The sequence below is a fragment of the Martinezella dioscoreae genome, from assembly GCF_009176305.1.
GTDB lineage: Bacteria > Pseudomonadota > Alphaproteobacteria > Rhizobiales > Rhizobiaceae > Rhizobium > Rhizobium dioscoreae.
Map to the genome: position 1 here is coordinate 115,063 of NZ_BLAJ01000002.1, position 56,137 is coordinate 171,199.

Annotated in this window: 57 protein-coding genes and 1 pseudogene (1 of these 58 cut by a window edge); 43 read left to right on the forward strand and 15 right to left on the reverse strand. The window is 59.8% G+C overall.

What is annotated here, in order from left to right; genetic code table 11:
• Positions 1-686: 686 nt before the first annotated feature.
• From GDN47_RS07055 to GDN47_RS07095, 9 genes are all read left to right on the forward strand, one after another.
• Positions 687-1,550, forward strand: a complete 864-nt coding sequence (locus tag GDN47_RS07055) for a DMT family transporter (RefSeq protein WP_113351012.1) — start codon at positions 687-689, stop codon at positions 1,548-1,550.
• A 410-nt stretch (positions 1,551-1,960) separates the two neighbouring features.
• Entirely contained in the window at positions 1,961-2,761 is an 801-nt protein-coding gene (locus GDN47_RS07060; protein ID WP_233789792.1) for a class I SAM-dependent methyltransferase, read from the forward strand.
• Positions 2,762-2,853: 92 nt separating this feature from the next.
• A complete protein-coding gene (locus GDN47_RS07065) occupies positions 2,854-3,879 on the forward strand; it encodes a prephenate dehydratase domain-containing protein (RefSeq protein ID WP_152092907.1) in 1,026 nt (341 codons plus the stop codon).
• Positions 3,876-5,303 (forward strand): FAD-binding oxidoreductase, encoded by a 1,428-nt coding sequence (locus GDN47_RS07070; protein ID WP_152092908.1) that lies wholly within the window; start codon positions 3,876-3,878, stop codon positions 5,301-5,303. The genes GDN47_RS07065 and GDN47_RS07070 overlap by 4 nt, the downstream gene beginning before the upstream one ends.
• A gap of 35 nt (positions 5,304-5,338) precedes the next feature.
• Positions 5,339-6,559 carry an alpha-hydroxy acid oxidase gene (locus GDN47_RS07075; RefSeq protein ID WP_152092909.1) on the forward strand — a complete coding sequence of 407 codons (1,221 nt, stop codon included), beginning with the start codon at positions 5,339-5,341 and terminating at the stop codon, positions 6,557-6,559.
• A gap of 38 nt (positions 6,560-6,597) precedes the next feature.
• Positions 6,598-7,578, forward strand: a complete 981-nt coding sequence (locus GDN47_RS07080) for an ABC transporter substrate-binding protein (protein WP_197044203.1) — start codon at positions 6,598-6,600, stop codon at positions 7,576-7,578.
• Positions 7,575-8,507, forward strand: a complete 933-nt coding sequence (locus tag GDN47_RS07085) for an ABC transporter permease (protein ID WP_152092910.1) — start codon at positions 7,575-7,577, stop codon at positions 8,505-8,507. Before GDN47_RS07080 ends, GDN47_RS07085 begins: the two co-directional genes overlap by 4 nt.
• Positions 8,507-9,304, forward strand: coding sequence for an ABC transporter ATP-binding protein (locus GDN47_RS07090; protein WP_162746304.1), 798 nt, complete (start codon positions 8,507-8,509; stop codon positions 9,302-9,304). Before GDN47_RS07085 ends, GDN47_RS07090 begins: the two co-directional genes overlap by 1 nt.
• Positions 9,305-9,425: 121 nt before the next feature.
• Positions 9,426-9,914 carry a MarR family winged helix-turn-helix transcriptional regulator gene (locus GDN47_RS07095; RefSeq protein ID WP_233789794.1) on the forward strand — a complete coding sequence of 163 codons (489 nt, stop codon included), beginning with the start codon at positions 9,426-9,428 and terminating at the stop codon, positions 9,912-9,914.
• A 206-nt stretch (positions 9,915-10,120) separates the two neighbouring features.
• On the opposite strand, the gene GDN47_RS07100 is transcribed toward GDN47_RS07095, so the two are convergent.
• Entirely contained in the window at positions 10,121-11,020 is a 900-nt protein-coding gene (locus tag GDN47_RS07100) for an AraC family transcriptional regulator (RefSeq protein ID WP_145319924.1), read from the reverse strand.
• Positions 11,021-11,194: 174 nt separating this feature from the next.
• Between GDN47_RS07100 and GDN47_RS07105 the strand changes: the two genes are divergently transcribed.
• The 3 genes from GDN47_RS07105 (at position 11,195) to GDN47_RS07115 (ending at position 14,343) form a co-directional block, all read left to right on the forward strand.
• Positions 11,195-12,154 carry an aldo/keto reductase gene (locus tag GDN47_RS07105; RefSeq protein ID WP_152092911.1) on the forward strand — a complete coding sequence of 320 codons (960 nt, stop codon included), beginning with the start codon at positions 11,195-11,197 and terminating at the stop codon, positions 12,152-12,154.
• 304 nt (positions 12,155-12,458) lie between these two features.
• Positions 12,459-12,764: a hypothetical protein gene (locus tag GDN47_RS07110; protein ID WP_069610414.1), complete on the forward strand. Its 306-nt coding sequence runs from the start codon at positions 12,459-12,461 to the stop codon at positions 12,762-12,764.
• A gap of 544 nt (positions 12,765-13,308) precedes the next feature.
• Positions 13,309-14,343 carry a LacI family DNA-binding transcriptional regulator gene (locus tag GDN47_RS07115; protein ID WP_152092912.1) on the forward strand — a complete coding sequence of 345 codons (1,035 nt, stop codon included), beginning with the start codon at positions 13,309-13,311 and terminating at the stop codon, positions 14,341-14,343.
• 19 nt (positions 14,344-14,362) lie between these two features.
• On the opposite strand, the gene GDN47_RS07120 is transcribed toward GDN47_RS07115, so the two are convergent.
• Together GDN47_RS07120 and GDN47_RS07125 are read right to left on the reverse strand one after the other, a co-directional pair.
• The gene (locus tag GDN47_RS07120) at positions 14,363-15,313 is read right to left on the reverse strand and encodes an alpha/beta hydrolase (protein WP_152092913.1); all 951 of its coding nucleotides are present in this window, start codon (positions 15,311-15,313) and stop codon (positions 14,363-14,365) included.
• Positions 15,314-15,337: 24 nt separating this feature from the next.
• Entirely contained in the window at positions 15,338-16,486 is a 1,149-nt protein-coding gene (locus GDN47_RS07125) for a Gfo/Idh/MocA family protein (protein ID WP_152092914.1), read from the reverse strand.
• A 176-nt stretch (positions 16,487-16,662) separates the two neighbouring features.
• On the opposite strand from GDN47_RS07125, the gene GDN47_RS07130 reads away from it, so the two are divergent.
• The 12 genes and pseudogenes from GDN47_RS07130 to GDN47_RS07185 all read left to right on the forward strand — a co-directional run bounded on the left by GDN47_RS07130 (position 16,663) and on the right by GDN47_RS07185 (position 27,255).
• Positions 16,663-18,009: an ABC transporter substrate-binding protein gene (locus GDN47_RS07130; RefSeq protein ID WP_152092915.1), complete on the forward strand. Its 1,347-nt coding sequence runs from the start codon at positions 16,663-16,665 to the stop codon at positions 18,007-18,009.
• A 1-nt stretch (position 18,010) separates the two neighbouring features.
• Positions 18,011-18,943 (forward strand): carbohydrate ABC transporter permease, encoded by a 933-nt coding sequence (locus tag GDN47_RS07135; RefSeq protein ID WP_113329176.1) that lies wholly within the window; start codon positions 18,011-18,013, stop codon positions 18,941-18,943.
• A complete protein-coding gene (locus GDN47_RS07140) occupies positions 18,940-19,776 on the forward strand; it encodes a carbohydrate ABC transporter permease (protein WP_113329177.1) in 837 nt (278 codons plus the stop codon). Before GDN47_RS07135 ends, GDN47_RS07140 begins: the two co-directional genes overlap by 4 nt.
• Positions 19,777-19,781: 5 nt before the next feature.
• On the forward strand, positions 19,782-20,600 hold the full coding sequence (locus tag GDN47_RS07145) for a sugar phosphate isomerase/epimerase family protein (protein WP_113329178.1): 819 nt from the start codon (positions 19,782-19,784) through the stop codon (positions 20,598-20,600).
• A gap of 11 nt (positions 20,601-20,611) precedes the next feature.
• Positions 20,612-21,688 carry a Gfo/Idh/MocA family protein gene (locus GDN47_RS07150; protein ID WP_113329179.1) on the forward strand — a complete coding sequence of 359 codons (1,077 nt, stop codon included), beginning with the start codon at positions 20,612-20,614 and terminating at the stop codon, positions 21,686-21,688.
• Entirely contained in the window at positions 21,688-22,506 is an 819-nt protein-coding gene (locus GDN47_RS07155) for a sugar phosphate isomerase/epimerase family protein (RefSeq protein WP_113329180.1), read from the forward strand. The genes GDN47_RS07150 and GDN47_RS07155 overlap by 1 nt, the downstream gene beginning before the upstream one ends.
• Entirely contained in the window at positions 22,506-23,333 is an 828-nt protein-coding gene (locus tag GDN47_RS07160; RefSeq protein ID WP_152092916.1) for an alpha/beta fold hydrolase, read from the forward strand. Before GDN47_RS07155 ends, GDN47_RS07160 begins: the two co-directional genes overlap by 1 nt.
• Entirely contained in the window at positions 23,330-24,055 is a 726-nt protein-coding gene (locus GDN47_RS07165; protein ID WP_152092917.1) for a ribulose-phosphate 3-epimerase, read from the forward strand. The genes GDN47_RS07160 and GDN47_RS07165 overlap by 4 nt, the downstream gene beginning before the upstream one ends.
• Positions 24,052-25,020 (forward strand): ROK family protein, encoded by a 969-nt coding sequence (locus tag GDN47_RS07170; RefSeq protein WP_152092918.1) that lies wholly within the window; start codon positions 24,052-24,054, stop codon positions 25,018-25,020. The genes GDN47_RS07165 and GDN47_RS07170 overlap by 4 nt, the downstream gene beginning before the upstream one ends.
• A 5-nt stretch (positions 25,021-25,025) precedes the next feature.
• Positions 25,026-25,220: pseudogene (locus tag GDN47_RS07175) on the forward strand (ABC transporter); the annotation flags it as partial.
• Positions 25,221-25,427: 207 nt separating this feature from the next.
• Positions 25,428-26,261, forward strand: a complete 834-nt coding sequence (locus tag GDN47_RS07180; RefSeq protein WP_173002460.1) for a heparin lyase I family protein — start codon at positions 25,428-25,430, stop codon at positions 26,259-26,261.
• A gap of 256 nt (positions 26,262-26,517) precedes the next feature.
• Positions 26,518-27,255 (forward strand): L,D-transpeptidase, encoded by a 738-nt coding sequence (locus GDN47_RS07185; protein WP_308936544.1) that lies wholly within the window; start codon positions 26,518-26,520, stop codon positions 27,253-27,255.
• Between the two features lie 460 nt (positions 27,256-27,715).
• Here GDN47_RS07185 and GDN47_RS31915 read toward each other — a convergent pair whose 3' ends face one another.
• Positions 27,716-27,892, reverse strand: a complete 177-nt coding sequence (locus tag GDN47_RS31915; protein WP_173002461.1) for a hypothetical protein — start codon at positions 27,890-27,892, stop codon at positions 27,716-27,718.
• 294 nt (positions 27,893-28,186) lie between these two features.
• Here GDN47_RS31915 and GDN47_RS07190 point away from each other — a divergent pair, with 294 nt between their 5' ends.
• From GDN47_RS07190 to GDN47_RS07215, 6 genes are all read left to right on the forward strand, one after another.
• Positions 28,187-28,573 carry a hypothetical protein gene (locus GDN47_RS07190; RefSeq protein ID WP_113350991.1) on the forward strand — a complete coding sequence of 129 codons (387 nt, stop codon included), beginning with the start codon at positions 28,187-28,189 and terminating at the stop codon, positions 28,571-28,573.
• A gap of 197 nt (positions 28,574-28,770) precedes the next feature.
• Positions 28,771-29,460 (forward strand): GntR family transcriptional regulator, encoded by a 690-nt coding sequence (locus GDN47_RS07195; RefSeq protein WP_152093420.1) that lies wholly within the window; start codon positions 28,771-28,773, stop codon positions 29,458-29,460.
• Positions 29,461-29,527: 67 nt separating this feature from the next.
• Positions 29,528-31,042 carry a putative N-acetylmannosamine-6-phosphate 2-epimerase gene (locus tag GDN47_RS07200; protein ID WP_152092920.1) on the forward strand — a complete coding sequence of 505 codons (1,515 nt, stop codon included), beginning with the start codon at positions 29,528-29,530 and terminating at the stop codon, positions 31,040-31,042.
• A gap of 46 nt (positions 31,043-31,088) precedes the next feature.
• Positions 31,089-32,414 carry an extracellular solute-binding protein gene (locus GDN47_RS07205; RefSeq protein ID WP_152092921.1) on the forward strand — a complete coding sequence of 442 codons (1,326 nt, stop codon included), beginning with the start codon at positions 31,089-31,091 and terminating at the stop codon, positions 32,412-32,414.
• A gap of 155 nt (positions 32,415-32,569) precedes the next feature.
• Positions 32,570-33,436 carry a carbohydrate ABC transporter permease gene (locus GDN47_RS07210; RefSeq protein ID WP_152092922.1) on the forward strand — a complete coding sequence of 289 codons (867 nt, stop codon included), beginning with the start codon at positions 32,570-32,572 and terminating at the stop codon, positions 33,434-33,436.
• 1 nt (position 33,437) lies between these two features.
• Positions 33,438-34,259 (forward strand): carbohydrate ABC transporter permease, encoded by an 822-nt coding sequence (locus GDN47_RS07215; RefSeq protein ID WP_152092923.1) that lies wholly within the window; start codon positions 33,438-33,440, stop codon positions 34,257-34,259.
• 69 nt (positions 34,260-34,328) lie between these two features.
• Here GDN47_RS07215 and GDN47_RS07220 read toward each other — a convergent pair whose 3' ends face one another.
• Genes GDN47_RS07220 through GDN47_RS07235 form a run of 4 tightly spaced genes read right to left on the reverse strand, consistent with a single transcriptional unit; the run spans position 34,329 to position 37,760 of the window.
• On the reverse strand, positions 34,329-35,315 hold the full coding sequence (locus GDN47_RS07220) for a branched-chain amino acid ABC transporter permease (RefSeq protein ID WP_173002462.1): 987 nt from the start codon (positions 35,313-35,315) through the stop codon (positions 34,329-34,331).
• Positions 35,312-36,220: a branched-chain amino acid ABC transporter permease gene (locus GDN47_RS07225; protein WP_152092924.1), complete on the reverse strand. Its 909-nt coding sequence runs from the start codon at positions 36,218-36,220 to the stop codon at positions 35,312-35,314. Before GDN47_RS07225 ends, GDN47_RS07220 begins: the two co-directional genes overlap by 4 nt.
• Positions 36,217-36,966, reverse strand: a complete 750-nt coding sequence (locus GDN47_RS07230) for an ABC transporter ATP-binding protein (RefSeq protein ID WP_152092925.1) — start codon at positions 36,964-36,966, stop codon at positions 36,217-36,219. The genes GDN47_RS07225 and GDN47_RS07230 overlap by 4 nt, the downstream gene beginning before the upstream one ends.
• Positions 36,963-37,760: an ABC transporter ATP-binding protein gene (locus GDN47_RS07235; RefSeq protein WP_113329190.1), complete on the reverse strand. Its 798-nt coding sequence runs from the start codon at positions 37,758-37,760 to the stop codon at positions 36,963-36,965. Before GDN47_RS07235 ends, GDN47_RS07230 begins: the two co-directional genes overlap by 4 nt.
• Before the next feature lie 122 nt (positions 37,761-37,882).
• Here GDN47_RS07235 and GDN47_RS07240 point away from each other — a divergent pair, with 122 nt between their 5' ends.
• From GDN47_RS07240 to GDN47_RS07275, 8 genes are all read left to right on the forward strand, one after another.
• The gene (locus GDN47_RS07240) at positions 37,883-38,617 is read left to right on the forward strand and encodes a GntR family transcriptional regulator (protein ID WP_113329191.1); all 735 of its coding nucleotides are present in this window, start codon (positions 37,883-37,885) and stop codon (positions 38,615-38,617) included.
• Entirely contained in the window at positions 38,614-39,102 is a 489-nt protein-coding gene (locus GDN47_RS07245; RefSeq protein WP_113329192.1) for a DUF3830 family protein, read from the forward strand. The genes GDN47_RS07240 and GDN47_RS07245 overlap by 4 nt, the downstream gene beginning before the upstream one ends.
• Before the next feature lies 1 nt (position 39,103).
• Positions 39,104-39,457 (forward strand): TIGR04076 family protein, encoded by a 354-nt coding sequence (locus tag GDN47_RS07250; RefSeq protein WP_095437503.1) that lies wholly within the window; start codon positions 39,104-39,106, stop codon positions 39,455-39,457.
• Positions 39,458-39,462: 5 nt separating this feature from the next.
• Positions 39,463-40,518, forward strand: coding sequence for an aldo/keto reductase (locus GDN47_RS07255; protein ID WP_152092926.1), 1,056 nt, complete (start codon positions 39,463-39,465; stop codon positions 40,516-40,518).
• Positions 40,515-40,943 carry a hypothetical protein gene (locus GDN47_RS07260; RefSeq protein WP_152092927.1) on the forward strand — a complete coding sequence of 143 codons (429 nt, stop codon included), beginning with the start codon at positions 40,515-40,517 and terminating at the stop codon, positions 40,941-40,943. Before GDN47_RS07255 ends, GDN47_RS07260 begins: the two co-directional genes overlap by 4 nt.
• A 51-nt stretch (positions 40,944-40,994) precedes the next feature.
• Positions 40,995-42,251, forward strand: a complete 1,257-nt coding sequence (locus tag GDN47_RS07265) for an ABC transporter substrate-binding protein (protein ID WP_113329194.1) — start codon at positions 40,995-40,997, stop codon at positions 42,249-42,251.
• 134 nt (positions 42,252-42,385) lie between these two features.
• Complete coding sequence (locus GDN47_RS07270; RefSeq protein ID WP_152092928.1) at positions 42,386-43,684, forward strand: NAD(P)/FAD-dependent oxidoreductase; 1,299 nt, start codon at positions 42,386-42,388, stop codon at positions 43,682-43,684.
• A 173-nt stretch (positions 43,685-43,857) separates the two neighbouring features.
• Positions 43,858-45,075 (forward strand): SfnB family sulfur acquisition oxidoreductase, encoded by a 1,218-nt coding sequence (locus tag GDN47_RS07275; protein WP_152092929.1) that lies wholly within the window; start codon positions 43,858-43,860, stop codon positions 45,073-45,075.
• Positions 45,076-45,157: 82 nt separating this feature from the next.
• Here GDN47_RS07275 and ftsZ read toward each other — a convergent pair whose 3' ends face one another.
• The 4 genes from ftsZ to GDN47_RS07295 all read right to left on the reverse strand — a co-directional run bounded on the left by ftsZ (position 45,158) and on the right by GDN47_RS07295 (position 49,718).
• Complete coding sequence (ftsZ, locus tag GDN47_RS07280) at positions 45,158-46,165, reverse strand: cell division protein FtsZ (RefSeq protein WP_145635572.1); 1,008 nt, start codon at positions 46,163-46,165, stop codon at positions 45,158-45,160.
• Between the two features lie 375 nt (positions 46,166-46,540).
• Positions 46,541-47,746 carry an acyl-CoA dehydrogenase family protein gene (locus GDN47_RS07285; protein ID WP_152092930.1) on the reverse strand — a complete coding sequence of 402 codons (1,206 nt, stop codon included), beginning with the start codon at positions 47,744-47,746 and terminating at the stop codon, positions 46,541-46,543.
• A 71-nt stretch (positions 47,747-47,817) separates the two neighbouring features.
• A complete protein-coding gene (locus GDN47_RS07290; RefSeq protein ID WP_113350979.1) occupies positions 47,818-48,861 on the reverse strand; it encodes a substrate-binding domain-containing protein in 1,044 nt (347 codons plus the stop codon).
• Positions 48,862-49,046: 185 nt separating this feature from the next.
• Positions 49,047-49,718: a TetR/AcrR family transcriptional regulator gene (locus tag GDN47_RS07295; RefSeq protein ID WP_113329199.1), complete on the reverse strand. Its 672-nt coding sequence runs from the start codon at positions 49,716-49,718 to the stop codon at positions 49,047-49,049.
• A gap of 104 nt (positions 49,719-49,822) precedes the next feature.
• Between GDN47_RS07295 and GDN47_RS07300 the strand changes: the two genes are divergently transcribed.
• Entirely contained in the window at positions 49,823-51,190 is a 1,368-nt protein-coding gene (locus tag GDN47_RS07300; RefSeq protein WP_152092931.1) for a cytochrome P450, read from the forward strand.
• A gap of 41 nt (positions 51,191-51,231) precedes the next feature.
• Here GDN47_RS07300 and GDN47_RS07305 read toward each other — a convergent pair whose 3' ends face one another.
• Complete coding sequence (locus GDN47_RS07305; RefSeq protein ID WP_145635567.1) at positions 51,232-52,269, reverse strand: dipeptidase; 1,038 nt, start codon at positions 52,267-52,269, stop codon at positions 51,232-51,234.
• Positions 52,270-52,498: 229 nt separating this feature from the next.
• Between GDN47_RS07305 and GDN47_RS07310 the strand changes: the two genes are divergently transcribed.
• From GDN47_RS07310 to GDN47_RS07325, 4 genes are all read left to right on the forward strand, one after another.
• A complete protein-coding gene (locus GDN47_RS07310) occupies positions 52,499-52,732 on the forward strand; it encodes a hypothetical protein (RefSeq protein ID WP_152092932.1) in 234 nt (77 codons plus the stop codon).
• Positions 52,733-52,788: 56 nt separating this feature from the next.
• Positions 52,789-53,976, forward strand: coding sequence for a helix-turn-helix domain-containing protein (locus tag GDN47_RS07315; RefSeq protein ID WP_152092933.1), 1,188 nt, complete (start codon positions 52,789-52,791; stop codon positions 53,974-53,976).
• A 268-nt stretch (positions 53,977-54,244) separates the two neighbouring features.
• On the forward strand, positions 54,245-54,466 hold the full coding sequence (locus tag GDN47_RS07320) for a hypothetical protein (RefSeq protein ID WP_069609932.1): 222 nt from the start codon (positions 54,245-54,247) through the stop codon (positions 54,464-54,466).
• A gap of 195 nt (positions 54,467-54,661) precedes the next feature.
• Complete coding sequence (locus tag GDN47_RS07325; protein ID WP_145635565.1) at positions 54,662-55,099, forward strand: VOC family protein; 438 nt, start codon at positions 54,662-54,664, stop codon at positions 55,097-55,099.
• Positions 55,100-55,235: 136 nt separating this feature from the next.
• On the opposite strand, the gene GDN47_RS07330 is transcribed toward GDN47_RS07325, so the two are convergent.
• On the reverse strand, positions 55,236-55,607 hold the full coding sequence (locus GDN47_RS07330; RefSeq protein WP_168192600.1) for a hypothetical protein: 372 nt from the start codon (positions 55,605-55,607) through the stop codon (positions 55,236-55,238).
• Between the two features lie 135 nt (positions 55,608-55,742).
• Positions 55,743-56,137 carry the 3' portion of a glutathione S-transferase family protein gene (locus tag GDN47_RS07335; protein WP_233788655.1) on the reverse strand. The gene runs 229 nt beyond the window's last position, so only the last 395 of its 624 coding nucleotides appear in the window; its start codon lies beyond the right edge, outside the window — the gene reads right to left on this strand; its stop codon occupies positions 55,743-55,745.

The following is a 56,137-nucleotide window of genomic DNA, read 5'->3' on the forward strand; positions in this document are numbered from 1 at the left end:
AGTTTGCCAATCTATCGCTCACCAAGTGAAGAGAGGACGGGAAGAGCCATAGGAACCCGGTGCCGACCCGCTTGGAGCTAGCTGATTATCTCGTTCAACCCTCTCCGCCCATCGCCGACGTTCGGCCGCTTTGTCTTTGTCGCGATCTGTCGATCTGCTCGCGGTTACCGACCTGGATTGGCCGCCGGTTCCGCCGACCGTCGAGCAGGAAGCAAAGAAAACGGCGGGAACAATAATCAGAATGCCTAAGGCAACCGTCCTTGTGAACGCTTTATCGATCGGCTGCATAGACATCCCTAATGCTCTCTTTGACCATTTTCGATAACGGAGATGTTATTCGATTTCGCACCACGTGGAAACAAAAGGCTATTCGGATTTCCGTGTGATCAACAATGACTGGTGCCCGAACCCGCGTCGCGCTCGCCGCCCTGTTGTTCCCCGCCTGTCACAAGCTATATCGCAGCCTCAGGCCGAAAGTGAAAATTACTGAATCTCACCTTCGAAGCCCGAGATTTCCGATAATCGCCGTTTGCCATCGTGGACGCAGGAGCCGCAGCGGCGACGCGAACGCGAATTAAATAATAATTGCATTTTGCAACTAAATAACCGACATTATGCCTATGCCTGCGTATTCCACGAGGCGAGTCGACTGCCTGGATTACCATTTAGCCACAAAGGATGTGAGGATGACCGCAGCCCTCTTTCTCGCGACCGTGCTTTTCTGGGGTTCGGGCGCGATTGTGACATCTCTCCAGGCAGGCGCTTCTGCTCCCGAGCTGTCGGTAGCGATCCGCATGTTCCTTGTTGGATTGAGCATGCTCGGATTTTCGATCGCCACCGGCAAACCGATCACGATAGCCCGCAGCGATCGTCTTTGGGTGATGATGCAAGGCATATTGTTTTTCGGGCTTGCATTTATCGCCTTTTATAAGGCGACCAAGGGTATCCCGAGCGGGATTGCTGCCCTGGTGCTATCGAGTTCCTCGCTGTTTGCCGCCATCGCCAGCCGTTTACTGCTGAATCTCCGGATCAGCCGCCGCGCGACGATTGGCATAGTTTTTGGTCTCCTGGGTCTTGGCATCGTCGCCGCCCCACAGATCTTCGCATTGCATCTCGACCCGCAGACCGTGACTGGTTTCATCTGGGCAGGCGTTGCGGCGATGGCGACAGGTGCGGGGACCGCAATTGCTGCGCGCAACCAGCGGCGCGGCTTGCCGATCCCGGTGCTCATGGGTTGGGGAGCATTGTGCGGATGCGGTTTCGGCGTCGCCTGGGCGGTCGTTGTCGGCACGTCTCTCACGATACCTGTCACCGTCGGCTATCTGGCGCAACTCGCCTATCTGGCAATTATTGCCTCCTGCGTCACGTTTCTTATGTATTTTACGCTCATCGAGAAGGTCGGCCCCGCACGGGCGGCCTATGCGCTGACCGTTGTTCCGATTGTCGCCATAACCATCTCGGTCATCTTCGAAGGCCTGCACATCGATACCCGTCTTGCCTTCGGCGGCGCGACGATCCTTCTTGGCAATATACTGGTGCTCAATGCTTGAGGCGCAACAATCAATCACCGGTTCTGCAATCGGCATCCTATCCGTGTTCGCCCGCAGTCCCGGCGATTGAAGTACTTCCGGCGAGACTTAATACTCCTGGCAATTTGTGAAGGGCTGGTGTGTTGCGGTCACAGCTTGAGAGCTGTTTAACGACCGATCCGATAATCGGAAGATGCGGATACCCATCAAGAACATCCCTCAGATCGGCTATTGGCTCCGCTAAAGTTGCCTCCAATAAGATCGATTGCACAAAGCTTATGCATGTCTAAATTACTTGCAAATAGCAATTGATTTCCTATCAAATCTATGTTGTAGTTTTAATCATAAGAGGTAAATCGCATCGCGATTGCCCGCAAAACGAGAATCTAGGGAGATGTCCGAACCGCAACAATTTTGGAAGGCATATGTTCATGTATATGTCCTCGACACCGATTGAATCTGACATCGTCTTCTCCGGCCGCCGCTCGGCGACCTACCGCGATGCACTTCATCTCTTTCCCGATGCCTGGCTTGACGATGTCGCTGCCATGCGCCGCTTCCTGCAGCCGATCTACGGCCGGCACGTCTTAGAGATCGGCGCCGGCAACGGTCATTTCAGCCGGGCGATTGCCGAAGATGTCGGCCCTGCCGGCTTATTGGTCGCGACCGATCCGTCCACCGAACAACTTGAGGATCTAGAAGTCGAAAGCGGCGGCCGGATCAGGGTCTTCGGTCAGGCTGCGCACATGCTCGACCTGCCGATCCGCGATTTTGACATGGCCTGGTCGCGCGGCGCCGTGCACCATATTTCCGACAAGACCGCTGCCTGGAAGGCGATAGCAGCCCACATGCGGCCCGGCGGCAAGCTGGTGATTGCTGACATCTTCGCCGGAACGCGGCTTGCCGCCTATTTCGACGATTTCATCGCACAAAGCTGCTGTACCGGCCACGAAGTCTCTTTCCTTTCGCGGGAATTTGCAACGAGCCTGTGCGCTCTGACCGGATGGGACAAGCCTCAATTTACCGATGTCACCACCCGCTGGCGCTTCGACACCAAGGCAAGTCTCGGACATTTCCTGCGATTGCTGTTCTCGGCAACCGAGATCTTCACCGACGACGACTGCCTTGTTGCAGCGGAACGCCATCTTGACATCGTTTCCGACGGCAACGGCATCGCCCTGCTTTGGCCGATGACAGTGATGGAAACGACAAAGCTGCCGACCGCGAATTAATCATGGATGAACGATGACAGGCGCTTGACGCGGGACCGGACAAATCCGCCCGCAACGTGACCTGGCGTGCACAATTCCTTCGGAGATCGTCTATGACATCGACCGCCGCAAACCGTGGAGCCACGGCCCCTCCCGCCGGAGCCCCTTTCGATGCCAGTTCATTGGTTCCGGGCGCCAGGAAACTCGGCTCGGAGACCACAGTCCATAAAGTCGGCTATAATGGTCGGCCCGGCGCATTTGCAGATGTCGCCTGCAGGATGGCGTTCCCGTCCGCGGATCGCATCGCCATGCCGAGCTTGGAGACCACGATCGCCAGCACCGTCCGCGGTGAAGTCGACCGGATCCTCCTGCCATGCGAAAACAGCCTGGTTGGACGCGTGCCGGATGTGCACAGAATCGTGCCCGACAGTGGTTTGCATATCGTCGGCGAGCATTTTCAACGCGTCGAACATTGCCTCATGGCACCGCCAGGCGCATCACTTGCAAGCATCAGACGCGTGCGTTCGCATCCAGTGGCGCTTGGCCAGGTCAGCCGGCTTATCGCAGCGCTCGATCTTGAGGCTATCGCCGCTCCGACGACATCCCACGCCGCCGAGCTGGTGGCCTCTTGCGAGGATCCGAGCGAAGCAGCAATTGCCTCGGATCTTGCAGCCGACCTCTACGGATTGGATATCCTCAAACGCAATGTCGAAGACGATCCGCATAATACGACGCGGTTCTACGTGCTGTCCGCCGAACCTCAGGCGATCGAGCAAAAAACACAGCTTCTGACGACGATTGTGTTCCGCACACAGAACCGGCCGGGCTGCCTCTACCACGCCATTGCCGGATTTGCCGAAAACGCCATAAACATGACCAAGATCGAAAGCTACCTCGTCGGCGGACAATTCGTGCCGTCCCGCTTCCTCTGCGAGTTCGAAGGTGATCCGGCTGCACCGGAGGTGGCCGATGCGCTCGATACTCTCGCCCGCCATGCTCGCGAGCTTGTCGTGCTCGGTACGTTTCCGATGGCGAGCCGCCATCTGCGCAACCGCAGTGAGGAAAATCTCCCGTCATGGGGGACCAAGCCTCCGGCCGCCTTTCGATGGTCCGATAGCCAGCAGGAGGCCGGAGGATGACGACCGCGGTGAAGCACTACGGGCGCCACGGCGATCTGGTCGAGGCGGCAATCGCGAAACTGAAGCTGCATTTTGGCGATCGGCTGACAACGGCTACGGCTGTGCGTGATCAACATGGCCATGACGTGAGCTGGCATCCCTCCTATCCGCCGGACGCGGTCGTTTTCCCTGATACGGCAGATGAGGTATCGCGTATCGTGGCGACCTGCCACGCCTTCGACGTGCCGGTGATCCCGTTTGGAACCGGCACCTCCTGCGAGGGACATGTTGCCGCCCTCATGGGCGGAATATGTATCGATCTCTCCCGGCTGGACCGGATTTTGACGATTCGACCGGACGACATGACAGCGACGGTCGAGGCAGGCGTAACCCGCAAACGCCTCAACGCCGAATTGCGCGACACCGGACTGTTCTTTCCCGTCGATCCCGGCGCTGACGCCTCACTTGGGGGGATGGCCTCGACGCGCGCCTCCGGTACGAATGCCATGCGGTATGGCACGATGAAAGACAACGTCATTTCGCTTGGTGTCGTTCTGCCCAATGGTGATCGGATCCGCACCGCGAGCCATGCTCGCAAATCGGCTGCGGGCTACGATCTGACACGTCTCTGGGTGGGATCGGAAGGCACGCTCGGCATCGTGACCGACGTCACCGTCAAGCTGCATCCAATTCCAGACCATGTCGTTGCGATTTCGGCGAGTTTCTCCACACTGGAACAGGCCGTCGGCTTCGTGCTTGTCGCGACCAGGCTCACAGACACCTTGGCACGCATCGAACTGCTGGATGAACTGCAGGTCGAGGCCGTCAATCGTTATTCAAAACTCTCCTTGCCGGTCGAGCCAACGCTTTTTATCGAACTGCATGGTAGCCGCGGAGCGGTCGAGGCGGCCTTGCCGTTCATCGAGGAGGAGGCACATGCCGCCGGTGCCAGTCGGTTTGATACCGCCGTATCGGCGGAAGCCAGAGGCAGGCTGTGGCAAGCGCGCCATGATATCTGGTGGGCCAATCTTGCGCTCCGCCCGGGCGCAAGCGCCCTTCCCACGGATAGCTGCGTGCCGGTATCGCGGCTTGTCGAGGCCATACTTGCCGCCAAGGATGACGTGCGGGATCTTGGCCTTGTCGCACCGATCTGCGGCCATGTGGGAGACGGCAATTTCCATCTTTGCGTCCTTTTCGATCCCGCCGATCCCGATGAGTGTCAGCGCGTCGAGGCACTGACCAAACGTCTCGCGGACCGCGCCATCACCCTTCAGGGAACATCGACGGGCGAACACGGGATAGGCCACGGCAAAATAGCAGCGCTTGTCGCGGAGCATGGTCCAGCCATCCGGGTCATGGCCGCAATCAAACGCGCCATCGATCCTCACAACATCATGAATCCAGGCAAGATCTTCAATCTCGCCGAGGCACCGCCTTTCAATTGAGCGAGATACATAAACCAGGGAGGTAATGAGAATTTATGTCCAATCCGCATGGCCCGGCATCGATCGCCGATTTCAGAAACGCCGCAAGGCGCGCATTGCCGAAAATGGTCTTTGACTTCTTCGACGGAGGCGCCGGCTCGGAACTCACGCTGTGCGAAAACCGGGCAGCGTTGGATCGGATTCGTCTCGTCGGCTCTGCACCCGTCGATGTTGGCCACCGCTCGGCGGCCATCTCGCTCTTCGGCGAGCCTCTCTCAATGCCAGTCATCATCGGACCGACCGGGCTGGCAGGCGCGGCATGGCCTGCGGGCGACCAGGCGTTGGCCCGGGCTGCCGCGCGAGCGGGAATCCCCTTTGTCATGAGCTCAGCGGCCAGCGCGACCATGGAAGCAGTGGCAGCCGCCGGCGAAGGCAGGAAGTGGTTTCAGCTCTACCTGTTCCGAGACCGCGAGGTGAGCCTCAGGCTGCTGAAACAGGCCGAAGCACTGGGCTTCGAAGCAATCGAGATAACAGTCGACAACGCCATTCCCGGCAGACGGTTGCGCGATGCCCGCAATGGCTTTTCGCTGCCGTTCCGCTGGACACCCAGGAAGCTCCTGAGCCTTGCGGCTCATCCTGGATGGGCCTTGCGGATGGCCAAGGCCGGCGCTCCGCGTCTGGAAGTCATGGAAGCCGAGTTCGATCTCAAATCCGCGGGAACGATTGCTGAGGTGATGGAACAGCAGCTCGACCCAACCGTGTCCTGGGACGACATCGCCTTCATACGGGATCGCTGGAAGGGACCGCTGATCCTCAAGGGATTGCTCAATCCGAGGCAGGGCAGCCGGGCAACCGAGCTCGGGCTTGACGGTATCGTCGTCAGCAATCACGGCGGACGGCAACTCGATGGAGCCGTCGCAAGTATCGACATCCTGCCGGAATTCGTCAGCGCTGTCGGGGGCAAGCTCGCAATCCTGATCGACAGCGGCTTTCGCAGCGGCACCGATGTTGCCAAGGCGCTGGCACTTGGAGCAACGGCCGTGCAGATCGGACGTGCGACGCTCTATGCTCTGGCGAGTGGCGGCGAGGATGCCGCGTTCAGAGCCCTTGCCATCATCGCCGCCGAACTCGACGTCGCTCAGGCAATGATGGGTGCGCCCACCATTGCTGATCTTCGACCTTCCACGCTTCGCCTTCCCCCGATGCTATTGCGGCCCGAGCAGGTTTCCGCTCGCGAACCCATGTCTCCGCGCCCACAGTCACCATTTGCCGCCTGACCCGTCATTGCCAAAACCCTTACGAGGAGATTGCTCCGGTGAAACGCAAAACCGCTTTCGTACACGCACTGGCCCTCTCGGCCCTGCTCCTGTCTTTCTCCGCCACGGTCACCACCGCGGCAAACAAGACAGTGGCGCTAACCTATATTGTCGAGCATCCGGCCATCGACGCGGCCCGCAAAGGGATTGTCGATGCACTGGCCGATGCCGGCTTCATCGACGGCAAGACCGTCACACTCGACATTGCAAGCGCTCAAGGGAGCATGCCGACGCAGACGCAGATCGCCAAGACATTTGCCGGCAAATCGCCCGACGTGATCGTCGCCATCTCCACACCGTCGGCCCAGGCCTGCCAGGCCGCAGCCAAAGGAGCGATCCCGATCGTGTTCTCGGCCGTGACGGATCCTGTTGCCGCAAAGTTGGTCAAAAGCTTCGCTCAACCGGACGGCACGCTGACTGGAACCAGTGACAAGCAGCCTCTGAACCTGACCTTCGAATTGATCCATAAACTGACGCCGACGGCAACGAAGATCGGCGTCCTCTATAATGCCGGCGAGGCCAATTCCGTCGCGCAAGTGGCTGAGATGAAGACCGAGGCGGCGAAGATCGGTATGAGTATCGTCGAGGCGACGGCGGCTCAGTCGGCCGCGGTGCCGGACGCTGCCCGCAGTCTCGTTGGCAAGGCCGATGTAATCCTCCTGCCGACCGACAGCACGGTGGTCTCGGCCGTGGAAAGCGTGGTCAAGGTCGGCGTCGACGCGAAGATTCCGGTCTACGCCAGCGACACCAATTCAGTCGAACGGGGTGCGATGGCTGCACTCGGATTCAATTATTACAAGCTGGGACGGCTCACGGGCGAGATTGCCGCCAAGGTCCTGAACGGCGCAAAGCCGGGCGACATCCCAGTCGGAACACTGGACAGCGAGGATCTCTACCTCAATCTCGCCTCGGCCAAGAAGATGGGCGTCACTCTCTCCGAGGCGATGACACAGAGCGCAGCGAAGGTGATCGACCAATGAGCCTGATTGCCCTTTCCGGTGCCTGCGAAGCAGGCCTGCTGTTTGCCCTCGTTGCCCTTGGCGTCTATCTCTCGTTCCGAGTGCTCGATTTTCCGGATCTAACTGTCGACGGCAGTTTCCCGCTCGGTGCGTCGGTTGCAGCGTCGACGATCATGGCCGGCGTGCCGCCCATTGTTGCGACATTCCTCGGATTTGCCGCGGGCGCTTCTGCAGGCTTCGTCACAGCATTCCTGTCGGTCCGGCTGAAGATCATGAACCTGCTTGCAGGGATCCTGACCATGGTCGCATTGTTCTCGATCAATCTGCGCGTCATGGGTAAGCCGAATGTTTCGCTTTATGGGACCGATACCATCTTTTCCTGGATCGACGGGATCGCAGCGCTCGGGGTCTGGGCCAATACGGTATTGCTCCTCTGCATCGTATTGGCCGCAAAGATGTTCGTAGACTGGTTCCTTGCCACGCAAATGGGACTGGCCTTACGTGCAACCGGCGCCAGCCCGAGGATGGCCGAGGCACAGGCTGTCGATAATGGCCGCATGGTCATGCTCGGTATGGCCCTCGCTAACGGCCTCGTCGGGCTTGCCGGGGCGCTTTATGCCGAAAGCCAGGGCGTTGCCGATGTCTCAATGGGTATCGGCACGATCGTCACCGGTCTTGCCGCCGTCATTATCGGCGAAACGGTCGTCGGCGCAGGATCGGTCGCGCGAGCCACGTTCGGCTGTATCCTCGGTGCATTGATCTACCGGCTGGTCATTGCGCTGGCGCTCGACGGCGGCGTGATCGGGATCCAGGCACAGGATCTCAATCTGGTAACAGCATTGGTCGTCGCCGTCGCCGTGATGATTTCGAAAACGCGGCTGAAGAAGCTGCCCTCCATCAGGCGTAGCCGGCTGCCTGAGCCATCGAAAGCAGAAAGAGCGACCTCATGATGCTGAATCTCGACGCGATATCGGTCACCTTCAACCCGGGGACAGCTCTCGAAGTGGCTGCACTGCGTGGCGTATCGCTGGCCATCCCCAAGGGGCAGTTCGTAACGGTGATCGGCAGCAATGGTGCCGGGAAGTCGACACTCCTTTCGGCCATTGCCGGCGCTACTTCGCCCGATCGGGGCCGGATCGTCATCGACGGCGTCGACGTTACGCGGTTGCCGACCCAGGCACGGGCGCGATTTATCGGCCGCGTATTCCAGGATCCGCGCATCGGAACCTGTGAGGCTCTGACCGTTGAGGAAAATCTTGCGCTTGCTTCCGCGCGCGCCGGACGGCGCGGACTGTCCCTTGCGCTTGGTGGACGGATTGGGCGCGCGCGGTTTGAAGAACAGCTTGCCAGCCTTGGCCTCGGACTTGAAACGAAGCTTAAGGCGGGGATTGGCACCCTTTCCGGCGGCCAGCGGCAGGCGGTAAGCCTGTTGATGGCGACATTGCTGCCCATGAAACTACTTCTTCTCGACGAACATACGGCAGCGCTCGATCCTAAGGCGGCGTCGCGCATCCTGGCACTTTCGGCGGAAATTAGCGAGCGTCAGCGTCTCACCACACTGATGGTCACGCACAGTATGCGCCATGCTCTCGATTATGGCCAGCGCACCATCATGATGAGCGGGGGACGCATCGTGCTTGACGTCGCAGGGGATGAACGGGCTGGTTACGATGTGCCGGACCTGATTGCGCTGTTTGGAGCGGTAAGCGGCGGCGAAATTGCCGAAGACAGGCTGCTGCTCGCTTGACATCCGCCGCGATCATCCGCGGCTTGTTTTCGGAACTTCGCTGGAATATATCTGCAATATGCAATTAAAAAACGATAAAACCGATAATAGGGCGACGGAGGAACGCGAGGATGGTACGGCGGTGAAGCCAGCCTTTCGGCTCGATCGCTGGGTGCCCTACCGCATGTTTCTGGTGGCAAGCAGCACCGCTGAGTTGCTCGCATCCTATTACGGGCCACGATATGGCCTGTCCCAGGCGTCATGGCGAATTCTCGCCATCGCCGGCAGCCGCCCGGGGCTTTCGAGCAAGGAAATCTGCCATGCCGGAGCGCTCGATCAATTCGCAGTAAGCCGCGGCATTGCGCAATTGGTCTCGCTAGGCTTTGCCCGGCGCAATGCCGGTGCCGGTGATCGCCGATTCTCGGCGATCGAACTCACACCCGAGGGCTACAAGGTGCTCGAGGAGATCGTGTCCATCGGTCAGGCGATGGAAGCACGTATTCTCGAAAGCTTGTCGGTTCGTGAGCGCGAGGCGCTACATGCTATGCTTGATCGCATCGAAGATGCATGCGCCGGAGCTGTCGCGCGTGGCTGGCAGGCGATGGTGGCCGACATCAAATCTGGGATCTAAGCCCGAATATGGTCATCCCGATAAAAGCCCCCGAATACTCTCCATCGAAAAGCGGTTATGAAGTCCGCATGAAATCTCAGGGTCCAGCCCGAGGGGATCAGGAGCTGGATGGGCCGCGGCCTTGCTCCATAGGCACATTCGCATTCGGCCCGCATCTTCGACGGGCGCTATATTTGGACTGACCGTCAATGCCCGGAAAGCTGAATTCAAGCTACCCCTACCAAGCGCGGCGAGGCGCGCAGGCGAGCTATGTCACGCGCCGGCGGTTCTCCAAAGTGGCGCCGATATTCGCGAGTGAACTGCGACGGGCTTTCGTAACCCACGCGGAAGGCGGCGGTCGTGACGTCGATGTCCTGGACCAGCATCAGGCTGCGCGCGTCCTGGAGCCTTAGCTGCTTCTGGAATTGCAGCGGCGTCATCGCCGTCACGGCGCGAAAATGCTCGTGCAGGCTCGACGGACTCATGCCGACTTCCGCAGCAAGCCGCTCGATGCTGAACCGTTCCCGGAAGTTCTGCCCGATCCACGCAATGGCGCGGCCAACTTGCGCCACCCGCCCCTGGCTCGAGGTGATCTGGCGCATCCTGGCACCATCCGGGCCGGCGAGCAGGCGATAGAGAATTTCCTGCTCGGTCAACGGCCCGAGTACGGGCAATGCTGCCGGTTCGTCGAGCAGAAGCAGCAGGCGCAGCACCGCATCGAGCAGATTGGCGCCGGCGTCGGACACCGTCTTGCCTGTGGGCCGAGCGGGCGCTCCCGGCGGTGGCGGCACATGCAACGCCAGCTGCCCCAGCATAACTGGATCGAAATCAAGGAACAGGCAGAGATAGGGCCTGTCAGGCGTCGCCTCGACCACCTGGCCCGTTGCCGGCAGATCGTAAGTCACAATCCCATAGCGGCCCGGCGCATATCTGAACACGCGGTCACCCAGAGTAACCTCTTTTTGCCCCTGTGCGACAAGGCACAGTTGCGGCCGATATACGTTCGGCATCGGCATCGTCACCGTGGAGGATCGAGCAAGCGTCATCCGTTCGATGGGGGTGGCGTGGAAGCCATCCTTCGAGGCGTGCCGGGCAATTACTGCAGAGATTTTGGTCAGTGTTTCCATGAGCCTGACCATTGCATGCGAGCAGGAGGGCAGCAAGGCGAAACCGTGCGGCTTCTGGAGGATTGGGCAGTAATTCCGGCGCATAAGGCTAACGGCTCGGCGTCGCTACACATCATAGTGTCCGCAGCACCTGGGTCGCAGCGAACCAGGCTGCAGAACAAGGACGGAGCAAACATGACGATGGATTATCTGAAAGCCCCCACGGTCGCATTGGGGACCTGGGCGTGGGGCGACAGCGGCGAGACCGGCGACGGTTACTTTGGCAGCCGCCTTACTCAGGCTGGCCTCGAAGAGGTCGCGGAAAAGGCGCATGCGAGCGGATTCACCCTGTGGGATACCGCCATGGTATACGGCATGGGCCGCTCAGAAACCCTACTTGGGGAGATACTCAAACGCTACGCCCGCAGCGGCTATCAGCTCTCCACGAAGTTCACCCCGCAAGCGGCAGGGACCGGTGATGATCCGGTGGCGGACATGCTGGAGCAGAGTCTGGCGCGCCTCGGCACCGACTACATCGACCTCTACTGGATTCACAATCCAGCCGATGTGGCGCGGTGGACTCCGCACCTGATACCGCTGCTGAAGAGCGGAAAGGTCAAACATGTCGGTGTCTCGAATCACAACCTGAGCGAAATCGAGCTCGCCAACCGGATCCTCGGAGAAGCCGGGTTCCGGGTTGAAGCCATCCAGAACCACTATAGTCTCCTCTACCGCAGCTCCGAGCAAGCTGGCATCCTGGACTACTGCCGCAATCAGGGTATCCCGTTCTTCGCCTATATGGTGCTTGAACAGGGCGCCCTGACTGGCAATTACAGTCCGGAGAACCCACTGCCAAAAGGAAGCAGCCGGGCGGCTGCTTACAATGGCATGCTGCCTCAGCTAAAGGCGCTGACGGACATGCTCGTCTCGATCGGCCAGAAGCAGGATGCGGCCGCTCCCGATGTCGCGATAGCGTGGGCGATCGCCAAGGGCACAACGCCGATCATCGGCGTCACCAAATCCGATCATGTCGATAGTCTCGTCCGAGCCGGCAGCATCAGCCTCACCGGCGACGACATTGCAGAGCTGGAAGCGCTCGCTGACGCCGCGGACGTGAACACCCGCGGCTGGTGGGAAAAAGAGATGCAAGGCTGAAGCTCCGCTGTCCTAAGATCTCGGAGCCGTTCCCACCAGTACCGCAGGCAATCATCTCGTTCTGCGAGACGATCGCCTGCTTCTCCCTGATTATACAAGTGCTCCGGAATGCGTTGGCGGATCTCGCAAGTTCCGGAGCGCTGGATGCCCCAAAAGAACCCCGACGTATCGCAGTACATGCTTCCTTCCGAAATATATGCAGCCGCAAACATTTGAAACGACGGAGGATCGCCCAAAGTTTGAGTTGACCGTTTTCGATGGCGAGGCGACACTTGCAACCCAAAGCAAGGCAGGAGGAAGAGTGATGGATGAGCCAGACCGCTGGCGGCACATGGCAAGCGCTCCGAAAGACGGCAGTCGGATCCTTGTCACGATCCGCCCGTCAGAACAGGGGCCTGCAGAAGTTGACCTCGCATATTGGTCGAATGGCGATCAATTTGGTACGGAAGGCTGGCGCGCCTCCGATTCTTCACCCGGGCACATCATCGAATATGCCGAGCCGGAACTAAAATGCTGGATGCCGATGCCCTCGGCCAATCTCAATCGCACCTCAATGCCTTCACCTTGGGAAGGCGACAACGCCCAGCAACTCGACGGGTCGGGGATTTGAAAGCTTGCGCCGGCTTGTCGCGCGGATTCGGTAACAAATTTGCGTCAGCAGAAACGCGCGACATCCATCAAGGCAACGCCGATAGAAAAACGGCGGGTCCCCCGCCCGGTTCGCGGCGATCACGAAGAGCAGCCCGAAATTACCATTTGCAAGAGGATATGCATGTCAACGGCCACCGCGCCGTTCATGCGCCTCCGGCTTTACCCATTCCCGCTTCACACGCGCCAATATCAAAAGCTGACTATGCGGCTGTGGTTCGAATGTCGTCGTAACTACTCATCGGCGCAGCTTGTCGCCATTCGCATGAGCGTTGATGAAGGATCCCAACAGGGGATTTCGTATGATGCGCTCCATTCCCGCTCGGACCACTCATGCTGTAACTTGAATTTTAACGCGTAAATAATAAATTTTCGCGCGCTACCTTTTATTGCAACACAAAGCGCAAAAGAACTTGTCGGGATTTTACGTCTCTGGTTGCGCTGCTTTCCACGTATGCGCATAAGGCATTCGTAGCGACGGCAGCTGGAACAATGGTCGACTTTAGATGGAAAAATTGACGCATAAGACGATGGAGGATTTCGCGAAGTCCTGCGGTGTCTCCCGCCCTACCCTTTCCAAGTATTTCGACGATCCGACCAGTGTAAAACCGGCAACCCGCGCGCTGATCGAGGCGGCGCTTCGTTCGTCGGATTATCAGCCTAATCTTTATGCGCGGAACCTCAATCGCAAGAGAACCCGCAATATCGGCATCCTGGTTCCCGCCCTTACCGATCCCTTCTATGCAGAAATGGTCAATCGCCTGGAATTGCGCCTGCGCAACGAGGGTTACTGGCCGATCGTGTTCTCGTCGCACGGCTTACCCGAACTGGAAGGCGAAGCGGTCAACACAATGCTGTCCTTGAAGGTAGCCGGTGCGCTTGTCGCACCATTGGGGAAGAAATCCGATCCGCGCACCTTTGAAAAACTCGCGCAGAACCTGCCCATCGTCTATTTCGACACTTATATCGAAGGAAATACGCCCTTCATCGGCAACGACAATTACCAGAGCGTCGCAACGATCGTGGAATATCTTTGCCGATCCGGAGAGGCGCCGGCCTATCTCGACATTCCGCATGTCAATCACAACTCACCCGAAAGGCTGGCGAGCTATATCGCCACCATGGAAGCCGCAGGCTGCGAGCCGCTGGTCATCAGCACCAGTGTTACTTACACCTGGGAGTTCGAACGCATCGGATACGAGCAGATGGATGGCCTGCTCCGCGCAAAGTCTCTTCCGCGCAAAACCATCCTTTGCGCGAATGATCGCCTCGCCTTCGGCGTGATGGCAGCCGCCTTCGCGCACGGGCTGAAAATCGGGCGCAAAAAGGGCGACAATCTGCGCATCGCGGCCCATGACGACCATCCCTTGAGCCGCTATACCTGCCCGCCGCTGACGACGATGGCTCAGGACTTCGCCGCGATGACGGCAAGCAGCGTCAGCACGCTTCTGATGCTGCTTGGAGATACGGACGTGCCCACCCAGTCGATCGCGCGCAAGGTCAGCCTGGATGGAACGCTGGTCATGCGGCAGTCGGCCTAAGGCGGCACTTGCTTTTCATCTAAATCAAGACCGCTTCGAAGCCACGCCACGCCGCGACGGCCTCCTCCACTGCCCGCCGAGCCTCCGCCACATATCTCCCCATCGACACGAAGCCGTGGATCTGCCCCGGCCAATGGCGATGTACCATGCGCACCCCTTCTTCCCGCAATCGCCCGGCATAGGCGATGCCTTCGTCGACCAGAATATCGTGTCCGGCGGTGGCGATGAAGGCCGGTGCCACTCCGGCCAAGGTCTCGGCTTGTAGCGGCGAAACCCTCCAGTCTGCTATATCGGCTACAGTGCGAACGTAGTGATCGCGAAACCATCTCATTGTCGAGGCAGTCAAGCCGAAGCCTTCGGCATAACAGCGATAGCTGTCGGCCGTCTGGGCGGCGTCCGTATTGGGATAGATGAGCAGTTGCGCCGCAAGCGGCGGGGCATCGCTATTGCGTGACATCAATGCCAGCACGGCAGCAAGATTGCCGCCGGCACTGTCGCCAGCAACGGCGATCCGCCCAGGATCGATGCCGAGGTCTGCCGCCGATTTCACCACGAATGCCAAAGTCGCAGCGCAATCGGTCACTCCGGCGGGAAATTTGTGTTCTGGCGCTAGCCGGTAGTCGGGGCAGATGACAGTGCATTTGGCAGTATTGGCGAACCATCGGCAGATTTCGTCGTGCGATTCGAGATTGCCGATCACCCAGCCGCCGCCATGCAAATAGACGAGGCCCGGGCCATGCTTCAGAGGCGCACCGATGCCGCGATAGATGCGCAAGGCGATCGGACCGCTCGGGCCGGCAATCCCGCGATCCTCCAGCGAAGCGACCACCTCTCTTGCGCCCTGGAGCGTCGGACAATTCGCATCATAGTCGATACGCGCCTGCTGAGGTGTGCCGGTTTCGAATGGCCGACTGCTCGACCGACTGGTGAGAGCAAGAACGCGCAGCGCGCTTTCATCCAGCTTTTCCATTGGATTATCCCCTCTCTGCAGCGATCAGGCGAGAAGGCTGCGTGCTTCGTCTTCGTCAAGACGCGGTGACGGAGTGAATTGCGCGCCGATGCTGACCGACTGCCGGCTTTCCCCCGACTGGAGAATGGCCTCCATGATCTCGAGGACATGAAGGGCGAGCTCTCCCGACGCGCGGGGAGGCCTACCCTCCTCAAGCGCTCGCGCAAGGTCGGCGACACCGAGCATGCGGTAATTCGCCCGATCCGGTGCATTGAATGGCCAGTTCCTCGCGCCGTAAAGCTCGCCGTCGCTTTCGAAATCATACCAATCGGCGCCCCGCTCGGATAGCGACACCGTTCCGCCGAACGTGTCCGGATCGGGCAAACGGAGCGAACCTTCGGTGCCGTGCAGCTCGATTGGATGGTTGGAGTGGCGAAACACGTCCCAGGAGGCGCCGAAATTCACGGTCGCGCCGGATTGGAATTCCAGAAGCGACAGGATGTTTGTGGGAGTGCCGACCTTGAAGTGCGTATTCTTGAACGGGCCGTCGGCGGTGATCAGGCGTTCTTCCTGGCCCTTCGTCGCCATTGCCATGACCCGCACGACCGGACCAAGCAGGTTCACCATCATCGTCAGATAATAGGGGCCCATGTCGAAGACCGGGCCGCCGCCCGGCTGATAGTAGAATTGCGGATTGGGGTGCCAGTGCTCCATGCCGCGCCCCATCATGAAGGCAGTGCCACTGACCGGCCGGCCGATCGCGCCCTCATCCATCAGGCGCCGCGCTCGGCGGCCTGCAGCGCCGAGGAACGTATCGGGCGCCGACCCCAGCTGCAATCCGCGCCGCTTGGCCTCCGCCACGAGAACCCGTCCATCGGCCGCCGACGTTGCCAGCGGCTTCTCCGTGAAGACGTGCTTGCCGGCAGACAGGGCCGACATCGTGACGTCGAAATGGACAGCGGGAACAGTGAGGTTCAGCACGAGATCGACTTCGGGATCGGCCAGCAATTGGTCGACGCTGAGCGCGCGAATACCATATTCCCGGGCACGCAGCGCGGCGACATCGGCGGATATATCGGCGCAGACGCGCAATTCGACACCGGCAAACAGCGCTGCATTGCGCAGATACGTCATCGAGATGTTACCGCAGCCGATGACGCCAATGCCGAGCTTAGCTTTTGAATTACCAGCCATATTACCCAATCCTCCCTGATCTACCGCATCTGTTCGTCGCGCTTCGGCGCGTCCGAACGATGACTCCCAGGTTGATTTAAAGCATCTTATTTCTTGACGCGCGATAAATTTTTATAAAACATATGCGAATACTGGCGTGGAGGTTTGGAGGTCGCCAGTCTTCCTGGGAGGGAAACATGACAGATATCAAGAAGACGCCGGCTTACTCCACGAGTGCCGGACAATCGATAATGCTTGATCGTCGTCAGCTGCTGTTGGGTGCCGCCGGCGCCGCCATCGGTACGGCAACGCTTGGAGTTGCTACAAGCCTTGGCATCCGCCCGGCGCGTGCCGCTGATCGGACGGAAATCAGCTTTGCCAGCGCCAGCTTCTTTGGCAAGGAAGGCCTCGGCGACCTCGTCAAGACGTTCAACGAGTCGCAAAACCGCATTACCGTCAAATTCATCGAACTGCCGCCGCCAAGCTCGTCGACGGAAGTCTATCAGGGCCTCGTCCAGCAGCTCGCCCGCCGCAACGGAACGCCCGATGTTTTCAGCCAGGACGTTATCTGGATCGCGGGTTTTGCATCCGCCGGCTGGGCGCTGCCGCTTGACGAGTATTTCCCGAAAGACAAGCGTGCCGATTATTTCCCCGGCACAGTGGCTGCCTGCACCTATGGCGGCAAGTTGACAGCGCTGCCATGGTTCGTCGATTCCGGCATGTTCTACTATCGCAAGGATCTGGTGGAAAAGCATGGTGGCAAGGTGCCAGAAACCTGGGCCGACATGGCGACGGTGGCGGCAGAGGCGCAAAAAGCCGGCGACGCCAAATTCGGTTATCTCTGGCAGGGCAAGCAAGCCGAGGTTCTGGTCTGTGACGCCGTGGAAATCATCGCATCCAACGGCGGCTCCATCCTGTCCGCAGATGGAAAATCTTCCGTCATCGGCGACGATGCCGCCGTTGCCGCGATCCAGTTCCTGTATGACGCCATCAACAAGACGAAGATCAGTCCTCAGAACGTGCTCTCCTGGGACGAAGAGCCCTCTCGCCAGCCGTTTACGTCTGGTGAGGCGATGTTCATGCGCAACTGGTCCTATGTCTATCCGATCGCGCAGGATCCGAAGGCCTCGCATGTCGTCGACAAGGTGGCTGTCGCGCCGCTGCCGCATTTTGCCGGCGGCAGGAGCTCGGCCTGCCTTGGCGGCTACCAGCTGGGCGTCAATGCCAACTCCAAGAAGCGGGAAGCAGCGATCGAATTCCTGACCTGGATGTCTTCACCCGAAACCCAGACCCGGCTTGCCCTTAATTTCGGTCTTGCGCCCTCGCGGCCTGCCATCTTCCAGGATGCGAAGCTCAAGGCCGAGCAGCCGTTCATGGCAAGTCTCCAGAACGTCTTCACCGGAGCCACGCCGCGGCCGATCACGCCGCAATATGCCAAGGTGACGCTGGCATTGCAGTCCAGCATCTCCAAGGCGCTGGTCAGCGGCAACGTCAAGGCCGAGCTTCAGGCAGCCGCCGCCCAGATCAACAAGATCGTCGGCTGAAATGGCTGTGACGATGACGGTTGCCGTTTCCGAGCCAACTCCAGGTAAGTCGAGGGCGCTGTCAAGCGCCCTCTGGCCCTGGCTGTTGCTGCTGCCGGCATTTCTTTCGCTCGCATCGGTATCCTTCTATCCGATCGTCAACGGCGTCTATCTGTCCTTCACCAACCGCTCGCTGATCACACAGGACAATGATTTCGTCGGTATCGCCAACTATGTGCAGCTGCTGGCCGATCCGCCGTTCTGGAATGCCTGGTGGCACACGATCTGGTTTACCCTGATCTCGACGTTGCTCGAAACCTTCATCGGCCTGGCAATGGCACTGATCCTTTGCGAGACCTTCGCCGGCCGGGGCATGGTCCGCGCCGCCATGCTCGTGCCCTGGGCCATGCCGACCGTCGTGACGTCGAAAATGTTCGGCTGGCTCTTCGACGGTCAGCACGGCATCATCAATTTCATCCTTCTGCATGCAGGATTGATCGACCAGAACGTCAACTGGTACGGCTCACCCGACACGGCGCTGACGACGATCATCCTTGCCGATGTTTGGAAGACCACGCCATTCATGGCGCTTCTTTTGCTGACGGGACTGCAAACCGTTCCGAAATCGCTGATCGAGGCGGCACGCATTGATGGGGCGGGAGCCTGGACGATCTTCTGGCATATTCGCCTGCCGCTCCTGATGCCGACGCTGCTGATTGCCGGTCTCTTCCGTGCGCTCGATGCCTTTCGCGTTTTCGACCTCGTCTATGTGCTGACGGGCGGCGGCCCGGCCGATTCCACCGAGACGCTTTCGACGCTGTCCTACAAGGTACTCTTTTCGACGCTTCAGTTCGGCTACGGCTCTGCAGTCTCGACCGCCATGTTCATCACGGAAGGTCTGATCGCCATAGGCTTCTGCGTCTTCCTCGTGCGCCAGATCAGGAGGACGACATGAACGCAGAGCGCTCAGTCCTTCAAAACATCGCCATCTATCTTGGCGCGCTGTTCATCCTCATCTGGTCCGCCGGCCCGTTCATCTGGCAGTTTTCGACATCGCTCCAGCTCGACAAGGCCCTGACTGAAGGCACGCCCTCGCTCATACCGAACCCGTTCACGCTGGAGCACTACTACAACGCCTTCGTCGAAAAAGGCCTGCATCACTATGTGCTGAATTCGCTCGTCGTTTCGCTGGCGACCACCGCCCTTTGCCTGATCGTCGGTTCGCTTGCTGCCTTTTCACTATCGCGCCTCGACGTGAAAGGACGCTTCGGCATCCTGACGGTCATCCTTTCGGTATCGATGTTTCCCCAGATCGCACTGGTCGGACCTCTCTATCTCATCGCCTCCGATCTCGGACTGCTCGATACCTATACGGCGTTGATCATCACCTATCTCGCGCTCGGACTACCGCTCGTAACCTGGGTGCTGTTTGGCTATTTCGAGACGCTGCCGCGCGAGATCGACGAGGCAGCCCGTATGGACGGTGTCGGCCCGGTTGGCTTGCTATGGCATATCATCCTGCCAATGTCGCTGCCGAGCCTGGTCACGACAGGCCTGCTCGCCTTCATCACCGCCTGGAACGAATTCCTGTTTGCATTGGCTTTCACTTCGGACAGCGACAGCCAGACGATCCCGGTCGGCATCGCCAATTTCACCAACCAATATTATGTGCCCTGGGGAGACATCGCCGCCGCATCGGCTGTCGTCACCATACCGCTAATCATTTTGGTGCTCTTCTTCCAACGACACATCATCGAAGGCCTGACCCAAGGCGGAATCAAGGAATAGCGGGAATGCGCAAGGACATAAAAATCGGCTGCCAGACATTCACATGGGAAATGCTCGGCAATACCTGGACTGGAACGGCAGATGATCTGCTGTCGGCCATTTCCGTCGGCGGCTACTCCGGCCTCGAAATCACCGATACGATGATCGGCCGCTATGGCGCGGAGCCGCATGCCTTCGCGAATGCATTGCGGGATTGCGGCTTGACGCTCGTCTCCTTCGCCTTCGGTTCCAAGAGCGGCTTTACCATCGCTGACGCCGTGAAGGACGATCTTGCGACGGCCAAGCGCTGGATCGATTATGCCGCGCATTTCCCCGGCGCACTCGTTTCCATCGGCTCGGCAACCGTCGTTTCCGATGGCCCGCGAGACGAGAAGTTCGCCATTGCCGGCGAGTTCTACAATCGCGCCGGCGAACTGGGCAAGGCCGCCGGCGTTGAGGTCGCCGTACATCCGAGCTCGCATCACAATACGCTACTGTTCGACCGTGCCGATTACGACCGCATCTTCGCATTGTTGGATCCGAACCTGGTCGGGTGGGTGCCGGATACCGGTCATATCCTACGGGGGCATGCCGATATGCTTGACACGATGCGCACCTATCAAGACCGTATCCGCTACCTGCATCTGAAGGATGTCGATGCGCAGGGCCGATGGGCGATGCTCGGCAAGGGCGTTCTCGATACGCCGGCCGTGATCGACCTCGTCTCGGCCGCTCCGCGCTTCAATGGCTGGCTGGTGCTGGAGGAGGAATCCGAGACGGCCGGCGCCGATCCTGCCGCTGCGGTCAAAGCCAATCGCCAAACCATGCGCGGCTACGAGGCATAAGGAGTAGAACCATGATCGAAAAGGAAAGTCGCCGTCTTCGCATGGGAGTACTCGGCTGCGGCCCGATCGCGCAATTCGCACATCTCGAATCCTGCGCCAAGGCGAGAAATGCCGATCTTTATGCGATCTGCGACGCAGCCCCCGATCTTCTGGCCCGCATGGGCGCGACCTATGAGCCGCAGAAAATGTACGATGATTATGATGCCATGCTGGCCGATCCCGAGCTGGAGGCCGTGATCGTCGCGACATCCGACGCCTATCATGTGCCGATGTCGATAAAGGCGCTGGAAGCCGGAAAGCATGTGCTGTGCGAAAAGCCGATCGGAGTGTCCGTCGAGGAAGGACAGCAGCTTGCCGAGGCCGTGCGCCGGTCCGGGAGGATCCTGCAGGTCGGCCATATGAAACGCTTCGATCCGGCGCTTGAGGCCGCGCGTGATTTCGTACGCGATGACATAGGCCAGATCTTTGCGATGAAGGCGTGGTATTGCGATTCCACCCATCGCTACACCAATACGGATGCGGTGCAGCCCCTGCCCGTCACCAGCAAGCTTGCGCGCAAGCCCTCAGGCAATCCCAAGGCCGATCTTCGGCAATATTTCATGCTCGCCCATGGTTCGCATCTCGTCGACACCGCGCGCTTCTTCTGCGGGGAGATCGTCGCCGTGCGTGCCCGGCTTCTGGAACGTGCCGGTGCCTATTGCTGGTTCGTGGAGACCGAGTTTGCCAATGGTGCTCTCGGCCATCTGGACCTGACAGTTGCCGTGCGCATGGATTGGCATGAAGGTTTCCAGCTTTATGGCGAAAACGGCTCGGTTCTCGCAAAGACCTTCAATCCCTGGTACTTCCGATCAAGCGAAGTGGAGATCTTTCACGAGAAGGATGCGACGAGTCGGAAGCCGCTCGGTGCCGACGGCCATTTCTTCCGCCGCCAGCTGGAAGGACTTGCAGATACAGCATTAAATGGCGCGCCGATGCGCGGTGCCAATGTCGAGGACGGCCTGGCCTCCATCCGCGCGATGGTGGCGATCGCCCGATCGGTGGAACGAGGCGAGCGCGTCGAACTCGCATCGGTCACGGGAGCGGTCTGATGCAGATCGGCATCTTCGCCAAGACCTTTCCCGGAACGGAGCCGCTCGGCGTTCTCTCGGCCGTGCGCGACAGCGGTTACGCATGCGCGCAGTTCAATCTCGCCTGCTGCGGTCTCCCGTCCATGCCCGATGCCGTTTCGGAAGAAGCGATCGCAGCGGTTCGTTCGTCCGCCGAGGCGACGGGCATCTCTCTTGCCGCCCTGTCCGGCACTTACAACATGGCTCACCCCGATATTGCTGTACGCCGAGCGGGCCTCGCCCAGCTCGCCGTTGTCATCGAGACGGCGGCGGCACTCTCGATTCCGCTGGTAACGCTTTGCACCGGAACGCGCGACCCGAACGACCAATGGGCCTATCATACCGACAACGGTGATCTCTCCGCCTGGACCGACATGGCGGCTGAAATATCGAAGGCTCTGGAGTTGGCGGAACGGCATGGCGTCGATCTCGGCATCGAGCCGGAGCAGGCCAATATCGTCACCTCGGCACGCGACGCCCTGCGGCTGATCGACGAGATGGGATCGCGGCGGTTGCGCATCGTGCTTGATCCGGCCAATCTCTTCGAACAGGCAACACCTGCCAAGGCGCGGGCGATAATTGAAGAGGCGGTCGAAACGTCAGCCGGTCATATCGCCCTGGCTCATGCCAAGGATCGTTACAGCGATGGTCGCTTCGCAACCGCCGGACGGGGCGTGGTGGATTTTGCCGATTTCATCGCGCGGCTGCGCTCGGTGAATTTCGAAGGCCCGCTCGTGACGCATGGCCTTTCTGCTTCGGACGCACCGGTCGTTGCCGGCTTTCTCAAGGCGCTGATCTGATGGGCAAGAAATGGTTCAAGCTCGACGATGCGGAACTTGCCGTCTACGAGAATGGGCAAGGACTCCCCGTCATCTTCCAGCATGGCCTTGGCGGCGACGAGGCACAGGTCGCACAAAATGTTCCCGCTTCGGTAGACATGCACCGGCTGACACTGGAATGTCGTGCGCACGGCGCATCCTCGCTGGGCAATGCGCGCCCCTTTTCCATCCGCATGTTTGCCGAGGATGTTCTGGCCGCGGCCACCGTATACGGGTTCGATCGCTTCATCATCGGCGGCATTTCGATGGGAGCGGCCATTGCGCTGCACCTTGCTCATCATCATGCCCACCGGATTGCCGGGCTCGTTCTTGTGCGCCCCGCCTGGACCTTCGAGGCATCGCCGGGCAATCTCGCGCCGATCCGCACAGTGGCTGCCCTCATCCATTCGCATCCGATCGAGGGGGCCAAAAGGCTCTTTATCGCCTCTGAAACAGGACAGCGGATCGCCTCCGAGGCACCGGACAATTTCTCCTCCCTGCTTGGCTACTTCGACCGACCAGATGCTCTCGCCTTCGCCTCTGTTCTGGCTGATATCGCTGCAGACGGGCCGGAGGTGCCGCGGGCAACAGCAGCCGCTCTTGCCGTGCCTGCCCTGATTATCGGCAACCAGCACGATGCGATCCATCCGCTCTCCTGCGCGCAGACGCTCGCCGATGTCATTCCAGGCGCGAGCTTTGTCGAAGTTACCGCCAAGGCTGTCGATAAAGACAAGCATTTTGTCGAGGTCCAAGACGCCATCGCGCATTTTCTAGCATCCAAAACACTCCGGAGCTTCGTTTCGTCATGACGTCCAGACCTCTTTCCGGCCCGGCGGCCATCGCAGCGCTTCCCCGCAATAGGCTTCTCGGCGAATTTTCGCTCTGGTCGGCCGATCTTGCCAATATGGAGACCGACCTCAAGCGCATCGAAACCTATGTCGATCTACATCACATCGATGTCGCCGATGCGCGCTTTACGCCGGGCTTCCTGTTCTTTCCTGATTTTGTCGCGCGCATCGCCAAGTCGACTGCGAAGCCGATCCATGTCCATCTCATGGTCGAGGCTGAAATCGTCGAGGAGCAGACGCGCCAGTTCATAGAGGCGGGAGCGGATTTGATCAGCGTCCATGCCGAAAACGGCGATGCCGGCTTACGCGCCATTGCACTTGCCAAAAAGCTTGGCGCCGAAGCCGGCGTGGTGCTGCGGCTGGAAACACCTGTTTCGGCGATCGAGCCCTTTATCGATCACGTCGCCTTCGTGACGCTGCTCGGAACCTCAATCGGCGTCAAGGGACAAAGCCTTTCCGAAAAGGCTTGCGACCGGCTGATCGAAGCGCGTTCCCTGCTGAGAAAGGCAGGCCGCGAAGATCAGATCATACTTGCAGCGGATGGCGGCATTCGCGAACAAACCGTCCCGCTTCTGCGCCAAGCCGGGGCACAGACGGTCGTTCTCGGATCGCTGGCATTCGGCGACAAGAACCTCGGCGACCGGATCGCCTGGCTGCATGGATTGGAGAGCCAGGTTTCGTGAAAAAGGTCGCTCTTGCATTCGATCTCGGTGGAACGGAGCTTCGCGCCGCACTTATCGATGATGCGGGATGCCTATTGTCGTTCTCGTCGCTATCGACGGATGCGGCCGGCGGTCCCGCAGCCGTCATCCGTCAGATCGAACTGCTGGCGGAAACGGTGTTGGCGGAAACGCCCGATCTTTCGCCGATCGGGATCGGGATCGGCGCGCCCGGTCCGCTCGATCCGGACGCCGGTATCGTCATTGCGGCCCCGACGCTGGTCGGATGGCATGAGGTCCCGCTGGCGGAGATTCTCCAAAACCATTTTCAGCTGCCCGTGCGGCTCGAAAACGATGCGAATGCGGCAGCTCTCGGGGAATGGCGATATGGCGCCGGCCGCGGGGCGGGATCGATGGTGTTCGTCACGGTATCGACCGGTATCGGCGGCGGCGTGATTGCCGATGGCCGGATCCTGCATGGCAGGCGGGGCCTGGCTGCCGAGATCGGCCACATGACGATCACAAACGAGGGCGAACGTTGCTTTTGCGGCGCAGTCGGTTGCTTCGAGGCCGTCGCCTCCGGCACGGCACTCGGCAGGCGGGCGACGGCCCGCACCAGGCCGTCAGACGGATCGATACTACGCGGTTTAGCTGCCGATGCCGACGTGACCGGACGACATGTCGTAGAAGCCGCACGAAAGGGCGACGCCGATGCATTGGCGCTGCTGATCGACGAAGCGCGGTGGCTGGGGATCGGCTTTACAAACCTGCTTCATCTCTATTCGCCCGACGTGCTTGTCATGGGCGGAGGAATTTCGCATGGCTTCGATCTTCTGCACGACCAAATGGCGGCGACGGTTCGCGAGCGCGCCATGCCCGCCTATCGCGACGTGCCGATCGTTGCCGCACAGCTTGGGCGCCATGCCGGTCTGATCGGCGCCGCTAGCCTCATCTTCGACGGCTACGGAAAGCCGCCCCGGAGTCGATGAGTTCCAAGGCGCGCCAGCGCGTGGCAGTTGGTCGCGCGATCGTTCGAAATCCGAAGATCTTTCCGTTCGACAAGCCACTTTCCAATCTCGATGCGGCGCTGCGTGTCAACATGCGGCTGGAGCTGATACGCCTGCATAACGAAGTGGCTGCAACGATGATTTACGTCACCCCCGACCAGATCGAGGCAATGACATTGTCGATCGAATCACTCTTGACCCGCAATTTTCGGCCGATAGAAATGAACTGAGGCTTTGCAACCAGTGTCATTGGTCAAGAAAGCTGGCTGGAGCCGCTACTTCTCAGACCCTGTCCTGTCTTGCGGAAAAGACCGGCGATGATGACCTCGAGAACGCCACAGCTTGCCTTCGTCCTATTATGCCTGGGTGCTTTGAACGGATCGCACGCCATGGCACAGGAAGCAGCGGCTCCGCTGTCGGGCAGCTTTGCCGACCTATGCGCCGTCGACGGCGAGCATCCGTCGAAGCTCTGGCGGATCAGCAGCAGGCTGGACCCTGCCTTATGGAGATCGCGTATCGTTTGCGATCTCTCATCCCCTTCCAGGCCGATATTACGCATCTCGGTGCATCCAGGTGATGCCCCCGACCAGAGTATCGGCGATGCACCGACCGAACGGGTGGAAATTCAAATCAAGAAAGAGGTTATCAAATTCGATGAGCCGACGTGGTATCATTTTGCCTTCCGGCTCGAAGCCCCCTGGCGAGGGATCGGCAACCGCACCGTCATTCATCAGGTAAAGCAAAATATTCCAACGGAGGAGACGAAGCCCCTTGGAGCTTGCCAGGCGGCAAATCCATTGTTCAAAATCGAGGCTATACCATCGGAAACAGGGGCGAATTTCGTTGCCAAAGTGCGGGGTAGCGCCGACTGCAACGCCGGTCAATCCAAGATAATCTGTGGTCCCTGGCATCTCAATGTGGGTGACTGGAATGATGTGAATGTGATGCTGAAGCCGAGCCTGCAGGAGGGTGCGAGCTCCATACAGGTCTATCTCAACGGACGCGCCTGCGACTCCTCCTATACGGGGCGCCTCGGCTTTCTCCATCACGGTATGCGGCATCAAGACGGCCGCCCGTTCATCGACGTTCAGCCGCGCTTTGGGATCTATAGGGACACTCTTCCCGGCGTGGTGCAATCAGTTGACTTCGCGGATATCCAGTTCTGGTCGACGGACCCTTCCAGCGATCCCGCTTGGTCGAAACTGGCAGTATCCGCTGAGTAATCATCCGATCTTTTCGGATCGATGACAGAAACGCTCCGTGTGGCCGCCCGTTTGCGCATCTCCATCTGAACTTCAAAACAGGTCGGAAAATCTCGACTTTCAATCGCCGCTGCCACAATTACGCCCGCCGTTTCCGGAATTGTCTGCAGCACGCATGCCCCGCTTGCACGGGGTGCAATCCGATGCATTATTCGGGAAGTATGGTTATCACGTGAAGACTAAAAAATTTGTTCTTTTGCCCGCTCTGGCTTTACTGATGGCAGGCTCCGCCGCGCATGCGCAGGAATGGAGATATTTGCCGGATTATGGCGACGATCTGGATGGCGGCTATGTTGCTCCGCGCTATTGGCGGGAGGCACCGCCGCGTTATCGCGACGATCCGCGTCTCGACGACGGCTATTACTATCGGGGCGACCGTTACAACGACTATGACGATGAGGACGGCGATTTCCCGCCAGCCCCTCGTCCACGGCGCCAGGCTTCGATCGATCGGAATGCGGTGTCTCCCCAATTCAGTCCGGGCCTCAAGGACGACAAGCAGGCCAGTCTGGCGCAATCGCCGATCCCGCGCAGCGTTGTGCGTTTTTCCGGCTACGATCCCGGCACAATCGTTATCTCCACCAAGGAAAAGCGCCTCTATCTCGTGCTCAACGACGGAACTGCCCTCAAATACGGCATCGGTGTCGGCAAGCAAGGCTTCGCCTGGAAGGGCACCGAGACGATCAGCCGCAAGGCGGAGTGGCCCGATTGGACGCCGCCCAAGGAAATGATCGCCCGCCGTCCGGAATTGCCTGACCACATGGAAGGTGGGCTCAATAATCCCCTCGGAGCGAGAGCGCTCTATCTCGGTTCCACCCTCTACCGCATCCACGGCACCAATGAGCCGAACTCGATCGGCAAGGCGGTGTCGTCCGGCTGCATTCGAATGGCAAATCCGGATGTTATGGATCTCTATGGCCGGGTCGGCGTGGGAACAAAGGTCGTCGTTCTCTGACTGCACTCCGACCATGCATGGGTCAGCCTGGAGCAATTCCAGGATAAAGTGCGCAGCCGTTTCCGTAGGGAATTGCGTGAAGACAAAAGCTGGAGCGGTTCATATATTCGATGAAAAGCTCAACCGCTCTGGCAGGACCGGAAACGCACACCATTGGACGGGAAGGCAGTCATCACAAGCACCATGGCCGTGACCTGCATTTTGTCGCGCCTCGGCGCATCGCGGAAATCGGATTTTAGGCCACCGGTCTCTCAATTCGCATCCGAGCGGAATGAATAGCGGAGAGAGGAAGGGCGCGGACGAAATCATCGGCGCTATGCAAGCCCGGACTCCGCCATACGCGGAGCCATTCGCCTGCTGAACGAAGCCCGCCGATGCGAGCCGGCCAGATCGGAAAGCCGAGAACAATGAGCAAGGCGTTGTAAAAAACAGCACCTTGCCTCATTCAAAAGGCCACAGTCTAACTACCTGTAATCTTGAATTCATTAGCATATTCTTCCGAACGCAGTACATCGGCTTGGGAGGCCTCTGCCCCGTTGAAGAATTCCTGCAGGAGCCGGGTAATGCGCTCCGGCGATGTACCCTTGGCATATTCTTCCTGCATCCGGCGTCTGACCAGCATTTCCAAGACTGACATGTCTTTCACCTCATAATTCCGGCGCAAGGAAAATGTCGCTCTCAATGACGCGGGAGGCAAGTTACAGTTTTTTCATGGTCTTGATGGCTCGACGACAAGACTTCTGATCTCTTTCCGCCGCCTCGTGCCGGAAACGGTGCCGACCGAAGCGTGATCGATCTTTCACTTGCCAAATGGCGATGTATCGTAGAATTGAAAGCGGCCAATCGGTCGGTTGTTTGCGCTTCGTTAACCCGCGTGCTTTAGCGGGCCACACCCCGACCTTTGGATGATGTCGCCTGCAAGGAATGAATAATGCCCATAAAGAAAAGCTCTGCCTCTGACGTTTTCCAGCGCAAGATTTCGGATTTTTGCGATATGCGGCTTAAGCCGCTGCTTCAGCCGCGTAGCTTCGAGAATATCAAAGGCTTCATGATCGGCCTGATCGTTTTCCAGTCGCGTCCTCCCCTTCGGGCAGGACGTGTCGACTTCCAGGAAATTGCCTCGCTCTGCGGCATGGACGAGGAGATGAGCCCGGAATTCAAGCGGGCTGCCCAGCCCGGCTTCGACGCTATTCTTCGCTGGCTGGGAGCTGCCAAGTCCAATACGGCCCGCATTTCGCCCGTCGTCGCGAAGGCCCCTTTGCGGGTCCCCGGCAAAGCCATGCCAGCCCAGACCGCGCGCCGCGCTCTGGCCTCCTAATACGAACTGCATACCGGCCCGCTTCAGCGGACCGGTATGTCCTTTACCCGCCTCGACAGATCGCAAAAACCTGTACAGTATAATACCAGTAGCAAACAGGGCGACATTTTCGTCGCCATGCCATCAAGGGAAAGTCTGCCTTGGCAACTGATATTATTGAGCTGGTCAAGAAAGAGCTTGCTTCCGGCACAGAGGGGATGCCGCTCTACAAGCAGCTGAAGAGCGCGATCGAAACCGCCATCCGCAGCCACGCCTTCAAATCCGGCTCGGTATTGCCGGGTGAGCGATCGCTTGCGGAAACCCTCTCCCTGTCGCGCGTCACGGTTCGAAAAGCACTCGCCATGCTGGAGGAGGAAGGCATGTTGAGCCGACGGCAAGGTGCCCGCAGCGAGATTGGCTCGCGCGTCGAAAAATCGCTTTCCACCCTCACCAGTTTCTCCGAAGACCTGCGCGCTCGTGGAATGGAGCCCGGTTGCGTCTGGATTTCCAAACAGTTAACCCGACCTTCGCCGACGGAGATGATGGCGCTCGGCATCTCAGCCAATGCGCAAGTCCTGCGGATGCGCCGCGTGCGAACAGCCGATGGCGCACCGATCGCAGTCGAACATGCCGCCGTACCCGTGCGCTTCCTTCCCTCACCTTCGTTCGTCGGCGATTCCCTCTATGAGGCGCTGGCCGAGCGCGGCTTTCTTCCTAGGCGTGCCGTCCAGCGCATGCGCGCGCGCGCCGCCTCGCCGGAGGATGCGCAGCGTCTGCGCTGCGAACCGGGCGCACCGATCCTGACGACCGAGCGGCGTTGCTTTCTCGCCGACGGAGAGATCGTCGAATATTGCGAGACCCGCTACAAGGGCGAGGTCTATGATTTCGTCTTCGAGCTGCAGAGATAATACCAGTTTAAAACCGGTTGCTTTCTGGTGATCATTCTCTATCGTTGCGCTCCGAAAGGGGTGCCGAATGCGCAAGGAAGATCTCAATCTGAGCCTCATTGTCTCATGCCAGCCCGTACCGGGCGGAGCGATGGATGAGGCCATTTTCGTTAGCGGCTTTGCGCGTGCGGCTCTGGCCGCTGGCGCCCGTGCCTTGCGCATCGAGTCGGCGGCTTACGTTGCAGCCGTCAGGGCCGCCGTCGACGCGCCGATCATCGGCATCGTCAAGCGTGACCTCGATGACAGCCCTGTACGCATCACTCCCTTTATCACCGATGTCGAGGCGCTGGCCGATGCCGGCGCCGATATCATCGCCTTCGATGCGACCGATCGGCCTCGCCCGGCAACGATCGAAGCGCTGATTGCCGCCATCAAGGCCCGAGGTCTGCTGTCAATGGCGGATTGCTCGTGTGTTGGGGATGCCAGACGCGCCCTCGATGCCGGCGTAGATTTCGTCGGCACGACCATGTCCGGCTATGTCGGCGGCCCCGAACCGGTGGAGCCGGATATCGCACTGATTGCTGCCATAAGGGAGCTCACGCCCTATGTTATCGCCGAAGGTCGCATCCGCACGCCCGAACAGGCGGCGGATGCCGTGCGGGCCGGTGCCTGTGCCGTGGTCGTCGGATCGGCGATCACGCGCACCGAGCATGTGACACTCTGGTTCGACAACGCTGTTTCCGCTGCCTTTTCCGCGCGTGATGACGCAACGCTGGCGATCGATATCGGCGGCACGAAGACCCTCGCGGCCCTGGTCCGGGGCGGGCAGGTACTTGATAAGGCGACCATCGCGACCAGCCGGCAGGCAGGCCCGGACGCCTGGCTGGCCGCCGTCGCCGAGCACGCAAAGTCCTGGGTCGGTCGATATGAGCGCGTCGGCATCGCCGCAACCGGCTTGATAAGCGACGGCTGCTGGTCGGCCCTCAATCCCGCGACACTCGCAGTTCCGGACGGTTATCCGCTGGTGGCACAGGCCAGCAAACTCTTCGGCAAGCCGGCTCTCGCCGTCAACGATGCTCAGGCAGCAGCCTGGGGCGAACACTGGTTCGGCGCCGGCGCCAACGAGGATATCGTCTTTTTGACCATATCGACGGGCATCGGCGGCGGCATCGTAATTAATGGGCGGCCGCTATTGGGTCTGGCAGGTCATTTCGGCCTGCTTCGCGGACCGATGCACGGCCAGTCACCACTGGAGGACGTCGTTTCGGGTCGGTGGATGGCGGCCGAAGCCGCCCGCGCCGGGCATCCGGCCGAGGCACCCGAGATCTTTCGAAAGGCACGCGAAGGTGCCGGCTGGGCCGAAGCGATCATCATGCAGTCGGCGTCACGCGTCGCGCTTCTATGCCGTGACATCCAGATGATGTTCGCGCCGAAACGCATCATTATCGGCGGCGGTATCGGCCTGGCATCCGGCTATCTCGACGCTGTCGGTGCGCAACTCGAGGGGTTGCCGCCACATGTGGCACCGCGCCTGGTCGCCGCAAGCCTCGGCTCCAATGCCGGCATCATCGGCGCGGCAGATCTTGCTGCACGCCATCGATGAAAAGATCTGCCCAATTCAACAAACAACGATAAGGAAAGGGAACAAAATGAAATTCAAGCACATATCGTCCACACTGCTTGCTCTCATGCTGTCGGCAACGGCCCTGCCGGGACTCGCCAATGCCAAGGTCGTCGTGCTCGGCTGGCCGGGAGGCTCGGAGGAAACGGCGCTGCGCGCCACCGCCGATCTCTACAACAAGACAGCATCGGATGCCGACAAGGTCGAGCTGCTGTTCTTCAATCGCGACGGTTTCTTCGACAAGCTGCAGGCCGACATGGCAGCCGGCTCGAACGCCTTCGACGTCAATCTGGTCGCGACCTATTCGATCGGCCGCTATGCACCTTACATGGAGCCGATCGAGCTTAATGCGGATGCCTCCAAAGTGTTCGGCGACACGGTGCTGAAAACGATGCAGTTCGATGGCAAGCAATATGGCGTGCCGACGGACCTGTCGCTGCATTTCATGTACTACCGCAAGGATCTCGTTGATGCCCTTATCGCCGATCCCGATGCCAAACCCAAATATGCCGAGATCTCCAAGAAATATCTCGGCAAGGAGCTGGCGCCGAAGCAGCCCGACGACTGGACCTGGGATGATTGGGCAGCGACTTCGCTCTATTTCAGCAAACAGGTGAACCGCCAGAGCCCGGTCCGCTATGGCACCGTGCTGCAGATGAAGAACCTTCTCTTCAATATGATGGTGTTCCAATCCCTGCCGCGCTCCTATGGCGGCGACTGGATGGACGCGAGCGGCAATGTCACGATCGACTCGGATGCCTACAAGACGGCACTGAAGCTCTATAAGACGCTTTACGATGCCGGCGCATCGCCGAAGGATTCGCTGAGCTACGAATATGCCGAAACCAATGCCGCCTTCAGCTCCGGGCAGGCCGCGACTGCCCTGCAATGGAATGCCGCAGCGGCCGAGCTCACCGATGCAAAGAAGTCGCCTGCCGTCGCCGACGTCACCGGCATCGTTGCGCCCCCGGCCGGGCCGAATGGTCGCGTCGACCATATCCACGGTCTCGGCCTCGGACTGAACAAGAACGCGCAGAACAAGGAAGGCGCGATCAAGTTCCTCAAGTGGCTGTCCTCCGAGGACGCGGCCCTTGCCTATGCGCGTGCCGGCGGTTCACCGGCGCTGACGCCGGATGTCGTCGCCAAGGTGGCCAAGGAGCGTCCCGATCTCGTGAAGCTCGGCGAGTTTGCCAGCAAATATGGCTACGTCATGACGGGGGCCACCTCGGCCAAGGCGCTATCGGCCTACGAGCTGCAAGCCAAGGAATTCACGGGCTACTGGTCGGGTCAGCAGAGCCTTGAGGATGCGCTTGCCCATACCAAGGCAGGCATGCAGGATTTCTTGAAGAAATAAGGAGAAGGCCGGGTGCCGGCTTCGGAGCGATTCCAGGAAAAGTGTATTGCGGTTTTCCGTCCGGTATTGTGTAAAAGCAGAGGAATAGAGCCTTTTCGCGATTCGACGAAAAGCGAAAAGGCTCTCCCGGCATCCGGCCAATGCGGCTGAAACCCATGGCTCTTGTAAAACGCGCCGAAGGCAGGCTCTACCTGGCACCGTTGGTCGGGTTTCTGCTGCTGTTCCTCGGCTTCCCGGCTCTTCTCAATCTTCTCTATTCCGTTTCGACCGTTTCGTTCGAGACGTTGCGCAGCCCACGGATCAGCGGTCTCGGCAATTACGTCACAGTGCTGACGGAAACCGCATTCTGGCAATCCGTCTGGTTCTCCTTCCGCTTTGGCATCATCACGACTATCTCGGAATGCCTGCTCGGCCTTTTCCTGGCGATCTTTCTGAAGCCGCTTCTATCGGCACGGCCTGTTCTGATGGCTCCGCTGATGCTGCCGCTGATGGTCGCACCAGCCATGGTCGGCCTGATGTATCGCCTCGTGCTGCATGAATTTGCCGGACCTGTGCCCTATTATCTTTTCGAATGGTTCGGCGACAGCCCGGCTTTCCTCGACTATCAGAATGCCTTCCGCACGCTTGTCGTCGTCGAAGTGCTGCAATGGACACCATTCGCCTTTCTGCTCTTCTACGTCGCCTACATCGCCATTCCCGAAGATGTGCGCGAGGCTGCAGCGCTCGATGGTGCGACCGGTCTGCAGCGGCTTTGGCGTATCGAATTGCCCCTGATGCTGCCGACGCTGACCGTCGCCTTCTTCATCCGCTTCATCGACGGCTTCCGCGTGTTCGACAATGTCTACGCCCTGACCGGCAGCGGAGCCGGTGGATCGACAACGTCGCTGTCGATCTACATCTACCAGGCCTTCTTCAAGGAAGGCGCCATCGGCAAGGCGGTGGCGGCATCCGTCGTCCTGTTCATCACTTCATTGCTGGTTCTCTGCGGCCTGAACTGGCTTGGCGCGCGAAGGAAGAGATGAGATGCTGAAACTCCTACGTTGGATCGTTTATGGTATCGCGGTCTTCGCGATGAATTTTCCGATCCTCGTCACCCTCATTACTTCATTCAAGACTACACGCGAGATCTCCAATAATCCCGGCCTGTGGATCGAACAGCCGACCTTCGACAATTACGTCAAGGTATTGACGGACACCGAGCGCTTCAACATTTTCCTTTATCTCGCAAACAGCGCCGCGGCAGCGCTCATCGGCACCCTGCTGGCGATCGTTCTTACCTTCCCGGCGGCTTACGTGATCGCCCGTAGCGAGACCGGACAAAAGCTCCTGCTTCCGCTCGTTATCAACCTTCGCGCCGTGCCGCTGGTCGTTTTCGCGATCCCGCTTTACATGATGTATCAGTGGCTTGGCCTGCTCGACACCCGGATCGGCCTCGGGCTTATTCTGACGATCGTCAATATCCCGCTGGCGCTGGTCATGCTGGTCAATGCCATATCCGACATACCGATAGAGCTCGACGAGGCCGCGACGGTCGACGGAGCCAACGTCTTCCAGATCATGATCAGGGTCATTCGTCCGGTGATCCGCCCCGCGCTCGTCACCACCTTCATCTTCGGCTTCATCACTGCCTGGAACGAATTCCTCTTCGGGCTGATGCTGACGACCAACCGCGCTGTGCCGATGACAGTCGGCGCCTCCTTCTTCTTCGCGGCCAGCGGCGGCGGCGTGCAATGGGGGCTGGCATCCGCCGTCATGATCCTCGGCGCCTTGCCGCCAGCCTTGCTCGGTCTCGTGATGTATCGCCAGCTTTCAGGTTCGATGACGGCAGGCGCCGTTAAAGGTTAGGGGCAACACGCCTTGCGACTGCGCGTAGCCTAAAGCTGGAGCGAGGCTTCTGCTCTCTCAGGCGCTAGGCTATGAGGCGGCGCTGCTCTTGTCCTCGGCCGGTTTTCGTTGCGGCGCGATTACAGATCGCCGCCGCGGCATGTCGCCAAAGAGGCCGCCGGGACGCACCAGCAGGATGATGCAGAGCATGACGCCGATCGCTACGATCTGCAGCGATGCCGCACGAGCCTGCTGTTCCGGCGAAAAGAGGATGCTCGTCAGCGCACCGGAACCAGCCCAGATAGCCCAGACCAGAACGCTGCCGACGATAGCACCCTTGTTGCTGCCAGAGCCGCCGACGATCAGCATGACCCAGACCTGAAAGGTCAGGATCGGAAGATAATTGTCCGGCGCGATAAAGCCGATGAAATGCGCCTGTATGGCGCCGGCCAGTCCCATGATCGCACCGCCGACGGCAAAGGCCTGTACGCGATAGAAGCGAGCGCTCTTGCCGAGAGAAATGGCGGCGCGTTCGTCCTCACGCAACGCCTTGAGAACACGTCCCCAGGGGCTTTTCGCCAGATGCTCCAGCGCAAAATAAACGATCAGCAATGCGACGACCACGATGCCGAGATTGGCCAAATTGAAAAGAAGCGGCGTTTCGGCGAGGCTGGAAAATGGGCGCGGAATAAAGCCGATGCCAAAGGGGCCACCGGTCAGTTTCTGCGCATTCAGCGCCACGAGCTGGACGACGACGGCCACGCCGAAGGTGGTGATCGCCAGATAATCGGATTTCAGCCGGAGCGTCGCCGCGCCGATGATGGCGGCGGCAAGACCGGCGACAATCATCGCGCCGAGCCAGCCGATGAGGATCGGCAGATCGAACCCGCCGAACCGCCCGGCCGTATCCGGCGTCGTCAGCAGGGCCGAGGTATAGGCGCCGATCGCAACGAAGCCGGCGAGCCCGACATTGAAGAGACCGGTCAGGCCCCATTGCAGGTTCAGGCCGAGGGTGATGAAGGAGAAGATCAACGCTGTGGTCAGGAAGAAAGCGCCGTAGCCAATAATGTCCATCATCGCTCTCTCACTCCGAAAAGGCCGATCGGCCGGATGAACAGCACCGCCATCAGGATGATGAAGGAAATGGCGGCACGCCATTCCGCACCGATAAGCTGAACCGCGGCCGCTTCGGCAAGGCCGATAATCAGGCCACCCAAAACCGCGCCCGGAACGCTCCCGATACCGCCGAGAATGGCGGCGGCAAACATCGGCAGAAGCATGTCAAAGCCCATCAGCGGCCGGATCTGCACGAGAATGCCGATCATGACGCCGGCGACACAGGCCAGTCCGCCGCCGATCAGCCAGGTGACGCGCACGACCTTGGCGACATCGATGCCGACGACCCGGGCAAGCGCCGGATTTTGGCTCAGCGCCTGCATGGAGCGCCCTGTCTGCGTCCTCGTCATCAGCATATGAACGCCGAAGACCAAAAGCGCCGTCACAATCAAAAGGGCGATCTGATCGGGCGTGATGCGGATGCCGAAACCGATGGGCATGGCGATTTGGATGGCGCGGCTGAAATAGGCCGGGCGCGACGTGAAGAGAAATTCGAGCAGGCTGCGCAGTGCCATGGAGGCCCCGAAGCTCGCCATGACGACGATGATCGACTGGCCTTTGGCCCTTAGCCTGGCAAACAGCACCTTGTCGAGCGCGAGTGCAAGGGCGCCGGTAAAGCCCATCGCCAGGATCACCGCCACGATCAGCGGCCAGCCGAAGGAAAGCGGGCCGATGGGAGCGACCTTGCCGAAGATTGCGCTGATGGCACTGACGACAGCAAGTGTTGCATAGGTGCCCCAGGCCATGAAATCGCCGTGGGCGAAGTTCGAGAAACGCAGGATTGAATAGGTGAGCGTCACACCTATCGCGCCAAGGCCGATCATCGAGCCTGTGAGCAAGCCATCGATGATGAATTGCAGGTTCATGCCGCACCTCCCCTTGCCGAAGTCGCGGGTCGCTGCCCGAGATAGAGTTCGGCTACGACAGGATCGCTCCAAAGCTCCGATGCAACGCCTTCATGCCTGTCTTTGCCCTCGACGAGAACATAGGCACGATCGCCAATCGCAAGCGCCGCCTTGGCATTCTGCTCGACCAGGAGAATGGTGACGCCGGATTTGCGGATTTCGCTCAGCATGTCGAAGACCATCGAGACGAACTTCGGCGAGAGGCCCGCCGAGGGCTCATCGAGCACAAGAAGCTTCGGGTGAACGATAAGAGCGCGCGCGACGGCCAGCATCTGCCGCTGCCCTCCCGAGAGATTGCCGGCCGCGATGCGGCGATGACGGGCGAGATCCGGAAAGGTCGCATACATTTCTTCGATGCGAACGGGCACCTCCTTCGGCTTCAAAATTCCGCCGGCGACCTTCAGATTGTCTTCGACGGACATCAGCGGAAAGACATTCTCCGTCTGTGGCACGAAGGCAAGGCCGAGCCGCACCATCGTGTGCGCGGGCGTACTTGTTATATTCCTGCCGCCCAGTTCCACGGTGCCGCTTTCGACCGGAACGAGACCGGCAATCGCCTTGATGAAGCTCGATTTGCCGGCGCCATTGGGGCCGAGCACGACGACGATTTCCTTCTCCTTCACCGTAATCGAGGCGCCGCGCACGATCGGAACACCCGGCTCATAACCGGCAACGAGATTGCGAACACTCAAGACCGGTTCGCTCATGCCGCGCCTCCCAGATAGGCCTCGATGACGCGCGGATCGCGGGCGACCTCTTCCGGTGTGCCCTCGCAAAGAAGCTGTCCACTTGCCATCACAAGCACCCGGTGACACAGGCGGGTGACCATATCGATATTGTGTTCAATCAGAAGAAAGGTGACGCCGCGCTGGTTGATATCGCGGATACGGTCGATGATCGTCTCCAGAAGAGTAGCGTTGACGCCGGCGGCAGGCTCATCGAGCAGGATGAGGGCAGGATCGGCCATCATGACGCGGGCAAGCTCCAGAAGCTTGCGTTGACCGCCCGACAGAATGCGCGCCGGTTCATGCGCCAGACGCGTCAGGTGAACTAGGTCAAGCAACTCCATCGCTTTTGCATGGGCCGCCTTCTCCTCAGCGGCGACCTTCCATGGCCGCAGGAAATTCGACAACAAGCGCTCTCCTGTCTGACGTTGGGCGGCCAGCATCACGTTGTCGAGAAGCGTCAGATTGGGAAACGGCCGCGGGATCTGGAATGTGCGTCCAAGTCCGCGTGCGATCCGTCGATGGGCAGCCTCGCCTGCGACTGCGGTGCCATTCAAGACGATTTCGCCGCTGCTCGGCGCGACGCTACCGGCCAGAAGGTCAAACATCGTCGTCTTGCCGGCGCCGTTCGGACCGATCAAGCCGAGGATTTCGCCCTGGCGCACATGGAAGGAAACGTCGTTGACGGCGACGAGGCCGCCGAAACGCCGCACCACGTTTCTGGCCGTCAGAACAGGCCGGGCTTCCTCCCCATGCCGTTCAGTTGTCGTACTCATGAGATCCCTCTGGCCGGAAAACGATCATTGCCGTTTCCCTGATTATTTGATTTGTGATCACACTTGCATTGATCACGCTAATCAGCTTTAATCCTCTTCGCAAGCCGAAAAAGGGATTTCGAATGCAAAAGGCCACCGCCGACAAGAGCGATCCGATTGCCGCACAGCTTGCGCCAGTGGGGCGAGAAACCGTTCAGGACCGGGTCTATCTGGAGCTGCGCCGCGCGCTGATCGGCGGGCTTTTCGAGCCGAGCCAGGTGCTGACGATCCGCGGTCTTGCCGACGCGCTGATGACCAGCACCATGCCGGTGCGCGAGGCGCTAGGTCGGCTCATTACCGAAAAGGCATTGGAAGCCCTTCCCAATCGATCCGTTCGCGTGCCGCCGATCACGCTGGAGCGCATGGACGATCTTCTGCGCGCTCGCATCCTGATCGAGGGCGAGGCGATCGCGCTTGCCGCAACCCGCATGACGCCGCGGCAGATTACGACCATCGAGAGCATGCTCGGCGAATGGGACGAGATGCGCGCACTGAAGCACAAGAAGGATGTCGACCGCGAGGTGACGCTGAACCAGGCCTTTCACTTTGAGATCTATCGCGCCTGCGGTTCCGCCGTGCTGATCCCGATGATCGAAAGCCTTTGGTTGCAATCCGGCCCCTGTATCCGCGTCGCGATTTATGCCTTCTCGGACGCCGGCGAGGTCGATACCGCCCATTATCACCGTACGATCGTCAAGGCGATCGCCGCGCAGGACGCCAGGGAAGCGCGCGATGCGCTGGTGGCGGACATCAGCCGGCCGTTCACCTTCCTGCGCAGCAAACTGGAAGCCGAAGCCAAAAGGGGCCAATCCGCATGAGCCAACGCGCCATCAAGATCTCCGAACCCAACTCCGGCCTCAGTGTCTTGGCACCTCTGCTGGAAGCCAAGGCGCCCGACAATGCCGCCTTTCTCTGGACCTATCTTGGCGAAGCCCGCGTGGTTGGTGGCATTCATGCCATGTGGACCGGACCGGAAATCTCGTGCCCAATCCCGCCGGCGCATCTGAAGGGTGCTTCCTATGCGAACGCCCTGCCCGCCGAGAACGCGACACTGACGCCGCAGCCAGGCGATATTGTGCTCAGCTATGTGCCGCCGCGTATGTGGGGCGGCAATCCAGATGCGATCTTCGATATCGGTCTGTTCTACGGTCAGGGCGCTCGCCTGCTCTTCCCGATCGGCTGGCTTGCCGGCAGCGTCGTCGCGCAAGTGCGCCCTGAAGAACGCGAACACTTCGCGGCGGCCTGCGGCGTCATCCGCCGCAACGGCGCCTGCGAGGTCACGTTCGAACGCGCGGAGATCTGAGATGGCGGCTGAAAGCGACGACAGTTTCGAGCTCTTCGACCTTAGAGTGGAAGCGGTCATTCCCGAGGGCAAGCCGATCTATTGCGGCGCCAAGCCGGGCGACTATTTCGAACTCAAGGGCGAGATGCTGTCCCTCCCTGCGGGCCAAGGCTTTTCGATCTACTCCATATCGGCCGTCCTGCCGCTGCTGGCGGCCAAGCAGCGACCAACCCACAAAAACGACTGGATGACCTCGGACGCGGAAATCGCCTGCCCCGACCCCAACTGCGCGAGCCGGCTACGGATCGTCAGAACGGGCAAACGGCGGTTCAGCCATGCCGAAACAACGGCCGTGCCGTTGCCCGAAGGAGAATGAATTGCATGACCGCCAAGACTTTTGAGCTCAGCCCCGGATACGAGATCTCCCGCGTCATCCGCGGCGGCTGGCAGCTTGCCGGCGGGCACGGCGAAATCGATCGCGCCCAGGCCGTGACCGACCTGATCGCTGCTTTCGACGTCGGCATCCGCACCTATGATTGCGCTGATATCTATACGGGCGTCGAGGAGCTGATAGGCGAGGCGCACGAACGGCTTCGCAACGAGCGCGGCACGGAAGCCTCAAGCGCGATGAAGGTCCACACGAAGCTGGTTCCCGATCTGGCAAAGCTCGCAACCATCAGCCGCGACTATATTCGCGGCATCGTCGACAAATCGCTGCGCAAACTGAAGACCGAACAGCTTGACCTGGTACAGTTTCACTGGTGGGACTACTCACTGCCCGGCTATCTCGAAGCCCTGAGCTGGCTGGACGAGATGCGCCGCGAAGGCAAGGTGCGTAATGTCGGCACGACCAATTTCGATACGCCTCATATTACCGAGATTCTGAAAGCCGGCATTCCACTCGTCAGCCAGCAATTGCAATATTCCGTTCTCGATCAGCGGCCATCGCGTAGCCTCGCCAAGCTGGCGGCGGAGAACGACGTGAAGTTCCTCTGCTACGGCTCAGTGGCCGGCGGCTTCCTGAGCGACAAATGGCTAGGGGAGCCGGAACCGGAAATGCCGCTCGAGAACCGCTCTCTGGTCAAATACAAGCTGATCATCGATGACTTTGGCGGCTGGGAGCTGTTTCAATCACTGCTCGGCACGCTGAAAGCCATCGGTGATCGTCATGGCGTCGATATCGCCACGATCGCCAGCGCCTGGGTGTTGGAGCAGCCGCAGGTGGCCGCTGTCATCGTCGGCGCCCGCAATCAGGCGCATGCGCTCGCCAATGCCACGATCATGGACATTGCACTTTCGGACGACGACCGCCGCCAGATCACCGGCATCATCGCCCAAAGCCCCGGACTTGAAGGCGACGTCTATACGCTGGAGCGCGACCGCACCGGCAGGCACGGCTCGATCATGCATTACAACCTCAATGCGGGGAAGGTATGAGCCAGCAATCGCTTCTCTTCCGCAAAGCCAGCGCCGAAGTCATCGATTTCCATCGCTTCTTCGAAGCCTGGTACGATGCCGCCACTGCCGATCATACCGATTTCGGCCGCTGCGAGCGCACTTTCGGCCAAGCGTTCCATATGATCCCGCCGACCGGCCGTATCTTCGACCGCGCTGAAACCATCGAGCTCATCCGGGCAAACCGGGCGACGTTTCAGGGCAATTTCACCGTCGAGATTTCGGATATCCGCGCGCGCTGCGAAACTACGGATACGATCGTCCTGACTTATGTCGAAGCGCAGACGCGGGCTGGCAAATATAGCCGGCGTCAGGCGAGCGCCCTTTTCACTGCAAGTTCATCGGCACCCAACGGCGTCGAATGGCAGCATCTGCATGAAACCTGGCTGCAGATGCCGGAGACCTGACAGGTTCTAAAAACAGAAATGAAAATCGTTGACCGAACAAGGGGAACAAAGATGAAGAAGACGATATTTCAAATCACCACGGCTCTCGCCCTTCTGACTGCAGCCGGGGCCGCCAATGCCGCAGACTGCAAAGTCACGGTCGGCCTCGTGATGGAACTGACCGGCCCGGCCGGCGAATATGGCCAGGCGGGCGCGAAGTCCGTCGAGATGGCCTTTCGCGATATCAACGCCGCCGGTGGCGCCCATGGTTGCGATCTGGTGACGGATACGCGCGACAGCCAGAGCCAGGGCAATGTCGCAGTGGATGCTGCAACCCAGCTGGTGCAGGTCAAGAAGGTACCGGCCATTATCGGCGGCATTATTTCTTCGGTGACGATCCCGATCCTGACGTCGGTCACCGCACCCGCGAAGGTCGTGCAGGTATCGCCCGCTGCCTCCTCGCCAACGCTGACGGCGCTCGGCCGCGACGGCAAGACCAACGGCATCTTCTTCCGCACCATCACCTCGGATTCGCTGCAGGGCATTGCAGCCGCCAAATATGCGATCGACAAGGGGTTCAAGAAGCTCGCGATCATCCACGTCAACAATGATTTCGGCGTCAACATGGTCGCCGAATTCTCGAAAGCCTATAAGGCGCTCGGCGGCACGATCGTTTCGACGACGCCCTACAACGAAAAGCAGTCCAGCTATGCTTCCGAAGTCACCGCCGGCATGGGCGGCAATCCGGATGGCCTCTACCTCGTCAGTACGCCGGTTGATGGTGCGACGATTGCCCGTACATGGATCTCGCAAGGCGGCCCGCAGAAGTTCCTGCTCAATGATGGCATGAACAGCCCGGACTTTATCGATTCCGTCGGCGCCGACTATCTAAAGGACGCCTACGGCACCTCCTCGGGCACGACGCCGACGCCCTCGACCGACTATTTCAACAAGAACTACAAGGATTTCTCGGGGATCGAACCGACCAATCCGGCTGCTGACCGCGCCTATGACGCCGGCGCGATCGTCGGTCTCGCGCTGGCTATCGCCGGCGACGACACATCCAAGCTCAAGGATGACATCTATAAAGTCGTCGATCCCAAGGGCACGCCGATCTATGCCGGTAAGGAAGAGTTCGCCAAGGCGCTCGGTCTCATCAAGGAAGGCAAGCCGATCCGTTACGAAGGCGTCATCGGCCCGGTCTCCTTCGATCAATATGGCGACATCACCGGCCCCTTCCGACTCTGGAAGATCGCCGACGGTAAGGTCGTCACCGACGGCGAGCTGAAGATGGAAGACGTTTCAGCCCTGAAGGATAAGATCAAGTAGGCAACACTCTATTTTGCAAAAAGGCGAGGCGCTCCCATTGGGGTGCCTCGCTTGAAATCATCCTGGTGCAATCCTTTCAGCGGCTGATCTATGGTGACAGCTATCTGGCGTAGTTATTGAGAGACCCTCCGCTGATGCCCAGCAGTGCCACTCGCCCTACCAATCCTACCCTGTGGACGCTGACAGCCGGCCCTGCCCCTGAACTTTCCCACGACCTGCCTTCCCGCTCAGATGTCGCCGTGATCGGCGGCGGCTTCACCGGCCTGACCGCAGCACTTCATCTTGCCCGCGCCGGCCGCTCCGTGACCGTTCTTGAGGCCGGGCGGCTGGGTGCGGGAGCCAGCGGCATGAATGCCGGCTTCGTGGTTCCGAATTTTGCCAAGGCTGATCCGACGACCGTCCGTCAGAAGCTGCCGCGCGGCAAGGCAGATGCGCTGTTGTCGCTCGTCGGTGCAGGCGCCGACGAGGTGTTTGCGACCATCGCGGAGGAACAGATTTCATGCGATGCGGTGCAGACCGGTTGGCTGCAGCCCGCTTATGGCGACGACATGGCAGCGATCCTGCGCCAAAGGGCGAAGGACTGGACAGAACTTGGTCGTCCAGTCGAATTTCTCGATGCCGGCGCCATCCGGAACGAGACCGGTATGGCGATCTATTCCGGAGGATTGATCGATCACTCCGGTGGCACGATCCACCCGCTGAATTATCTCTACGGGCTCGCAAGGGCGGTCATGCAGCGCGGCGCCATGATCCGCGAAAACAGCGTGGTCGAGCATGTCGAGCGACATGCCGGCACCTGGCGCGTTAACCTCGTGGACCATGAAATCGAAACGGAGGTCGTCATCCTCGCCACCAACGCCTTCACGAGCGGCATAGCTTCCCGCATGGGTCGAACGGGCGTGCCGTTAAAGGTGTATCAAGTGGCGACGAAGCCGATCGATGCCGAAACTGTTGCGCGGATCGCCCCAAATCGCCGGCCTGTCGGCGATACGCGCTCCAACCTCTTCACCTACCGGCTCGATCGCGACAACAGGCTGATCAGCGGCGGTATGGCGATCAATCCGGTCGGCGCCTTCGAGCGCGTCGGTCGCGCCGTCGTCGACCGGCTCACATCCGAACTCCGTCTGCCGCGTCATCCGGGTGTGGAGATCGTCTGGACCGGAACGGCGATCATGACGCCGGACTTCCTGCCGCGCCTCTATCATTTCGGCGACGGCTTCTTCGGAGGGATCGGCTGCAACGGCCGCGGCATCGCCATGACGGCGCAACTCGGTCGGACACTGGCGAGACTGGCGCTCGGCGAAACGGCGGAATCTCTGCCGATTCCGCTGCAATCCGGCCGCGCTCTGCCATTTCATTGCTTCACGCCGGTCATTGCTTCGCTTGCGCTCGCACATGCACGCTTTGAAGATTGGCGAAGTGGACGCCGCTAATCGGCGTAAGATCAATATTCATGAGCACCGGTACAGCTCCAGGCAGTAATTGACCATTAATTCTATAGAGAAAGGAATGAAGACGCGACCGCATCCGCAAAAATGAAATGCCTTTTCTCGAAGCCCGGCTTTGAATGCGGCATCGTGGCGCCGAATGAAATCGGAGCCCGCCCATGAACGCGCAATTGCACCATATCAACGCCACGCATCCGGAGGCCACGGTACTGGAGACCGAGCAACAAGCGCTGGCCGTCGCGCAGGAGCTTGCAGCACGCTTTGCCGCTAGCGCCTCGGAGCGCGACAGCGAGAGGCTGCTCCCCTTTGCCGAGATGGATGCCCTGGCACAATCCGGACTGCTGGCGATCACCGTCCCCGAGGAATATGGCGGTCTCGATGTTTCGAATGCGGCGCTGGCCGAGATCACGGCGATCCTGGCTGAGGCGGACGGCTCGATTGGACAGATCCCGCAGAACCATTTCTATATCCTTGAGGCTCTGCGCGTCGATGGCTCCGAGGATCAGAAACGCTTCTTCTTCAGCCGCGCATTGGCCGGCGACCGATTCGGCAATGCCTTGTCCGAGCGGGGCACGAAAACGGTCGGGCACTATAATACCCGCATTACCCGCGATGGACCCGGCTATCGCATCAATGGCCGCAAGTTCTATTCGACGGGCGTTCTCTTTGCCGATTGGATCACCGTCTTCGCACTGGATGAAGCTGACAAGCTGGTCATGGCTTTCGTGCCGAAGGGTACGGAGGGCGTCGAAATCATCGACGATTGGGATGGCTTCGGGCAACGCACGACAGGCAGCGGCACGACGGCGCTCAACAATGTCTATGTCAATGCCGACCATGTCGTCCTGCATCATAAGGGCTTCGAGCGGCCGACGACGATCGGCTCGGTCGGCCAGATCATCCATGCCGGCGTCGATCTCGGCATTGCCCGGGCCGCTTTCACGGAAACGCTCGATTTTGTGAAGACCAGGTCACGCCCCTGGATGGATAGCGGCGTTGATCGCGCCAGCGACGATCCGCTAACGATCGCCAAGGTCGGCCAGATCGCCATCCGGCTGGAAGCGGCGGCTGCGACCATCGAACGCGCCGGCCGCAAGGTCGATGCCGCACAGGTCGAGACGACGGAGAAGCGGGTGGTCGAGGCGACGCTGGCTGTTGCTGCAGCGAAGGTACTGACGACGGAAATCGCGATCGAAGCGACGAACACGCTTTTTGAGCTTGCCGGAACGGCCTCCGTGAAGCTCGACCTCAATCTCGACCGTCACTGGCGCAATGCCCGCACGCATACGCTTCACGACCCCGTTCGATGGAAATATCACGTCGTCGGCAATTATCACCTGAACGATGTCATTCCGCCGAAGAATGGCGCGCTTTGACGGATAGACGAGGGCCCCGTCGCAGACGCCGGGGCTTTCATACAAACAAAGGCGTAAGTCAGGAGCGCCACGCTGAGGCCAGCTAGTGCCGATCCATATGGAGTTCCATGGACTGATCGGCGGCCGCCGCGAGGCTTTCCAGACCGGTTGCAACGACCGATACCCTGAACACCCCGTCGAGAGTCTTGTCGAAGATCGCACCGACGACGATATCGGCATCGGCAAAGACTTCGTCGCGGATGCGACTGGCGGCCTCATCGACCTCGAACAACGTCATGTCTGTCCCGCCGGAAATGGAGATCAGCACACCCCGCGCGCCCTTCATGCTCATATCGTCGAGAAGCGGATTGGAGACGGCGGCGTCTGCCGCTTTCAGCGCGCGGCCCGGCCCTGACGCCTCGCCCGTTCCCATCATCGCGCGCCCCATTCCCCGCATCACGGATTTGACGTCGGCGAAGTCGAGATTGATGAGACCTTCCTTAATGATCAGATCCGTAATGCAGCTGACGCCCGCATACAGGACCCGATCCGCAGTCACAAAGGCATTCTCGAAGGTGGTCGTGGCGTCCGCAATGCGAAACAGGTTCTGATTGGGGATGACAATGACGGTATCCGCACTTTCGCGCAGCCGCTCGATGCCCTGGTCGGCCGTGCGCATGCGCCGGTTACCCTCGAAGGTAAAAGGCTTGGTGACGACTCCGACCGTGAGGATGCCCGCCTGACGCGCGGCCTGAGCAATGATCGGGGCGGCGCCCGTGCCGGTGCCACCACCCATTCCGGCCGTCACGAAGCACATATGCGTACCGTGGAGATGATCCATGATCTCATCGATGGATTCCTCGGCGGCGGCTCGTCCGATGTCCGGCAGGGAGCCTGCACCGAGACCTTCCGTCACTTGTGCGCCAAGTTGAATGCGCCTGGTCGCTTTGGACGTCGCAAGCGCCTGTGCATCCGTATTTGCCGCTATAAATTCAACGCCCTGAAGTTGTTGCGCGATCATGTTGTTGATCGCGTTGCCGCCGCCACCGCCGACACCGACGACGGAAATCTTCGGTATCACCCCGGAAAGTGGTGCGCGCATGTCTGCCATGAAGGACTCCATTGGATCAATTTCATTCTCAATCGCGATCGCCTGTCCCTATTGGAAACGGACATTGGAGCGATTCGTGATGGAAGAGATCCTAGTGAGGAACGTGTGCGCATTGCGGCGTGCGGCGGCAGCCCTCCACAGAATAGTGAGTTGAGCACAGGATTTATGAGCCGGATATCAGAACATCAATCGTCCAGCATCGCGGGAGACCACAAGCGGGCGAGCCTGTTTGAAGCTGTGGCGTGTTCCAACACTGGTCCACGCCACACCAGATGCCAATGACGCTGATCGATCTTGAGTGCGGATGAAGTCACCATCAGCTCGGATTACGAGCCGATCCACTTCTTAAACTCCGCCGCGTCCCCGCCCCGGCGTTTAGCTGTAGAGGCTGACCTCTGGAATCCGGTCATTGAGCACGAACTCGCCGACCTCCTTGGCCTTGTAGAATACCGGATCGTGCAGGGTGTGCGTCCGCACATTGCGCCAGAAGCGATCGAAGCGATATTTCTCCGCGGTCGAGCGGGCGCCGGTGAGTTCGAATACACGCGAGGTGATATCGAGGGCAACGTGGGTCGCGTGCACCTTCGCCGCATAGGCTTCGGCCGCTGCTTCACCGCGCTCGCGCGCCGTTGCCTTGTGTCCTCTAGCAAGAGCTTCCTGAACCGTCGCAGCAGCGCTGTCGGCCAGAGCGGCGGATGCCTTGAGGGCTGCGGTAAATTCACCGACACGCTCCAGAATATATGGGTCGTCCGATGCCCGTTCGACACCGGAAGTGATCCAGGGCCGCGTCGTCGTGCGGACATAATCGACAGCCTCGCGTAGCGCACCCTCCGCTGTGCCCAGATAGAAATTGACGAAAACAAGCTGGATGAGCGGCGTGTTGAAGGTCGCAAGCACCGGCGCTTCGCCACCGGTCGATGCCGCCTTGTCCAGGTCCTCTTCGTAAACAGGAAAATCGTGGAACTCGACACTGCCGCTGTCGGAGAGACGCTGGCCGAAATTGTCCCAGTCGTCATTGGCTTTGTAACCGGCCCGATTGGTCGGGACGGCAAAGCCAACGATCCGGTCATCGAGCGCGGCATTGGCGTTGACGTAATCGGAGACATGCGCGGCCGTGGAAAACGACTTGCGGCCGTTCAGGACATAACCGTTGCCGCGGCGCGTCAGCACGAGGCCGGGATCGCGCGGATTGACTGCTGCACCCCAGTAAAGGCTATTGGCGACCGTCTTGCCGCCGAGCTCCTGGGCGCGGGCCTCGTGGAAGGCCCAATAGATGTACTGGCTGTTGACGTAGTGATAGCCGAGAAGCTGGCCGATGGAGCTCTCACCGCGCGCAAGAATGCGCACCAGCCGCAAGCCATCTACCCAATCGAGGCCACCGCCACCGATCTGCGACCCATGCAGCGCGTTCAGCAAGCCGGCATTTTTCAGCTTGACGATCTCACCAAGCGGCGGCCGGCCTTCGCGGTCAAGCTCTGCGGCGCGCTTGGAAAGATCGGCTGCAATCTCTTCCGCTCTGGCAAAGAGATCTTCCCGCGTGACATTACGATTGCCCGCAAAGATGACGTTGGACTGGCTCATGATGTGAACTCCGGTTCAGTAGCGTAATCCGGCGGGATCGGAAATCCCGCCGACATATCGAGAATGGCTGCTTAAAAAAGCTTGTCCGGGATCCAGCTGGCGGTCACTGCATCGCTGGCGCTGAAGGCGGGAACTTTCTTGGCCAGTTCTTCAATCGTCTGGACGTTGGCGGCGCGAAGTCCTTCCTGCGTCAGCAGCGTCGGCTTGACGGTGATCTGATGCGGAACCTCCTGCCCAGCGACCTGCAAGGCGGCGGCACGGATGGAAACGGCGCCGACGACGGCCGGATTGGTCGCGACCGTTGCCACCCATGGGCTGCCCGGTTCGGTGATTTCCTGAATGTCGGCCGTCGATACGTCGGCCGAGTAGATCTTCAGTTTGTCGGCAATGCCGAGATCCGTGGCAGCAAGCTTCACGCCGCGGGCAAACTCGTCATAGGGTGCGAAGACGACTGATATATCGGGATTGGCCGCCAGCGCCGCCTTTGCCTGATCGGCAGTCGAGGTCGCGGTCGTATCGCTGACGTTACCGAAGCGAGCCTTTTCGACGACACCGGCATTCTGCTTCTTGAAAGCATCCCAGACCTCATTGCGACGGTCGAGCGGAGCAAAGCCGGCGACATAGACATAGCCCGCCTTGAAACTGTCGCCATTTTCCTTGACCACCTGCTTCAGGGCGAGGTCGGCAAGTTCGTGATCGCTCTGCTCGACCTGTGGAATCCTAGGATTGTTGAGATTGACGTCAAAGGCAACGACCTTGATACCCTTGTCGAGCGCCTGCTGAACGACGTCGCCAAGTGATTCTGGTAGACCGTGATCGATGACGATGGCGGAAACGCCGAGATTGATCGCCTGAAGGATCTGTTCACGCTGGGCGGCTGCGTCCTGGCGCCCGGGGAAAACGCGAAGATCGATATCGAGCGCCTTGGCCTGCGCTTCGGCACCCGCCTGATAGGCCTGGAAGAAATCGCCGGCGGAAATGTAGCTGACCAGAGCAACTTTTACGCCACCCTTGTCGAAAGGCGCAGGCGCACCGTTCACACCGGCAGCCAGCGCCGTCTGTGCCAGAAGAAGCGGGGCAACGGCCGACAGGGCAAGCCGTGTGAATAATCTCATCGTTGCGATCCTCACGATCCATCGGAAGCGTCGTCTGACGGATAGATGACCCTGCGACGCATGCAATTATTAGATATAAACCCTATATTTTTAGTAGATTAAATCATCCGATTTTGGCTGGCTTCGGAGATTCTTTGTTCGTTTGCCGAGGGAATGGCGGCAAGGACTTACCCGGCGGAAAAGCCTCAGGCGAAGGGTTCCGCGAGCATTTCCTCGAGATCGGCCCGTGCCTGTGGCGAGAGATAGGGTCGCAACAGGCTCGCGACCTGGCCGAGCCCCCAATGCACATGCTGAGGCGTCAATTCCCCCACACCTTCCTGAAGACCGAGATAGACGGCCCAATAGGTGGCAACGATCCGCATATTGGTCATCAATGCATTGCGCTCCTCCGCGGCGGTGCTGATCAAGCCAGCCTCTTCCATGCGCTGAAAAATGGCATCGACGGAAACACGCATGCCGGCGCTGACCATCAGGATCGGCCCTCTCAAGCCAGGTGCGATTGCCAACAGGCCGGGAATATCGCGAAAGAGGAAGCGATGGGTCCAGACTAGCGAGAACCATTTGCGCAAAAAGCCGGCATAGGCTTTTGAATCCGCCCCTTCTACGGAATCGGCCTGCCTGACGAGCGCCAATGCATCGGCTTCGAAGCGAGAAAACAAGGCCAGGACAAGCGACTCCTTGGTGCGGAAATGATAATAGAGATTGCCCTGGTTGATGTGCACGGCCTTGGCGATTTCCGCCGTGGTGACGGCTTCCGGTCCTTTCTGATTGAAGAGCGACAATGTCGAGACGAGAATCCGCTCGCGCGTATCGGGCCGCGCAGCCACGTCCTTCTTCCCACCTTTGCTGGCCGTCATCTCGTCCCCCTTGAAGCTCTAAGGTATCCACCTTATTCTTTGTAAGGCAAATACCTTAATCCTGATCTACAGGCATCCGCCGGGCTGAACAAGGAGACTGAAGGATGAATGCACGTGTGAACGCTGCCGATCTCTCGCAGACGACATTTCCCCTCACTCCGCGCTCAATGCCGCATGTCCTCCTGTCGCTGATCCGCAATCCGCTCGACGCACTGCCGCCGGAAATCTTCACCGAGCCCATGGTCTTCACCAAGGTGGGTGGAAAACTGCGGATCTATCTGGCCGATCCCGAGCTCATCTATCAGGCGCTGGTGCGCAATTCCGACGCGCTCAGCAAAGGCGAAGATGTGCGCCGCGTGCTAGGCCCGGCTCTCGGCAACGGCATTCTGACCTCCGATGGCGCCCATTGGAAATGGCAGCGACAGTCGGTGGCCGGCGCCTTTCGCCATGAAAAACTGTTGGAACTGCAGCCAGCCATGATTGCGGCGGCCGGGCGCAGGCGTGATCTCTGGCTCACCCGTAAGAACAGCCCCATCGACCTGTGTCAGGAAATGATGCGCATCACCTTCGATATTATCGTCGATACGATGATGTCGGGCGGCGAAGGCATCGATGTCGACAAGGTCGAGCACAATATTACCAACTACCTCAAGCCGACCGGCTGGAAATTCGCGCTCGGCCTTCTTGGCCTGCCCGACTGGATGCCCCATCCCGGCAAGGAGAAGGCGCGATCGGCCGTTGCCTTCCTGCGAACGACCCTTGGTACGGTGATTGCCGAACGACGCCGCAGCGGCGGGGAACGGAGCGATCTGGTTTCCATGCTGCTTAACGCAGCCGACCCCGAAACCGGTCGCATGATGACCGATGAAGAGATCATCGACAATCTGATGACCTTCATCACCGCCGGGCACGAGACGACGGCGCTCGGTCTTGCCTGGACCTTCCATCTTCTTGCGCGCCATCCGGATTGCCAGGCCAAGCTCTTTGAAGAAATTGCCACCGTGACCGAGGGCGGCCCGCTGACGGCAGAACATCTCGGCAAGCTCACCTACACCAGGCAGGTCTTTTCGGAAGCCATGCGGCTCTATCCGCCGGCGCCAATCATTTCGCGCGCGGTAACTAGCGAGTTTGCCATCGGCACGCACATGATACCGGCAGGCACCATTATCTATGTACCGATCTACGCCGTGCATCATCATGCCGATCTTTGGGAAGACCCGCAGCTTTTTGATCCCGACCGGTTTGAGCCGGCGGTGGCGCGAAACCGCCATCGCTACGCCTTCATGCCCTTCGGTGCCGGTCCGCGCGTCTGCATCGGCAATGGCTTTGCGATGATGGAGGCCGTCGCGATCCTCGCCGTACTCCTGCAGAAATTCCGCGTAACCGGCTCGACCGAGCCTTCGCCCAAGCCGGTCATGAAGGTCACGTTGCGGCCCATGCATCCGCTGTCGATCAACCTTATGGAGCGATAGTCGAGCGGGTTACCTGCCCCGAACAGAAACGAGGGGGCGTCTCAGCCGCCCCAAGTTTGTTCGAGGACACGGACCCAGTTCTGATGGGCGATTTTGGCAAGCGACTGATCGTCGAACCCGTGCGCGCGCAGGGCTTCGATCAGCTTCGGCAAGCCGCTCGCATCGCTGAGCGCCGCTGGAATGGTCGTGCCGTCGAAATCGGAGCCGAGCGCGACATGCTCGATGCCGATACGCTCAGCAATGTAAGCGACGTGGCGAACGAGGACTTCGAGCGGCGTATCGGTGTTTCTAACACCATCATCCCGCAGGAAGAGCACGCCGAAATTGATGCCGACCAGGCCGCCGGTATCGCGGATCGCGTCGAGCTGCTTGTCGGTCAGATTGCGGCTGTGAGGGCTGATGGCATGCGCATTGGAATGCGAGGCGACCAGCGGCGCATTCGACAGCTTGGCGATATCCCAGAATCCCTGCTCGTTCATATGCGAGAGATCGATCATGATCCTGAGCTCGTTGCTGGCGCGGATCAGATCCTTGCCGGCGTCGGTAAGCCCTGGGCCGATATCGGGCGACGAAGGAAACCGGAAAGGCACACCATAGGCAAAGACATTGGGGCGGCTCCAGACCGGCCCGAGCGTGCGCAGGCCGGCCTGATGCAGAACGTAGAGAGCATCGAGATCGGCCGCGACCGCTTCCGCACCTTCGATGTGGAATACGGCAGCAAACTGGCCTTCGGCAATCGACCGCTTGATATCACCGGCCGTGCGGCAGACCTTCACGGCTCCCTGGGAGCGCGCTTCAATCGCAAGCAGAAGCCGCGCCATGGCCAGAGTTTCATTCAGCGCGTCGGGCTGAGCAGGTGTTGCGAAATCGGCATTTTCCGCCTTCGGCTGATCCGGCGACGGGATAAATATGGCGCAGAGGCCGCCCGCGAGACCGCCACGGCGAGCGCGAGGCAGATCGATATGTCCGGCAGCTTCGCCATTCAGGAAAGCATCGACGGAATTCAAGCCACCGCGGCGCAGCCGGAGCAGCACGTCATTATGGCCATCGAAGACAGGGATTATCGAGGATTCGGTCATGTCTCATTCCAAAAATTGCAGTTGATATCTGCCTAGGCAAGCTTGGCGGAATGGGCAACTGCAAACTACGTATAGAGTCTGCGAAAATGGAATTGGTCGGTTGCAAGACCCCGCTATCAAAACGTTCGGAAATTACGATGGCGGCCGGGCGATGCCAAGGCGGCGAGGCAAAGGCGGAATAGTTCCGCAGCGGTTTTGCAGGGCGTCTCCATGGAGCGAGTTTTCGCTTTTGACGTGGCAGATGTGCCTGCACGAGACAAATCGGCTCAGCCAGCGCCATATTTTGCGGCAATTACAGCAGGAATATAGGTTTGGCGACCCGCAACACTTGCTTTTTCTAAAATGCGCAGCAAATGAAAGCATTAGTATGGTGAAAGAGCTGGGAATACGGCAGGAATTACAGCAGCATACCAGCTTGCTGAAGAAGGCGGCTCAAAGCGGAGACAGCCGTCTGCTTGAATGATGGATGGAGCGGCGCGGCGCTCACGTCCTGTTTGAGCCGTGTTCGAGGAGAACGGATTGTCTGATTTTCGGCGCGAGGAACGATCCGGATCTGCGTCAGACGAGGCGAAAGAATCGTCATGGCGCAAGGACAGGAAGTCGTTACAGTCAGAACGGCGGCGCTTCCCGCGACCGGAGAAGGCGGCCACGGAGGAAACCCTGCCGCCTCCAGCCTTGCAGCCGCTGAAGTTTTCGACGCGCGACATCGAGCCGGCCGCGCAATTTGCCGCCTGGCAAGCTTATGTCGCTCCCGTGGCCGACGTGCGATTGCCGGATAATATCCCGCCGGAAGCCGGCTTTCCGGCCGATCATATCGCATGGAATCTGGGCGGCATGCTCATCGTTCAACAGGATACGCCGCCCCATAGCTACATGCGATCGCAGGCGAAGGTGAAAACCAATCACATCGATCACTGGCAGGTCTCAGTGCCGACCAGTGGCCGGACCTGGACGGAAGTCGATGGCCACGTTCTGGAAGGCGAGCCGGGCAAGGTGGAACTGCGATCGCTGGGACACCCTTTTCGAGGGCGCTCGACGGAGGCGAAGGGCCTCTCGCTCTTCCTGCCGAGGGCATTGCTGTTCGACGTTCCCACACCGGTCGAGATCGAGAACAATATTGCGCTCTCCGGCGTGTTTACCAGCATGTTGATCGAATTCCTCGATAGCGTCGAAAACAATCTCGCGCGGTTTGCAGCCACCGATCTGCCGCACGTCGTCCAGACGGTGCGCAATATGATTGTGGCCTCCGTTTCGACCTCGGCGGCACAATCGACCGGCACGGAACAGCATAGCATTCTCGCCCTGACGGAACGCGTGCGGCGGTTCGTGGAAAGCAATCTCATTTCGGGCGATCTGACGGTCGAGCACATATGCCGTGAGCTCGGCATATCCCGTACCAGGCTCTATCAAATATTCGAACAATATGGCGGCGTGCATCACTATATTCAGCGCCGTCGCCTCCTGTCGGCTCATGCCGCCCTCAGCGATCCCGCCAATCGGGAACAGATCGTCGACATTGCCTTTGCAGTCGGCTTTTCCTCGGCAGCGCACTTCAGCCGAGCCTTCGGCAAGGAGTTCGGCTATAGTCCCCGCGAAGCCAGAAACCTTACCATCCCGCGCTATCTCGGGCAGGTCATCTCACCGGCATCCTCCGGCAGCAGCCACTCCTTCGACGAATGGCTGAAAACCCTCGGCTACTATCACTAGACCGCGGATTTCTATGCCTCAAGGCGAGCGCGCCCGGAGGGCACGCGCAAGCGAGGGGCACGTCTTCCCACCAATCCCCGTGTCGGCCCGAAACCGCACTTCAGCAATTGCGAAAATGGACGCTGCTGCAAGTTTCCGGATGCACGTCTAACGACATATGGTGCGTAACCCATTAAAAAAGAAGGACAATAGTCGTTCGGAGACCGAAGCCCTGGTGTTTGGTGAATGTACTGTGCGTCCAACGGGGCAAGTCATAGGGAAAACAGCAATGGTATCTACTCGCCAGACAATAGAGATCAGCAAGCCTCAGCATCCCGTCAATGACTCATACCGCGCAGTCGAGCGCGAAGAGGTCCTTGAAGTGGCCTTTCGTGACTTTGTTCAAATGGCGCTCGCTGCCGGCTGGAACGAGCCCGAGGTCGCTTTGACCTTGGCCGATATTGCCGATGACTATGTGATGGCTCTCGCTGGTAGAGTTGCTGAGAAATAGTGTACCGCGTCCGTCCGCGCTCCGCAGGGGTGAGCACGAACGGTTAGAAGCAACTCTCCAGCATGCCGTCGGTGACACCGCTCAAAAGAACAAGAATGCGGCTCACCGGCGGCATGAATTTTATTCGGCAAGCAGTCAGCATGCTTCCTTCATGCTCTGCCCCATCCAGGCAAGATTTGTAGAAAGCAGGTCACGATGAAGATCAGGCAACATCTCTGGTTTCAACATGACATGGAAACGGCGATCGAACTTTATACGTCGCTTATCCCGGGTTCGGCAGCCGGATGGGTCTCAAGTATTCTCACCGACAATCTGAATGGACCGGCCGGCAGCGTAAAGTTTGCAGGTTTTACACTTGGAAATCGCGCCTATATGGGCTTCGAGGCAGGGCCATTCGACCGCTCGGAGCATAGTTCTTCCATCACAGTCGAATGTGCGACACAGGACGAGGCGGACCGTTTGCGTTATGCGCTGGGGAAAAGCCGTCCCGACGATCGCGGCCTTGTGAGAGATCCATGGGGCATCTATTGGCAGTTTCTGGTCAGGCAGCAAAGCGCTGACGCCAAAATATCCGCCAAATCCGAGCAAATCGGCAGCGTCACGGTCACAAAAAAGAAATTCGCCGCCGCCTGAAAGGCGCGGCAAAGCTATCGTAAAACTCGAAGGTCGCAGCAAACGCATGGCTTTCAGCCAGTCGAGAGCATGCGCTGCCGTGATGTAAGCGGAGGCCGACCCACACTCGGCTTCCGCTTATGCTCTATTTCGAGCGTCAGTCGAGGACCGGGCAGCCGCGTCGATTGGCGAAGACCATGCGGTCCGGACCGCCATCGTTCCAGCCGCGAACGACGATGCGGCGTCCGTTACTGTCGACCGAATCAATGCGACGGAAGCCTTCCGCCCGCGCGGCGCGCATGAGATCGCGTCTGTCGCAACCGCGGTCACGATCCCAGCCCCTGTCGCGGTCACGATCCCAGCCGCGCGGCGGACCTCTCCAGTCCCGACCCTGGTCGCGCTGCCAGGGCGGCGGTGCATAATCGTCATCGCCGCCATAATACTGCGCCGAAGCGACAGACGTCATCAGTTGCAACGCGGCCAATCCGACCACGGCAACACGCGAAATCCGTACCAAACCTTCAAGCATTTCCCTTACCCCCATTTCCTGTCTTGTAGACAAGAATAAAGATATGCCGATTCGCATGAACTCTGCCTGAACGCAGTCGGAACTGGATTGGGTGCCGCGCTGCCGCCCAATCGCAGCGCTTTTGCGCGACATGTCTCAGCTGAAGGGAAAGGCGCGAAATTCCGCGCTCTCCTCGGCACGCACCGACAGCGCATGAAGGCGCGGGCAAGCCTTTACATCGAGGGCATCGGGCAGCATCTCGCGCGTAAAGCGAAACGCGACAACACTGGTGATATCAGCCTGGAGCGGCCGTCTACCGAAGAGCCAGGGATCGGCCTGCGGCATCTCCGCCTCCAGCAGACGGTACGCCGCCGCAAGCTGACCATGAATTCGATCAAGCCAGGGCTGATGCTGCTTTTCCATAGGACGCAGCTTATGCTCGTAGACGATCTGAACCGTCTTTTCACACGCTGCCAGCGCAAGACCGATGATGCGCAGAGACCGGGCATGATCCTGCGGATCGACGGGCATGAGGCTGCGCCCCGACGGCG

Bases quoted from the DNA above. Each gene is read 5' to 3' on its own strand.
- GDN47_RS07320 (WP_069609932.1), top strand. From the start codon at position 54,245: ATGGTATCTACTCGCCAGACAATAGAGATCAGCAAGCCTCAGCATCCC.
- GDN47_RS07200 (WP_152092920.1), top strand. From the start codon at position 29,528: ATGCGCAAGGAAGATCTCAATCTGAGCCTCATTGTCTCATGCCAGCCC.
- GDN47_RS07130 (WP_152092915.1), top strand. From the start codon at position 16,663: ATGACAGATATCAAGAAGACGCCGGCTTACTCCACGAGTGCCGGACAA.
- GDN47_RS07225 (WP_152092924.1), bottom strand. From the start codon at position 36,220: ATGAACCTGCAATTCATCATCGATGGCTTGCTCACAGGCTCGATGATC.
- GDN47_RS07075 (WP_152092909.1), top strand. From the start codon at position 5,339: ATGTCCAATCCGCATGGCCCGGCATCGATCGCCGATTTCAGAAACGCC.
- GDN47_RS07235 (WP_113329190.1), bottom strand. From the start codon at position 37,760: ATGAGTACGACAACTGAACGGCATGGGGAGGAAGCCCGGCCTGTTCTG.
- GDN47_RS07145 (WP_113329178.1), top strand. From the start codon at position 19,782: ATGCGCAAGGACATAAAAATCGGCTGCCAGACATTCACATGGGAAATG.
- GDN47_RS07070 (WP_152092908.1), top strand. From the start codon at position 3,876: ATGACGACCGCGGTGAAGCACTACGGGCGCCACGGCGATCTGGTCGAG.
- GDN47_RS07255 (WP_152092926.1), top strand. From the start codon at position 39,463: ATGACCGCCAAGACTTTTGAGCTCAGCCCCGGATACGAGATCTCCCGC.
- GDN47_RS07220 (WP_173002462.1), bottom strand. From the start codon at position 35,315: ATGATGGACATTATTGGCTACGGCGCTTTCTTCCTGACCACAGCGTTG.
- GDN47_RS07245 (WP_113329192.1), top strand. From the start codon at position 38,614: ATGAGCCAACGCGCCATCAAGATCTCCGAACCCAACTCCGGCCTCAGT.
- GDN47_RS07290 (WP_113350979.1), bottom strand. From the start codon at position 48,861: ATGAGATTATTCACACGGCTTGCCCTGTCGGCCGTTGCCCCGCTTCTT.
- GDN47_RS07300 (WP_152092931.1), top strand. From the start codon at position 49,823: ATGAATGCACGTGTGAACGCTGCCGATCTCTCGCAGACGACATTTCCC.
- GDN47_RS07180 (WP_173002460.1), top strand. From the start codon at position 25,428: ATGGCACAGGAAGCAGCGGCTCCGCTGTCGGGCAGCTTTGCCGACCTA.
- GDN47_RS07165 (WP_152092917.1), top strand. From the start codon at position 23,330: ATGACGTCCAGACCTCTTTCCGGCCCGGCGGCCATCGCAGCGCTTCCC.
- GDN47_RS07090 (WP_162746304.1), top strand. From the start codon at position 8,507: ATGCTGAATCTCGACGCGATATCGGTCACCTTCAACCCGGGGACAGCT.
- ftsZ (WP_145635572.1), bottom strand. From the start codon at position 46,165: ATGGCAGACATGCGCGCACCACTTTCCGGGGTGATACCGAAGATTTCC.
- GDN47_RS07190 (WP_113350991.1), top strand. From the start codon at position 28,187: ATGCCCATAAAGAAAAGCTCTGCCTCTGACGTTTTCCAGCGCAAGATT.
- GDN47_RS07305 (WP_145635567.1), bottom strand. From the start codon at position 52,269: ATGACCGAATCCTCGATAATCCCTGTCTTCGATGGCCATAATGACGTG.
- GDN47_RS07265 (WP_113329194.1), top strand. From the start codon at position 40,995: ATGAAGAAGACGATATTTCAAATCACCACGGCTCTCGCCCTTCTGACT.
- GDN47_RS07150 (WP_113329179.1), top strand. From the start codon at position 20,612: ATGATCGAAAAGGAAAGTCGCCGTCTTCGCATGGGAGTACTCGGCTGC.
- GDN47_RS07270 (WP_152092928.1), top strand. From the start codon at position 42,386: ATGCCCAGCAGTGCCACTCGCCCTACCAATCCTACCCTGTGGACGCTG.
- GDN47_RS07330 (WP_168192600.1), bottom strand. From the start codon at position 55,607: ATGCTTGAAGGTTTGGTACGGATTTCGCGTGTTGCCGTGGTCGGATTG.
- GDN47_RS07065 (WP_152092907.1), top strand. From the start codon at position 2,854: ATGACATCGACCGCCGCAAACCGTGGAGCCACGGCCCCTCCCGCCGGA.
- GDN47_RS07160 (WP_152092916.1), top strand. From the start codon at position 22,506: ATGGGCAAGAAATGGTTCAAGCTCGACGATGCGGAACTTGCCGTCTAC.
- GDN47_RS07215 (WP_152092923.1), top strand. From the start codon at position 33,438: ATGCTGAAACTCCTACGTTGGATCGTTTATGGTATCGCGGTCTTCGCG.
- GDN47_RS07085 (WP_152092910.1), top strand. From the start codon at position 7,575: ATGAGCCTGATTGCCCTTTCCGGTGCCTGCGAAGCAGGCCTGCTGTTT.
- GDN47_RS07275 (WP_152092929.1), top strand. From the start codon at position 43,858: ATGAACGCGCAATTGCACCATATCAACGCCACGCATCCGGAGGCCACG.
- GDN47_RS07195 (WP_152093420.1), top strand. From the start codon at position 28,771: ATGCCGCTCTACAAGCAGCTGAAGAGCGCGATCGAAACCGCCATCCGC.
- GDN47_RS07185 (WP_308936544.1), top strand. From the start codon at position 26,518: ATGGCAGGCTCCGCCGCGCATGCGCAGGAATGGAGATATTTGCCGGAT.
- GDN47_RS07055 (WP_113351012.1), top strand. From the start codon at position 687: ATGACCGCAGCCCTCTTTCTCGCGACCGTGCTTTTCTGGGGTTCGGGC.
- GDN47_RS07140 (WP_113329177.1), top strand. From the start codon at position 18,940: ATGAACGCAGAGCGCTCAGTCCTTCAAAACATCGCCATCTATCTTGGC.
- GDN47_RS07120 (WP_152092913.1), bottom strand. From the start codon at position 15,313: ATGGAAAAGCTGGATGAAAGCGCGCTGCGCGTTCTTGCTCTCACCAGT.
- GDN47_RS07105 (WP_152092911.1), top strand. From the start codon at position 11,195: ATGACGATGGATTATCTGAAAGCCCCCACGGTCGCATTGGGGACCTGG.
- GDN47_RS07115 (WP_152092912.1), top strand. From the start codon at position 13,309: ATGGAAAAATTGACGCATAAGACGATGGAGGATTTCGCGAAGTCCTGC.
- GDN47_RS07205 (WP_152092921.1), top strand. From the start codon at position 31,089: ATGAAATTCAAGCACATATCGTCCACACTGCTTGCTCTCATGCTGTCG.
- GDN47_RS07125 (WP_152092914.1), bottom strand. From the start codon at position 16,486: ATGGCTGGTAATTCAAAAGCTAAGCTCGGCATTGGCGTCATCGGCTGC.
- GDN47_RS07135 (WP_113329176.1), top strand. From the start codon at position 18,011: ATGGCTGTGACGATGACGGTTGCCGTTTCCGAGCCAACTCCAGGTAAG.
- GDN47_RS07240 (WP_113329191.1), top strand. From the start codon at position 37,883: ATGCAAAAGGCCACCGCCGACAAGAGCGATCCGATTGCCGCACAGCTT.
- GDN47_RS31915 (WP_173002461.1), bottom strand. From the start codon at position 27,892: ATGTCAGTCTTGGAAATGCTGGTCAGACGCCGGATGCAGGAAGAATAT.
- GDN47_RS07295 (WP_113329199.1), bottom strand. From the start codon at position 49,718: ATGACGGCCAGCAAAGGTGGGAAGAAGGACGTGGCTGCGCGGCCCGAT.
- GDN47_RS07250 (WP_095437503.1), top strand. From the start codon at position 39,104: ATGGCGGCTGAAAGCGACGACAGTTTCGAGCTCTTCGACCTTAGAGTG.
- GDN47_RS07285 (WP_152092930.1), bottom strand. From the start codon at position 47,746: ATGAGCCAGTCCAACGTCATCTTTGCGGGCAATCGTAATGTCACGCGG.
- GDN47_RS07100 (WP_145319924.1), bottom strand. From the start codon at position 11,020: ATGGAAACACTGACCAAAATCTCTGCAGTAATTGCCCGGCACGCCTCG.
- GDN47_RS07155 (WP_113329180.1), top strand. From the start codon at position 21,688: ATGCAGATCGGCATCTTCGCCAAGACCTTTCCCGGAACGGAGCCGCTC.
- GDN47_RS07210 (WP_152092922.1), top strand. From the start codon at position 32,570: ATGGCTCTTGTAAAACGCGCCGAAGGCAGGCTCTACCTGGCACCGTTG.
- GDN47_RS07325 (WP_145635565.1), top strand. From the start codon at position 54,662: ATGAAGATCAGGCAACATCTCTGGTTTCAACATGACATGGAAACGGCG.
- GDN47_RS07230 (WP_152092925.1), bottom strand. From the start codon at position 36,966: ATGAGCGAACCGGTCTTGAGTGTTCGCAATCTCGTTGCCGGTTATGAG.
- GDN47_RS07060 (WP_233789792.1), top strand. From the start codon at position 1,961: ATGTATATGTCCTCGACACCGATTGAATCTGACATCGTCTTCTCCGGC.
- GDN47_RS07110 (WP_069610414.1), top strand. From the start codon at position 12,459: ATGGATGAGCCAGACCGCTGGCGGCACATGGCAAGCGCTCCGAAAGAC.
- GDN47_RS07260 (WP_152092927.1), top strand. From the start codon at position 40,515: ATGAGCCAGCAATCGCTTCTCTTCCGCAAAGCCAGCGCCGAAGTCATC.